The organism is Kribbella sp. NPDC004138 (assembly GCF_053603655.1).
In genome coordinates this window covers 172,699-229,583 of sequence record NZ_JBSGFZ010000008.1, presented here as the reverse complement: position 1 = coordinate 229,583, position 56,885 = coordinate 172,699, and the positions used below count along the sequence as shown (strand labels likewise).

53 protein-coding genes (1 of these 53 running past the window's edge) are annotated in these 56,885 nt (G+C 69.9%); 25 read left to right on the top strand and 28 right to left on the bottom strand.

What is annotated here, in order from left to right:
* Positions 1-1,850: the 3' portion of an amidohydrolase family protein gene (locus ACWEOO_RS13825; protein WP_452143255.1), read on the top strand. 1,285 nt of this gene lie to the left of the window's left edge; only the last 1,850 of its 3,135 coding nucleotides appear in the window; its start codon lies beyond the left edge, outside the window; its stop codon occupies positions 1,848-1,850.
* On the opposite strand, the gene ACWEOO_RS13820 is transcribed toward ACWEOO_RS13825, so the two are convergent.
* Positions 1,847-2,938, bottom strand: a complete 1,092-nt coding sequence (locus ACWEOO_RS13820) for a Gfo/Idh/MocA family protein (protein ID WP_452143321.1) — start codon at positions 2,936-2,938, stop codon at positions 1,847-1,849. The genes ACWEOO_RS13825 and ACWEOO_RS13820 overlap by 4 nt on opposite strands.
* Positions 2,939-3,076: 138 nt before the next feature.
* On the bottom strand, positions 3,077-3,403 hold the full coding sequence (locus ACWEOO_RS13815) for a hypothetical protein (protein ID WP_452143254.1): 327 nt from the start codon (positions 3,401-3,403) through the stop codon (positions 3,077-3,079).
* 123 nt (positions 3,404-3,526) lie between these two features.
* On the opposite strand from ACWEOO_RS13815, the gene ACWEOO_RS13810 reads away from it, so the two are divergent.
* From ACWEOO_RS13810 to ACWEOO_RS13800, 3 genes are all read left to right on the top strand, one after another.
* Complete coding sequence (locus ACWEOO_RS13810) at positions 3,527-4,507, top strand: ABC transporter ATP-binding protein (RefSeq protein WP_452143320.1); 981 nt, start codon at positions 3,527-3,529, stop codon at positions 4,505-4,507.
* Between the two features lie 83 nt (positions 4,508-4,590).
* Complete coding sequence (locus ACWEOO_RS13805; protein WP_452143253.1) at positions 4,591-5,334, top strand: ABC transporter permease; 744 nt, start codon at positions 4,591-4,593, stop codon at positions 5,332-5,334.
* Positions 5,327-6,130, top strand: coding sequence for an ABC transporter permease (locus ACWEOO_RS13800; RefSeq protein ID WP_355689846.1), 804 nt, complete (start codon positions 5,327-5,329; stop codon positions 6,128-6,130). The genes ACWEOO_RS13805 and ACWEOO_RS13800 overlap by 8 nt, the downstream gene beginning before the upstream one ends.
* A gap of 1 nt (position 6,131) precedes the next feature.
* Here ACWEOO_RS13800 and ACWEOO_RS13795 read toward each other — a convergent pair whose 3' ends face one another.
* From ACWEOO_RS13795 to ACWEOO_RS13775, 5 genes are read right to left on the bottom strand one after another with little or no spacing between them, the layout of a single operon-like run.
* The gene (locus tag ACWEOO_RS13795) at positions 6,132-7,109 is read right to left on the bottom strand and encodes a ribose-phosphate diphosphokinase (protein WP_359933346.1); all 978 of its coding nucleotides are present in this window, start codon (positions 7,107-7,109) and stop codon (positions 6,132-6,134) included.
* Between the two features lie 37 nt (positions 7,110-7,146).
* Positions 7,147-8,172 (bottom strand): threonine aldolase family protein, encoded by a 1,026-nt coding sequence (locus ACWEOO_RS13790; protein ID WP_452143252.1) that lies wholly within the window; start codon positions 8,170-8,172, stop codon positions 7,147-7,149.
* Positions 8,169-9,542 carry a class II 3-deoxy-7-phosphoheptulonate synthase gene (locus tag ACWEOO_RS13785; protein ID WP_359933342.1) on the bottom strand — a complete coding sequence of 458 codons (1,374 nt, stop codon included), beginning with the start codon at positions 9,540-9,542 and terminating at the stop codon, positions 8,169-8,171. The genes ACWEOO_RS13790 and ACWEOO_RS13785 overlap by 4 nt, the downstream gene beginning before the upstream one ends.
* Before the next feature lie 43 nt (positions 9,543-9,585).
* Complete coding sequence (locus ACWEOO_RS13780) at positions 9,586-9,978, bottom strand: DUF2237 family protein (RefSeq protein WP_363710580.1); 393 nt, start codon at positions 9,976-9,978, stop codon at positions 9,586-9,588.
* An 11-nt stretch (positions 9,979-9,989) separates the two neighbouring features.
* Entirely contained in the window at positions 9,990-10,754 is a 765-nt protein-coding gene (locus ACWEOO_RS13775) for a lysophospholipid acyltransferase family protein (protein WP_355689836.1), read from the bottom strand.
* Positions 10,755-11,089: 335 nt separating this feature from the next.
* Between ACWEOO_RS13775 and ACWEOO_RS13770 the strand changes: the two genes are divergently transcribed.
* From ACWEOO_RS13770 to ACWEOO_RS13750, 5 genes are read left to right on the top strand one after another with little or no spacing between them, the layout of a single operon-like run.
* Positions 11,090-11,896: an alpha/beta hydrolase gene (locus tag ACWEOO_RS13770; RefSeq protein ID WP_452143251.1), complete on the top strand. Its 807-nt coding sequence runs from the start codon at positions 11,090-11,092 to the stop codon at positions 11,894-11,896.
* Positions 11,889-12,590, top strand: coding sequence for a hypothetical protein (locus ACWEOO_RS13765; protein WP_363710578.1), 702 nt, complete (start codon positions 11,889-11,891; stop codon positions 12,588-12,590). Before ACWEOO_RS13770 ends, ACWEOO_RS13765 begins: the two co-directional genes overlap by 8 nt.
* A 60-nt stretch (positions 12,591-12,650) precedes the next feature.
* A complete protein-coding gene (locus tag ACWEOO_RS13760; protein WP_452143250.1) occupies positions 12,651-13,892 on the top strand; it encodes an ornithine cyclodeaminase in 1,242 nt (413 codons plus the stop codon).
* Between the two features lie 25 nt (positions 13,893-13,917).
* Positions 13,918-14,340 (top strand): YybH family protein, encoded by a 423-nt coding sequence (locus ACWEOO_RS13755; protein ID WP_452143249.1) that lies wholly within the window; start codon positions 13,918-13,920, stop codon positions 14,338-14,340.
* A gap of 18 nt (positions 14,341-14,358) precedes the next feature.
* Positions 14,359-15,108 (top strand): enoyl-CoA hydratase-related protein, encoded by a 750-nt coding sequence (locus tag ACWEOO_RS13750; RefSeq protein WP_452143248.1) that lies wholly within the window; start codon positions 14,359-14,361, stop codon positions 15,106-15,108.
* Here ACWEOO_RS13750 and ACWEOO_RS13745 read toward each other — a convergent pair whose 3' ends face one another.
* From ACWEOO_RS13745 to ACWEOO_RS13715, 7 genes are read right to left on the bottom strand one after another with little or no spacing between them, the layout of a single operon-like run.
* Entirely contained in the window at positions 15,109-15,807 is a 699-nt protein-coding gene (locus tag ACWEOO_RS13745; protein ID WP_452143247.1) for an endonuclease/exonuclease/phosphatase family protein, read from the bottom strand.
* Positions 15,804-16,934 (bottom strand): ROK family glucokinase, encoded by a 1,131-nt coding sequence (locus ACWEOO_RS13740; protein ID WP_355689824.1) that lies wholly within the window; start codon positions 16,932-16,934, stop codon positions 15,804-15,806. Before ACWEOO_RS13740 ends, ACWEOO_RS13745 begins: the two co-directional genes overlap by 4 nt.
* 58 nt (positions 16,935-16,992) lie before the next feature.
* The gene (locus ACWEOO_RS13735; protein WP_452143246.1) at positions 16,993-17,964 is read right to left on the bottom strand and encodes an ROK family glucokinase; all 972 of its coding nucleotides are present in this window, start codon (positions 17,962-17,964) and stop codon (positions 16,993-16,995) included.
* Positions 17,955-18,353: a hypothetical protein gene (locus ACWEOO_RS13730; protein ID WP_363710572.1), complete on the bottom strand. Its 399-nt coding sequence runs from the start codon at positions 18,351-18,353 to the stop codon at positions 17,955-17,957. The genes ACWEOO_RS13735 and ACWEOO_RS13730 overlap by 10 nt, the downstream gene beginning before the upstream one ends.
* On the bottom strand, positions 18,350-19,654 hold the full coding sequence (locus ACWEOO_RS13725; RefSeq protein WP_452143245.1) for an ArsA family ATPase: 1,305 nt from the start codon (positions 19,652-19,654) through the stop codon (positions 18,350-18,352). Before ACWEOO_RS13725 ends, ACWEOO_RS13730 begins: the two co-directional genes overlap by 4 nt.
* 4 nt (positions 19,655-19,658) lie before the next feature.
* Positions 19,659-20,090 (bottom strand): SRPBCC family protein, encoded by a 432-nt coding sequence (locus tag ACWEOO_RS13720; RefSeq protein ID WP_131462701.1) that lies wholly within the window; start codon positions 20,088-20,090, stop codon positions 19,659-19,661.
* Between the two features lie 4 nt (positions 20,091-20,094).
* On the bottom strand, positions 20,095-20,550 hold the full coding sequence (locus tag ACWEOO_RS13715) for a hypothetical protein (protein WP_359933316.1): 456 nt from the start codon (positions 20,548-20,550) through the stop codon (positions 20,095-20,097).
* A 112-nt stretch (positions 20,551-20,662) separates the two neighbouring features.
* Between ACWEOO_RS13715 and ACWEOO_RS13710 the strand changes: the two genes are divergently transcribed.
* Positions 20,663-22,450, top strand: a complete 1,788-nt coding sequence (locus tag ACWEOO_RS13710; protein WP_452143244.1) for an AMP-dependent synthetase/ligase — start codon at positions 20,663-20,665, stop codon at positions 22,448-22,450.
* 433 nt (positions 22,451-22,883) lie between these two features.
* On the opposite strand, the gene ACWEOO_RS13705 is transcribed toward ACWEOO_RS13710, so the two are convergent.
* Positions 22,884-24,599 (bottom strand): DUF222 domain-containing protein, encoded by a 1,716-nt coding sequence (locus ACWEOO_RS13705; RefSeq protein ID WP_452143243.1) that lies wholly within the window; start codon positions 24,597-24,599, stop codon positions 22,884-22,886.
* A gap of 654 nt (positions 24,600-25,253) precedes the next feature.
* On the opposite strand from ACWEOO_RS13705, the gene ACWEOO_RS13700 reads away from it, so the two are divergent.
* The 6 genes from ACWEOO_RS13700 (at position 25,254) to ACWEOO_RS13675 (ending at position 32,861) form a co-directional block, all read left to right on the top strand.
* A complete protein-coding gene (locus ACWEOO_RS13700) occupies positions 25,254-26,168 on the top strand; it encodes an ABC transporter ATP-binding protein (RefSeq protein ID WP_452143242.1) in 915 nt (304 codons plus the stop codon).
* Complete coding sequence (locus tag ACWEOO_RS13695) at positions 26,165-26,935, top strand: ABC transporter permease (protein ID WP_452143241.1); 771 nt, start codon at positions 26,165-26,167, stop codon at positions 26,933-26,935. The genes ACWEOO_RS13700 and ACWEOO_RS13695 overlap by 4 nt, the downstream gene beginning before the upstream one ends.
* A 25-nt stretch (positions 26,936-26,960) precedes the next feature.
* Positions 26,961-28,196 (top strand): sensor histidine kinase, encoded by a 1,236-nt coding sequence (locus tag ACWEOO_RS13690; protein ID WP_452143240.1) that lies wholly within the window; start codon positions 26,961-26,963, stop codon positions 28,194-28,196.
* A complete protein-coding gene (locus ACWEOO_RS13685) occupies positions 28,189-28,821 on the top strand; it encodes a response regulator transcription factor (RefSeq protein ID WP_359933302.1) in 633 nt (210 codons plus the stop codon). The genes ACWEOO_RS13690 and ACWEOO_RS13685 overlap by 8 nt, the downstream gene beginning before the upstream one ends.
* 235 nt (positions 28,822-29,056) lie before the next feature.
* Complete coding sequence (locus ACWEOO_RS13680; protein ID WP_452143239.1) at positions 29,057-32,362, top strand: S8 family serine peptidase; 3,306 nt, start codon at positions 29,057-29,059, stop codon at positions 32,360-32,362.
* A gap of 82 nt (positions 32,363-32,444) precedes the next feature.
* Entirely contained in the window at positions 32,445-32,861 is a 417-nt protein-coding gene (locus tag ACWEOO_RS13675; protein WP_452143238.1) for an STAS domain-containing protein, read from the top strand.
* Positions 32,862-32,913: 52 nt separating this feature from the next.
* Here the strand turns inward: ACWEOO_RS13675 and ACWEOO_RS13670 are convergent, their stop codons facing one another.
* From ACWEOO_RS13670 to ACWEOO_RS13660, 3 genes are read right to left on the bottom strand one after another with little or no spacing between them, the layout of a single operon-like run.
* On the bottom strand, positions 32,914-33,819 hold the full coding sequence (locus ACWEOO_RS13670) for a carbohydrate ABC transporter permease (protein ID WP_452143237.1): 906 nt from the start codon (positions 33,817-33,819) through the stop codon (positions 32,914-32,916).
* Entirely contained in the window at positions 33,816-34,718 is a 903-nt protein-coding gene (locus tag ACWEOO_RS13665) for a carbohydrate ABC transporter permease (protein WP_452143236.1), read from the bottom strand. Before ACWEOO_RS13665 ends, ACWEOO_RS13670 begins: the two co-directional genes overlap by 4 nt.
* 3 nt (positions 34,719-34,721) lie before the next feature.
* A complete protein-coding gene (locus ACWEOO_RS13660; RefSeq protein WP_452143235.1) occupies positions 34,722-36,077 on the bottom strand; it encodes an extracellular solute-binding protein in 1,356 nt (451 codons plus the stop codon).
* Positions 36,078-36,253: 176 nt separating this feature from the next.
* Here ACWEOO_RS13660 and ACWEOO_RS13655 point away from each other — a divergent pair, with 176 nt between their 5' ends.
* Both ACWEOO_RS13655 and ACWEOO_RS13650 read left to right on the top strand, forming a co-directional pair.
* Complete coding sequence (locus ACWEOO_RS13655; RefSeq protein ID WP_452143234.1) at positions 36,254-37,984, top strand: glycoside hydrolase family 36 protein; 1,731 nt, start codon at positions 36,254-36,256, stop codon at positions 37,982-37,984.
* A gap of 10 nt (positions 37,985-37,994) precedes the next feature.
* Positions 37,995-38,999: a LacI family DNA-binding transcriptional regulator gene (locus ACWEOO_RS13650; protein WP_452143233.1), complete on the top strand. Its 1,005-nt coding sequence runs from the start codon at positions 37,995-37,997 to the stop codon at positions 38,997-38,999.
* On the opposite strand, the gene ACWEOO_RS13645 is transcribed toward ACWEOO_RS13650, so the two are convergent.
* On the bottom strand, positions 38,988-39,878 hold the full coding sequence (locus ACWEOO_RS13645) for a LysR family transcriptional regulator (protein ID WP_452143232.1): 891 nt from the start codon (positions 39,876-39,878) through the stop codon (positions 38,988-38,990). The genes ACWEOO_RS13650 and ACWEOO_RS13645 overlap by 12 nt on opposite strands.
* A gap of 70 nt (positions 39,879-39,948) precedes the next feature.
* Here ACWEOO_RS13645 and ACWEOO_RS13640 point away from each other — a divergent pair, with 70 nt between their 5' ends.
* Entirely contained in the window at positions 39,949-40,698 is a 750-nt protein-coding gene (locus ACWEOO_RS13640; RefSeq protein ID WP_452143231.1) for an SDR family oxidoreductase, read from the top strand.
* Here ACWEOO_RS13640 and ACWEOO_RS13635 read toward each other — a convergent pair.
* Positions 40,658-41,860, bottom strand: coding sequence for an MFS transporter (locus tag ACWEOO_RS13635; RefSeq protein ID WP_452143230.1), 1,203 nt, complete (start codon positions 41,858-41,860; stop codon positions 40,658-40,660). The two genes, ACWEOO_RS13640 and ACWEOO_RS13635, sit on opposite strands and share 41 nt — an antisense overlap.
* Before the next feature lie 67 nt (positions 41,861-41,927).
* On the opposite strand from ACWEOO_RS13635, the gene ACWEOO_RS13630 reads away from it, so the two are divergent.
* Genes ACWEOO_RS13630 through ACWEOO_RS13620 form a run of 3 tightly spaced genes read left to right on the top strand, consistent with a single transcriptional unit; the run spans position 41,928 to position 44,608 of the window.
* Positions 41,928-42,905, top strand: a complete 978-nt coding sequence (locus ACWEOO_RS13630; protein ID WP_452143229.1) for a DUF5937 family protein — start codon at positions 41,928-41,930, stop codon at positions 42,903-42,905.
* Between the two features lie 26 nt (positions 42,906-42,931).
* The gene (locus ACWEOO_RS13625) at positions 42,932-43,594 is read left to right on the top strand and encodes a hypothetical protein (protein ID WP_452143228.1); all 663 of its coding nucleotides are present in this window, start codon (positions 42,932-42,934) and stop codon (positions 43,592-43,594) included.
* A gap of 45 nt (positions 43,595-43,639) precedes the next feature.
* Complete coding sequence (locus ACWEOO_RS13620) at positions 43,640-44,608, top strand: EamA family transporter (protein WP_363710553.1); 969 nt, start codon at positions 43,640-43,642, stop codon at positions 44,606-44,608.
* On the opposite strand, the gene ACWEOO_RS13615 is transcribed toward ACWEOO_RS13620, so the two are convergent.
* The 7 genes from ACWEOO_RS13615 to ACWEOO_RS13585 all read right to left on the bottom strand — a co-directional run bounded on the left by ACWEOO_RS13615 (position 44,605) and on the right by ACWEOO_RS13585 (position 52,837).
* Complete coding sequence (locus ACWEOO_RS13615; protein WP_452143227.1) at positions 44,605-45,765, bottom strand: alanine--tRNA ligase-related protein; 1,161 nt, start codon at positions 45,763-45,765, stop codon at positions 44,605-44,607. The genes ACWEOO_RS13620 and ACWEOO_RS13615 overlap by 4 nt on opposite strands.
* Positions 45,766-45,993: 228 nt before the next feature.
* On the bottom strand, positions 45,994-47,112 hold the full coding sequence (locus ACWEOO_RS13610) for a glycosyltransferase family 4 protein (protein ID WP_452143226.1): 1,119 nt from the start codon (positions 47,110-47,112) through the stop codon (positions 45,994-45,996).
* Positions 47,109-48,356, bottom strand: coding sequence for a M48 family metallopeptidase (locus tag ACWEOO_RS13605; RefSeq protein WP_452143225.1), 1,248 nt, complete (start codon positions 48,354-48,356; stop codon positions 47,109-47,111). Before ACWEOO_RS13605 ends, ACWEOO_RS13610 begins: the two co-directional genes overlap by 4 nt.
* Positions 48,349-49,833: a hypothetical protein gene (locus ACWEOO_RS13600; protein ID WP_452143224.1), complete on the bottom strand. Its 1,485-nt coding sequence runs from the start codon at positions 49,831-49,833 to the stop codon at positions 48,349-48,351. Before ACWEOO_RS13600 ends, ACWEOO_RS13605 begins: the two co-directional genes overlap by 8 nt.
* An 89-nt stretch (positions 49,834-49,922) precedes the next feature.
* Entirely contained in the window at positions 49,923-50,984 is a 1,062-nt protein-coding gene (locus ACWEOO_RS13595; protein ID WP_452143223.1) for an NlpC/P60 family protein, read from the bottom strand.
* Between the two features lie 275 nt (positions 50,985-51,259).
* A complete protein-coding gene (locus tag ACWEOO_RS13590) occupies positions 51,260-51,490 on the bottom strand; it encodes a hypothetical protein (RefSeq protein WP_355689771.1) in 231 nt (76 codons plus the stop codon).
* A gap of 81 nt (positions 51,491-51,571) precedes the next feature.
* On the bottom strand, positions 51,572-52,837 hold the full coding sequence (locus tag ACWEOO_RS13585) for an NYN domain-containing protein (protein ID WP_452143222.1): 1,266 nt from the start codon (positions 52,835-52,837) through the stop codon (positions 51,572-51,574).
* A gap of 225 nt (positions 52,838-53,062) precedes the next feature.
* Here ACWEOO_RS13585 and ACWEOO_RS13580 point away from each other — a divergent pair, with 225 nt between their 5' ends.
* Positions 53,063-54,856: a DEDD exonuclease domain-containing protein gene (locus tag ACWEOO_RS13580; RefSeq protein ID WP_452143221.1), complete on the top strand. Its 1,794-nt coding sequence runs from the start codon at positions 53,063-53,065 to the stop codon at positions 54,854-54,856.
* On the opposite strand, the gene ACWEOO_RS13575 is transcribed toward ACWEOO_RS13580, so the two are convergent.
* Positions 54,853-55,272 carry a hypothetical protein gene (locus ACWEOO_RS13575; protein ID WP_452143220.1) on the bottom strand — a complete coding sequence of 140 codons (420 nt, stop codon included), beginning with the start codon at positions 55,270-55,272 and terminating at the stop codon, positions 54,853-54,855. The genes ACWEOO_RS13580 and ACWEOO_RS13575 overlap by 4 nt on opposite strands.
* 84 nt (positions 55,273-55,356) lie before the next feature.
* Here ACWEOO_RS13575 and ACWEOO_RS13570 point away from each other — a divergent pair, with 84 nt between their 5' ends.
* Both ACWEOO_RS13570 and ACWEOO_RS13565 read left to right on the top strand, forming a co-directional pair.
* Positions 55,357-56,148: a helix-turn-helix transcriptional regulator gene (locus tag ACWEOO_RS13570; protein WP_359933256.1), complete on the top strand. Its 792-nt coding sequence runs from the start codon at positions 55,357-55,359 to the stop codon at positions 56,146-56,148.
* A 28-nt stretch (positions 56,149-56,176) separates the two neighbouring features.
* Positions 56,177-56,464, top strand: coding sequence for an Lrp/AsnC family transcriptional regulator (locus tag ACWEOO_RS13565; protein ID WP_355480274.1), 288 nt, complete (start codon positions 56,177-56,179; stop codon positions 56,462-56,464).
* Positions 56,465-56,885 lie beyond the last annotated feature (421 nt).

The window sequence follows — 56,885 nt, the reverse complement described above, 5'->3', positions numbered from 1 at the left end:
GGATCGCGTACCAGGACCAGGACGGGATCGCCTGGGTCCTCGACGTCAGGTCGGGCGAGGTCCGCCAGGTCACACCGACGCTGTTCCAGCCCGGCCGGGTCAGCTGGTCGCGTGACGGCAAGACGCTCGTCCTCGCCGCGGTGAAGCCGTTCTCGAAGCGTTTCCGCGAGGGCACGAGCCAGCTGCTGTACGTCGACGTCGCGACGGCCGCGCTCGAGTACGTCGAGCCGATGCCGTTCCGCTCGCTCGCCACCCGCGGCGACGACGGCCCGGTGTTCTCCCCCGACGGCACACACCTCGCCTTCGTCGTGGAGAGCCTGCTGTACGTCGTACCGGTCGACGCCCGCGGACGCTTCACCGGAGAACCGCGCGCGATCACCGACGAGGTGACGGACTCCCCCGTCTGGCAGGACAACGACACCTTGCTCTACCTGCACAACGGAGCGTTGCGCAGGACAACCGGTGGCCGGGCCGAGACGGTCAAGCTCGACCTGCAGTACCGCCGGGCGACCATCAAGCAGCACGTCACGATTCACGCCGGCGCACTGTGGGACGGGCGCGCGACCACGCTCCGCCGGGACGTCGACGTCGTGGTCGACGGCGCGCGCATCGCCGCCGTACGCCCGCACACCGGACGCGCCGACATCGACGCGTCCACGCTGACCGTGATGCCCGGGTTGATCGACGCGCACAACCACTGGCATCTGCGCGGGCGGGCGTGGGGTGCGCGGCAGGGCAACCTGTGGCTCGCGTACGGCATCACGTCGACGCGTTCGCCGGGCGATCCCGTGTACCAGATGCAGGAGACGCGGGAGGCGCTCGTCAGCGGCGCCTTGCGCGGGCCGCGGTACTTCGCGACCGGCGAGGCGATCGACGGATCGCGCGTCTACTACAACTTCATGCGGCCGACGGTGTCGCTGCGGCAGCTCGGCCTGGAGATCGATCGGGTGGAGGGACTCGCGTACGACCTGGTGAAGACGTACGTGCGCCTGCCGATCGAGTACCAGCGCCGGGCGATCGCGCTCGTCCACCGGCTCGGGCTGCAACTGTCGTCGCACTACCTCTATCCCGCGGAGCATCTCGGCATGGACGGGATGGAGCACACCGGCGCGACGAACCGGCTCGGGTACTCGCACACCGTCAGCCGGCTCGGACGCGCGTACGCCGACGTGGTGACGCTGTTCACGCGGGCCGGGCTGTCGGTGACGCCGACGCTGTTCAACTCGACGATGGCGCACGTCGACGACCCGTCACTGCTCACGGACCGCCGGACGACGACGCTCTACCCGTCCTGGGAGTACAACGCGCTGATCACCGAGGTGAACACGGCGCGCGGACCGGCCGGCGTCACCACCCGCGAACTCCTCCGCGGCAACGTCGACATGGTCCTGCGCATCCACCGCGGCGGCGGCCTGGTCATCTCCGGCACCGACACCCCGCTCGACAACATGGCCGTGTCGCTGCACGCGAACCTCCGCTCGATGGTCGCGGGCGGCTTCACGCCGTACGAGGCACTCACCACGGCGACGCACAACCCGGCGAAGTGGCTCAACCTCGAGGACCGACTCGGCGTCGTGAAACCAGGAGCCCAGGCAGACCTGTCCTTCGTCACCGGCGACCCGCTGGCCGACATCCGCGCAGCCGCCGCCGTCGACCAGGTGATGATCGCCGGCAACCTCCACACCGTCGACGACCTCCTCGCGCCGTACGCCTCGAGCGCCCGCACCCAACCCGCCGTCCACACCCCGAACGCCCCACAACCCCTGACCCGCGCCGAAGCCCACGCCCACGACGCCACCTACTGGTGGCACGAACCCGAATGGCTCCACCGCGCCTGCTGCGAAGGCTAGAACGTCGTCGTCAGGTCCTGGGTCTGCCCGGTCGCGGAGGCGCGGTACGCCGATTCGATGATGTCGATGACGTGCCGCGCGTGCTCGGCGGTGACGATCGAGGGGGTGCCGTCGCGGACCCAGTCGACGAGTTGCATGACGTCCTCGTACACGTGCTGCTCCTCGATCTCCCGGTGGACGCCGGTCACGTGCGGAAGCAGCGCCTGGTTGCCCGGGCCGCGGGGTGACAGTTCCTCCGGGTTGCGGCCGGGGAAGTCGAACGGTTCGCCGTTGAGCAGCACCCCGTCGATCGTTCCCGCCGTACCGTAATAGGCGCCGCCGAAGCCGCCGCGCATCCCGCCCGCCGCGGTGCCGGTCGCGACGCAGAACAAGTTGTCGCCGAAGTCGATCAGGATCACGGTGTTGTCGTCGGCATCGGTCTGTACGTCGCCGCGCAGCGGGATGCGTACGCCGGACATGGCCGTGACGCGCTTCGCCGGTCCGAGGATGCCGGTCACCGAATGCAGCGCGTACACGGTCATGTCGTACAGCGGTCCGCCGCCGGGTTTGCGGAAGTACCACGACGGATCGATGTTGCTGAGTACGTCGTTCCCGCCGCGGACGGACTCGTCCTCGTGGTAGGTGCCGAACGCCGCGCCGCAGCTCACCCACGACAGCGTCCCGATCGCGCCCTCGCGGATCAACTCCCGCGTGCGGACATGATGCGGCCGCAGCATCTCGCCGGGCGACGCGACGATCCGCAGGTCGTTCTCCGCCGCGAGCTCGATCAGCTCGGTGGCCTCCGCGACGGTGATCGTCATCGTCTTGTTGAAGTGCACATGCTTCCCGGCCTGCAACGCGAGCTTCCCCTGCTCGTAGTGCAGCCCGATCGGCGACGCGATCGTCACCGCGTCGACATCGCCGCGCGCCAGCAGCTCCTCGTACGTCGTGAACGCCTGGCCGACCCCGAACTTCGCGGCCGCCGCCTCCGCCCGTCCAGCCACGGGATCGCACACCGCTGCCAGGGCCACTCGGTCAGCGAGATCGGGCTGCGACAGGTGCGGGAGAAGCCCGCGCACCGAAATACTTCCCGCCCCGACAACACCCATCCGCACGGTTTCGGCCATACCCGCAATTCTATTGGCGCCCGTTACGGCGGGGCGCGGCTCGCCGCGTGGCACCGAACGCACGCTCGCCGGAAACTATTTGCCGGCAGGCGGCGAAAAGGTTCCGCAAAGAGGCGCGGCCTAGCTGTTGCGGTGGGCTACGACTCGGGTGAAGCCGAGGGTTTGGCCGGCGTCGGTGCGGAGCATCTCCGCTTCGATTCCCGGCGTACCGCTGTCCTGGTCGCAGGCCTCGTTCCACTGCAGCCAGTCGCGCCATCCGTCGGGCAGCCGGTCGGCGACCTCAACGGTGACAAGGCCGGTCTTCTCCCAGTGCCGGCGCCACCAGGCGGCGCTGTGCCAGGCGCAGAAGTCCCAATGCCAGTACGGCGCGAGGTGTGGCGGCGGAAGCGTCTCGTACTCCTCCACGAGCCCCGGCTGCACGATGCCGAGCTGGCCGCCGGGTTTCACGAAGCGGGAGATGTACCGCCACGCGAGTGTTCACGCCCGTCCGTGCCGCCCACAAACGGTTTTCCGCCGCGCGGACGGCGCCGCCCGCTGAGCTGTCGTTGCCATAGGTTGGTCAGCGTGCCGATGATCGAGGTCGCTGAGCTGATCAAGGAGTTCCAGAAGCCGCAGCCGACGACCGGTCGTCTCTCCGGCATCCGGCAACTGTGGGCTCCCCGGCGCGCCGTGCGTGCGGTCGACGGCGTCAGTTTCGCCGTCGAGCGTGGGGAGATGGTCGGCTACCTGGGCGCCAACGGCGCCGGCAAGTCCACGACCATCAAGATGCTCACCGGGATCGTGGTGCCCACCTCGGGCACGGTGCGGGTCGACGGCCTGGTGCCCTGGGCGAATCGCCGCAAGCACGCGCACAACATCGGGGTCGTGTTCGGGCAGAAGACCCAGCTCTGGTTCGACCTGCCGCTGCGCGTCTCGCTCGAAACCATTCGCGACCTCTATCGGGTCGGCCCGGCCGAGTACGCCGCGCGGATCGACGAGTTCGACGAGGTGCTGCAGATCAAGGACTTCCTGGACACGCCGATCCGGTCCCTCTCGCTGGGACAACGCATGCGCGGCGATCTGGCCGGAGCCATGCTGCACCGCCCGCAGGTGCTGTACCTGGACGAACCCACGGTCGGTCTGGACGTGGTCGCGAAACAAGCCCTCCGTGACTTCATCGCGGAGCAGAACCGGGTTCACGCCACCACGGTGATGATCACCACGCACGACATGGACGACATCGAGCAACTGTGCCGGCGGATCGTGATGATCGACAGCGGGCGTGTTGTGTACGACGGCGACCTCGCGACCCTGAAGCGGCGTTACCTGCCGTTCCGCGAGGTGGTGGTCACGCCGACGGAGGGTGCGGACCCGACGTCCATCCGGGCGGAGCACGCCGACCGGCTGGAGAACTCCGACGGCACGATCTCGCTGCGCTTCGATCCGGAACGGACCAGCGCCGCGGCCGTGATCGCGCAGGCGACATCGGTCGCCGAGATCGCCGATCTGCACGTCAACGAGCCCAAGTTGGAGGATGTAGTCCGGCTGATCTATGCCGAGGCCGAGCGGTGACCGGCTCATCCCGGATCGCGCGATCCGAACGACCTGCCTGGGTCACGCCGTGGTCGATGGTTCGACTCGGTTCCAGGAACGCAATGTTCTTCCGGGCGAACGTCGCACTGTCCATGGTCTCGGTCGCCCTGCAAACGGTCCTGCTCGTGACGGTGTGGCGTGCTGTCTACACCAACCGCCCCGCGGTCGCGGGTATCAGCGAGTCCGATGCGGTCAGCTATGCGGTGATCGCGATGCTGCTGTGGCATGTCGCCCTGCCTTGGCAACTGTCGTCGATCCCCGAACGGGTGCGCGAGGGAACCATTGCGACAGATCTCATCCGTCCCGTCGGAGTGGTGGGCCAGAGCCTGCTGCAGTCCGTCGGAGCAATCGTCGGCGCGATCCCCGGAGTCGCGGTCGGCCTGGCCCTCGCCCTCGCGCTGGGAGGGCTGACGCCGCCGGCGACCGGTGCCGCGTTCCTCGGCTTCCTCCTCACGGCCGCGCTCGGCTGGTTGCTCGCCGCGTTGCTGAACCTCGCTGTCTCGATGGTGGCGTTCTGGACGACCGATACGCGCGGACCGTTCTACGTCTACCGAGCCATCGCCAGTTTTGCTTCCGGCGCACTCGTCCCGCTGTGGTTCGTCCCTGCGTCGCTGCGCCCGTATCTCGACGCGCTGCCGTTCGGGCTCCAGGTCTTCGCGCCACTGCAGCTCTGGCAGGGACAGGAGCCACTCGGCGGCCTCGGGGGCGTGATCACCGCCCAGCTCGGCTGGCTGGCGGCTTCCACGGCCATCGTCGCGCTGGTCACTTGGCGCGCCTTGCGCAAGGTGGTGATCAACGGTGGCTGACCTGATCCGGGACTTTCGCATCCTGCTGCGCGTGGCGTGGCTGACCGAGCTCGAGCACAAGGCCAATCTCTTCATCTCCGTCATCGGCGCGCTGGCCTTCAACGCCGGACAGTTGCTGTTCATCGGAGTGCTGCTGCATGCCTTCGGATCGATCGGTGGCTGGACTCCGGCCGAGGTGCTGGTGCTGTTCGGCATCCGGATGGCGAGCCACAGCGTGTACGCCTTCTTCTTCCGCCGGACGGTCGATGTGGACCTGGTGGTGCACACGGGAGAGTTCGATCGCTATCTGTTGCGTCCGACCAGCCGGTTCCTGCAATTGCTGATGCGCCGCTTCAACCTGCAGCAGATCGGCGACGTGATCATCGCCGGTGCGATCCTCGCGCTGGCCCTGCCGCGGGCCTCGATCTCCTGGCATCCGCTCCTCGCGGTGTGGCTCGCCCTCGCGATCGCCGCCGGCGGGCTGCTCGAGGGCGGGCTCCAACTGGCCCGCGGCGCACTGGCCTTCCGGTTGCGGAACACGCAGTCGCTGACGTTCCTGATCGACGCCGTCCTCGGAACCTACGGCAACTTCCCGCTGCAGATCTTCGGGCCGGTCGGAGCCGTCCTGTTCACGATCCCGCTGCCCTTGGCCTTCGTCGCCTGGATCCCGGCCGCCATGGTCACCGGGCGGGTGGACTCGCTGTGGTTCCCGGCGTGGCTGGGATGGCTGAGCCCACTGGTGGGAGTCGCTTGCATGGCGGCGGCGATCGCCTTCTTCACGCGGCAGTCCCGGCACTACTCCAGCCCTGGCTCCTGAGTCAGAACGGCAGCTTGGGCTGCGGTGGGGCGTGGGTGGGGTCCACGCCGTCGAAGAGGCTGCTGACGGACTCACCGTCGTGGATCCGGGTGATGGCTTCGGCGAAGAGGCCGGCGACCGAGGTGACCTGGAGTTCGGGGAAGCCGTCGGGGCGGGGGACGGTGTCGGTGCTGATGACCTCGGTGATCGAGGGGTGGGCGCGGAGGCGTTCGACGGCCGCGCCGGCGAACAGGCCGTGGGTGCAGGCGACCGCGGCGGACGTGCAGCCGCGGTCCTTCAGGCGGTCGAGCAGCTCGATGATGGAGCCGCCGGTGGCGATCTCGTCGTCGAGGACGATCGCCTGCTTGCCGGTCACGTCGCCGACGATGGCGTCGATGACGACGCGGTCGTCGGCCAGCCGCTGCTTGCTGCCGGCCGCGACGGGTACGCCGAGCAGCCGGGCGAACTGCGTCGCGGTCTTCGCGTTGCCGAGGTCGGGGCTGACGACGACGGTGTCGGACAGGTCGCGGCCGCGGAAGTGGTCGGCGAGGACGCCGATCGCGGTCAGGTGGTCGACCGGAACCGAGAAGAACCCGTGCACCTGCGGCGCATGCAGCGCCATGGTCAGGACCCGGTGGGCGCCGGCCGTGGTCAGCATGTCGGCGACGAGCCGGCCGCCGATCGAGATCCGGGAGGCGTCCTTCTTGTCGGACCGCGCGTACGCGTAGTGCGGGATGACCGCCGTGATCTGCTGCGCCGACGCGCCGCGGGCGGCGTCGATCATGAGCAGCAGCTCCATCAGGTGCTCCTGCGTCGGCGGCACCAGCGGCTGCACGATGTACACGTCGCGTTGCCGGCAGTTCGTCTGCAGTTGGACCTGCAGGCAGTCGTTGCTGAAACGATGGATCTCGACCGGAGAAAGCGGTACGCCGAGATCCCTGCAGATCTGCTCCGCCAACTCGATGTGGGCACTTCCGCTGAACACGACGATCTCTCGCACGGCTCTCCCCGAACGCTGCGACCCCGACAGCTGAACCCTAACCGATCAGTCGCGCCAGGGTTTCCGCGGCTGTCCGGCAGTCGGCCGCCGACGCGTCCAGGTGCGTGACGATCCGCAGCTGCGTCGCCCCGACCCCGCCGACGAGGACGCCGGCCTCGCGCGCGCCCGCCACCACCTCGGGCACGGTGTGACCGGTGCCGGCGAGATCCACCACGACGATGTTGGTCTCGACCTGGTCAGGCTTCACCGAACCGGGCGCGGCGTCGGCGATCAGGGCGGCGATCGCGCGGGCGTTCGCGTGGTCCTCGGCGAGGCGCTCGACGTTGTGCTCGACGGCGTACAGCCCGGCCGCAGCGAGTACGCCGGCCTGCCGCCAGCCCGCGCCGAGCCGCTTCCGCCAGATCCGCGCCTCGCGGATCAGCTCCGCCGACCCGACCAGCACCGATCCGACGGGCGCGCCGAGGCCCTTCGACAGGCAGACGCTGGCCGCGGCGGCCCGGGACGCAAACGAAGACACCGTACGACCGGTGGCGACGGCGGCGTTCCACAACCGGGCGCCGTCGAGGTGCAGCGGCAGCCCAACGGCATCCAGCTCATCGGCCAGGGCGTCGTACGAGTGCTGGATCGACCCGCCGCCGAAATTGTGCGTGTTCTCGACCGAGACGGCCGACGTCACGACGAAGTACGGGCCGAGGTCGGGTGCGATCAGCGACCGGATCTGCTCCAGGTCGATCTGCCCCGACGGCGCGCTCCAGGTCCGCGTCGTGACGCCGGCGGACACGGCATGCGACCCGAGCTCGGCGCGGACGATGTGCGCACTGGCCTCGCACAGCACCTCGCCGCCGCGCGGGACCAGGGCCCGGATGCCGAGCATGTTCGCGAGCGAGCCGGTGACCGTGAACAGCCCGGCCTCGTGCCCGAGCAGCCCGGCGACCCGCTCCTCCAGCGCGTTGACGGTCGGGTCCTCGCCGTACACGTCGTCGCCGACCGGGGCCGACGTCATCGCGGCCAGCATCTGCGCCGACGGACGCGTGACGGTGTCCGACCGCAGGTCGACGGTCATGCCTGCGCGCCCCGCAGCCGCTCCGCGACCAGGAACGCCAGCTCGAGGGACTGGTGCCGGTTCAGGCGCGGGTCGCACGCGGTCTCGTACCGGTTGACGAGGTCCTCCGCGACCAGCTCCTCGCCGCCGCCGAGGCATTCGGTGACGTCGTCGCCGGTCAGCTCCATGTGGACGCCGCCCGGCCAGGTCCCGACCTGCTCGTGGGCGTCGAAGAAGCCCTGGACCTCGTCCATCACGTCGTCGAAGTTGCGGGTCTTGTACCCGTTCGGGGTCTCGAACGTGTTGCCGTGCATCGGGTCGCACACCCACGCGATCGGCGAACCGTGGTCGCGCACGGCCTCCAGCAGCGGCGGCAGGGCGGAGCGGATCTTGCCCGCGCCCATCCGGGTGATGAACGTGAGCCGGCCCTCGACGCCCTTCGGGTTCAGCTTGTCGATCAGCGCCCGGATGTACTCCGGGGTCGTGGTCGGGCCGATCTTCACGCCGAGCGGGTTCGACAGCGAGGCCAGGAACTCGACGTGCGCGCCGTCCAGCTGCCGGGTCCGCTCCCCCACCCAGAGCAGGTGGCCGGACACGTCGTACGGCTGCTCGGTGCGCGAGTCGATCCGGGTCAGGGCGTGCTCGTACTCGAGGATCAGCGCCTCGTGCGACGCGTAGAAGTCGACGGTCTTGAACTCGTCGGACGTCGCGCCGCAGGCCCGCATGAAGGAGAGCGCACGCTCGATCTCGGACGCCAACTGCTCGTAGCGCATGCCGACCGGCGACGACTTCACGAAGTCGGTGTTCCAGGCGTGCACCTGGTGCAGGTCGGCGTACCCACCGGTGGTGAACGCGCGGGTCAGGTTCAGCGTGGCGGCGGCCGCGTTGTAGACGCCGCGCAGCCGCTGCGGGTCCGGGATCCGGGACTCGGCGGTGAAGTCGAAGCCGTTGACGGCATCACCGCGGTACGACGGCAGCGTCACGCCCTCGCGGGTCTCCTCGCCGGACGACCGCGGCTTCGCGTACTGCCCCGCGATCCGGCCGATCTTCACGACCGGCACGCTGGCGGCGTACTGCAGGACGACGGACATCTGCAGCAGCACCCGCAGCTTGGCCCGGATGTTCTCCGCGGTCACGCCCGCGAACGTCTCGGCGCAGTCGCCGCCCTGGAGGATGAACGCCTCACCGCGGGCGACCGCCCCGATCTTCGCGGTCAGGTCGTCGCACTCACCGGCGAACACCAGCGGCGGCAGCGTCCGGAGCTCGGCGATCACCTGCTCCAGCACCTCTTGATCCGGCCACTCCGGCTGCTGCAGCGGCTTCAGCCCGCGCAGCTCGTCCAGCGTGGGAACCCCGGGAACCTGCCCAGCCGTCAACGTCGCGAATTGCATGGAGCCAACTCTAGGCGAACCCGCCGGACGCAGCGTGAACGTCTCAGGCCAGCGAGCGGGGGTCCGGCGGTACGTCGACGGCGTGTGCGCGCAGCACCGAGAGCGGGATCGTCTCCAGCGCCCGCGCGTGCGTGGACGCCAGGACGACGGGAGCCGCGGCGCCGTCGTGGTACGCCTGGAGCCAACGGCCGGCCACGACGCACCAGCGATCGCCCGGCCGGAGCCCGGTGAAGCTGTACTCCGGACGGGGTGTGACCAGGTCGTTCCCGACGGACGCCTGATGGGTCAGGAACTCCGTGGTCATCACCGCACAGACGGTGTGACTGCCGAGGTCCTCGGGCCCGCTCGTGCAGCAGCCGTCGCGGTAGAACCCGGTGACGGGATCGGTCCCACACTCCTCGAGCGGCTCGCCGAGCACGTTCAAGTCGCTGTCCATCGGGCAGGTGGTCAGCTGGCCTTGGTGTCGCCGAGGCGGAGGTGCTCGTCGACGGACTCGCCGGCCTTGATCAGCTCCTTGGCCTTGTCGGCGTACATGTCGACGTACTCCTGGCCGGACAGGTCCATCAGCGCGTACATGATCTCGTCGGTCACCGAGCGCAGCACGAACCGGTCCCGCTCCATGCCCTCGTAGCGGGAGAAGTCCAGCGGCGTGCCGAACGCCACACCGGGGCGCACCAGCCGCGGCAGCAGCCGGCCCTTCTCACGGTAGAACCAGTTCGGCCAGATCCGGCCCGGCGGCTGCAGCTTCTCGGTGTCGATCATCGCGACCGGGATCACCGGGACGCCGGCCACGATCGCCATCCGGGCGACGCCGGTCTTGCCCTTGTACAGCCGGCCGTCGGGCGAGCGGGTGCCCTCGGGGTAGATCCCGAACAGGCCGCCCTTCTCGAGGATCCCGAGACCGGTGTTCAGCGCCGCCAGCGAGGCGCGGCCGCCGGAGCGGTCGATCGGGATCTGGCCCACGGACCGGAAGAACGTGGCGACCAGCTTCCCCTTCAGGCCCGGAGCGGTGAAGTACTCCGACTTGGCCGGGAAGACGATCTGCCGCGGCACCGACACCGGCAGGAAGATCGAGTCGCAGAACGCGAGGTGGTTGGAGACCAGCAGCGCCGGACCCTCGGTCGGCACGTGCTCCACCCCGGTCACTTTGGGGCGGAAGAGCAGCTTCACCAGTGGTGCGACCAAGAACCGTCTGAGGAACAGGTACAGCATCCGCCTCGACCTCCGTCACTCGCCCGACACACTCACCCGACAGCACTCACGCAGGATCCGCCACAGCCTCTGCATCCATGGTGGGACCGTACCCATTCCGGCACCAGTGCACGCCGGTGGCGGTCACGCGACAACTCCGGCGCGCCACCTTCCGGTGCGGACACTACGTTCCAGCTTCCCTCTCAGGCAATGTCACCGCCAGGAATGTGGGTGTTGCTCACGGTGTTGTCACCTGGATGCAGACTGGACGCAGCCCAGATGCGACGATTGTCACGCGCCTTCGAGGGATGGTCAGAGGCGCGGTTGTGAGGACCGTGAGCGGCGAGGAGTCGAGCGTGCCAGTGCAAGCCCACGCGGAGGAGTTTCGCAGTCCCGGCACCGGGGAGAACGCCGCTGTCGGCGTGCTCCTGAGCCACGGGTTCACCGGCTCGCCGTGGTCGATGAAGCCGTTCGCCGAGCATCTGGCCGCCGAGGGGTACGGCGTCGCGGTCCCCCGGCTGCCCGGTCACGGGACCAGCTGGCAGGAGATGAACAAGACCTCCTGGCCGGACTGGTACGCAGTACTCGACAACGAGTTCGAACGGCTGCGCAAGGAGCACGACCAGGTGTTCCTGGTGGGCCTGTCGATGGGCGGCTGCCTGGTGCTGCGGCTGGCCGAGCAGCACGGCGCCGACGTTTCCGGTCTGGTCCTGATCAATCCGTCGGTGCGGACCGACGACAAGCGGCTGGCGCTGCTGCCGGTGCTCTCCCGGCTCGTGCCCTCGTTCCCCGGTATCTCGAACGACATCAAGAAGCCCGGCGTCGACGAGCGCGCCTACGACCGGATGCCGCTGCGGGCCCTGCACTCGCTGTCACAGCTGTGGAGGGTCACCCGGGACGACCTCGCGAAGATCACGCAGCCGGTCCTGCTGTTCCGCAGTACTGTCGATCATGTGGTGGAGCCGAGCTCGGGACGGGCGGTACTGTCCTCGATCTCGTCCCGCGACGTGACCGAGACCCTGCTCGAGGACAGCTATCACGTGGCAACCCTGGACAACGACGCACCGCGGATCTTCGCGGACTCGACCGCCTTCATCGGCCGGCTGAGCCGGCCGCGGACCGAGCCCGGGAACGAGCCCGAGAACGAGCCCAGCGATGCGTGACAACGGATTGACGGCGACGTCGTACACGTCGCTCGGGGGCATCGACCCGCTGGTCGCCGAGCCGGTCCTGGACGCGCTCGCCGCGGCCGGCATCGCGGCGTACTGCGAGAACCAGAACGAGGCCCGGACGCCCGAGGAGGCCGAGGACGCGCCGGCCCGGATCCCGGTCGGGTACGACGAGATCTTCGTCGACGCCGAGGCGGTGGACCGGGCCCGCCCGGTGATCGACCGCAGCACCGAGGACGCCGAGTGGCGGTCGCTGGTGGAGCAGTTCAGCAAGCCGTCCGCGCCGGGGCACGACGGCGGCGAGGACCCGGTGCCGCGCTGGCCGGTCAGCGAGGACGTCGACGACAAGTACGAGCCGCTGATCGACGTACCGGCCGGTCTCACCGTCGAGGAGAAGGCCGAGGACGACGAGGAGCCGCCCGCCAAGAAGGCCGACGACCCGCACGACCACTACGTCCCGCCGGAGCCGCCGCGCGGCCCGCGGCTGGACTGGATCAGCCGGCTCGCCTGGCTGGGGCTGCTCGGCGGGCCGCTGCTGCTGATCGCGGCCGCCCTGCTGGACTTCGGCACCGGCCGGATCACCACGCTCGCGGTCGCCGGGTTCATCGGCGGGTTCCTGACGCTGGTGTTCCGGATGAAGGACCGGCTCCCTCCCGGCGACGGCGGCGACGACGGGGCCGTCGTCTGAGCTAGAGTGCGGATCGTCGGACAATCCGACACATCCGATTCGATTTGGGGAGGGCGCCCCGTGCAGGTCACCGAGACCGTCGAGATCACCGGCCACCTGATGGACACCGGGCTGCTGTCCCGGGTCCTCGACGACATCCGCGGGTACGGCGGCGAGTACACACTCGACAAGTTCGACCTCGGCTACGACAAGGACGACCCGTCCACGGTCCGGATGACGGTCGGCGCCGAGGACGAGGAGGCGCTGCAGCGGCTGCTGATGCGGATCCAGACCAAGGGCGCGAACCTGGTGAACCCGGGCGAACCGGAGATCACCGAGGTGGCGCAGGACGGCGTCTTCCCGGACGGCTTCTACTCGACCACCAACCTGCCGACCAACGTGCGGCTGGGCGGGCACTGGGTCGAGGTCCGCAACCCGGAGATGGACTGCGGGCTGCTCGTCGAGGGCGACCCGGAGCCCAATGCCGTGCGCACCATCCCGATGTCGGAGGTGCGGGCCGGGATGAAGATCATCACCAGCGCGCAGGGCGTCCGGGTGATCCCGCCGATCAGCGAGTCCACCGAGGGCGGGTTCGGCTTCATGGAGTCGGACGTGTCCAGCGAGAAGCCGCAGCGGGTGCTGGTCCGGCAGGTCGCCGACGGGATGCGCGAGGCCAAGGCGAACGGCCTGAAGGTGCTCTGGGTCGGCGGGCCGGGCATCGTCCACACCGGGGCCGCGCCGGCCATGGTGGCCCTGGTCGCGGCCGGCTTCGTCGACGTGCTGTTCGCCGGGAACGCGCTGGCCACGCACGACATCGAGTCGTCGCTGTACGGTACGTCGCTCGGCGTCGACCTGGACCGCGGCCGCGGGGTCGAGCACGGGCACGAACACCACATCCGGGCGATCAACACGATCCGCAAGGCCGGCTCGATCGCGGCAGCCGTCGAGCAGGGCGTGCTGACGTCGGGCGTGATGCACGCCCTGGTGAAGAACGGCAACCGGTTCGTGCTGGTCGGGTCGGTGCGCGACGACGGCCCGCTGCCGGACGTCTACACCGACGTCCTCGAGGGCCAGCGCGCGATGCGGGCCGAACTGCCGGGCGTCGGATACTGCCTGATGGCCGCCACCATGCTGCATTCCGTTGCTACTGGCAACATTCTGCCCGCGTCGATCCCGCTGACCTGCGTCGACATCAACCCGGCCACCGTCACCAAACTGGCCGACCGGGGATCGTCGCACGCCCGCGGCATCGTCACCGACGTCGGCCTGTTCGTCGAGCACCTGGCGCGTGAGCTGTCTCCCACCTACGCCGACGGCAAGTGACCCCGCCGGAGTAGAGGCTGGAGTCATGAACCAGGACTTCGAAACGTTCCTGCGACGGTTCGAGGAGGCCAACACCGCGTTCGTGAACGGCGATCCGTCGCTGTGGTTGCCGTTGGTGTCGCGCAGCGAGCAGAGCTCGATCTTCGGCGGTTTCGGCGGCCAGGAGGTCGGCTGGTCCGAGATCGGGCCCCGGTACGAGTGGGCGTCCTCGCAGTTCCGCGACACCGGCGGGGCCGTCGACTTCGAGTACCTCGACACCTACGTCGGCGCGGACACGGCGTACACCGTCGCGATCGAGCGCTGCACCGTCCACCACGTCACCCAGCCAGCCCCCGTCCCGCACGAACTGCGCGCCACGATGATCTTCCGCCTCGAGGACAACGAGTGGAAAATCACGCACCGGCACGCCGATCCACTGAGCCCCAGGTCCTCCCCCTCGGGGCCATGAGGATGTTTGGATGACGGCATGACCGAACTCGTGCACCTGGACGTCGCCGACGGTGTGGCCACGATCACGTTGGACTCGCCGCACAACAAGAACGCGCTGTCGCAGCAGCTGACCGGCGAACTGCTGGAGCAGCTGGAGGCGGCGGGGGCGGACGACGACGCCCGGGCGATCGTGATCCGATCGGCGCTGGACGTGTTCTGCTCGGGCGCGGACCTGTCGGAGGCGACGACGGTCGGGATGGGCGTCGGGGCGCAGCGGATGGTCGACGTCCAGCGGGCGATCGTGGCGAACCCGAAGCCGGTTGTCGCGCGGGTGGCCGGGCCGGTGCGCGCCGGCGGTATCGGGATCGTGGCGGCCGCGGACATCAGCGTGGCCGGCGAGAGCGCGACGTTCGCGCTGACCGAGGTACGTCTGGGGCTCGCGGCGGCGACGATCTCGCTGACCGTCCTCCCCCGGCTCACGGACCGCGCCGCGGCGTACACGTTCCTCACCGGCAACGGCTTCGACGCGCTCGAGGCCGCCAGGCTCGGGCTGCTCACCCTGACCGTGCCGGACGCCGACCTGGACAGCGCCGTCGACACCGTGCTGACGTCGCTGCTGAAGGGCGTCCCGCAGGGCCTTCGCGAGACCAAGAAGCTCCTCAACCGCGAGCTCCTCGCCGACATCGATGCCCGCGGCAAAGACCTCGCCGAGCTCTCCGCCTCCCTGTTCGGCTCCCCCGCGGCCCAGGAAGCCATGCTCGCCTTCCTGAACCGCAAGAAGAGCTGACTACCTGACGCTGATCTCGATCAGCATCGGTAGGTGGTCGGACGCGGCGGCCAGGTCCTCGGCCGACGCGGGCAGCGGGAGGATGCGGCCCTGGAGTGCTGGTGACAGGTGGGCGCCGTCGATGCGTTTGTGCGGGTCGGTGGAGCTGAAGGTCGGGCCCGCGTCGGCGCCCAGGTCGGTGAGGCCCTCTTCGGTGAGGCGTTTCCAGACCGGGCCGTCGGGTTCCTCATTGAGGTCGCCTGCCAGCAGGTACGGCGTGCCGAAGGTCCGGCAACGGCGCAGGATCTGCTCGAGTTCACGCCGGCGGCCGAGGATGTGCAGGCCGAGGTGGCAGCAGACGACCGTGAGCCGGGTGGCGCCGACGAGCACGTAGCCGCCGACGGCTCCGCCGGGGAGCTGGGTGGCGATGAAGTTCAGCCGGCGGCGGACGAACGGCCGCCAGATCCGCCAGTGCAGCGGCTCGGCGAACTCGATGCCGTCGGCAATCAGGATCGCGTTCCGGGCGGATGCCGCGACGTACCGCAGGCCGAACGTCGCGGCCATCGCCCGCCGTCTGCGCCGCGTCCCGAACCAGGTCGGCGCCTCCTGGACCAGCATCACGTCCGGCGCGCACGCCCGCACCACCCGCGCCAGCGCCGTACGGTCGTCACCCCAGCGGTGCACGTTGTACGACAGCACCCGGAGGGAGCCGTCGGTCATGCGTCGGGGTCGGCGTGGTGCAGGTCGTGGTCGGACGCGGCGGCACGCATCCCGGTACGGCGTCCAGCGGACTTGCGGGCCGCCCGCTCCAGGCGGGTCGAGCGTCCGCGCGCCGCAGCCGTCTTCGCGGTCACGGCCGTGGTCTTCACCCGGACCCGGCGCAGCCACGTGGCCTCTTCACGGGCCAGGTCGGCCGCGCCGACGAGACCCGCTTCCGGACCGAGCACCGCGCGGACGATCCGGGCCTCCGGGCGGAACCCGCGACCGGTCAGCGTCCGCTTGAACGCCTCCCGCGCCGGCGCCAGCAGCAGCTCGCCCGCGTCGGACACGCCGCCGCCGATCACGAACGTGCCCGGGTCCAGCGCGGCGGCCAGGTTCGCGAGGCCGACACCGAGCCAGCGGCCGACCTCCTCGAGCAGCTCGACCGCGACCGGGTCGCCGTCCTTGGCCAGCTCGGTCACCATCGGGCCGTTGATCTTGCTCGGGTCGCCGCCGGCGGCCCGGAGCAGGTTGTGCGCGACCGGCGAACCGGACAGCGCGAGCTCGCGGGCCTCCCGGGTGAGCGCGTTGCCGGACGCGTACTGCTCCCAGCAGCCGCGGTTCCCGCACTCGCAGCGGTGGCCGCCGGGGACCACCTGCATGTGCCCGAACTCGCCCGCGATCCCGAACTTGCCGCGCTGCAAAGCGCCGTCGTTCAGGATCGCGCCGCCGATGCCGGTGCCGAGCGTGACGCAGACCAGGTGGCTCTCGCCCTGGCCGCCGCCGAAGCGCCACTCCGACCAGGCGGCCGCGTTGGCGTCGTTCTCGACCACGACCGGCAGGCCGAGCCGGCGCTCGACCGCGTCCCGCAGCGGCTCGTGCCGCCAGGCGAGGTGCGGCGCGAACAGCACCGACGACCGGGTGCCGTCGACGAAGCCGGCGGCGCCGATGCCGACCGCGATCACGTCGTGCCGCGACTCCAGGTCGTGGACGATCTCGGCGATCGCGTCCTCGGTCTCCTTGGGGTCCTTGGTCGGCGTGTCGCGGCGCAACCGGTCCAGGATGTTGCCTTCGGGGTCGACCACTCCGGCGGCCACTTTGGTCCCGCCGATGTCGATCCCGATCGTCAAAGCCTGCGTCAAAGCCAAGGTTCGACCCTTCTCGCGACCCCCGCCGGACAGCGTCCAGTATCCCAGGTCAGGACAATCATCGGGACGTCGCCGGCACTGCGGCCGGCTGCCGGGCCAGGTCGGCGGCACCGATCAGGCCGGCGTCATTGCCCAGCTCGGCGAGGGTAAAGGGTGCGTGCGGGCGGTTCGCCTTGGCGGGCAGCACCTTCTCGAACGCCTGCACCGCGGACTTCATGATCAGGTCCTTCGCCGCGCTCACACCGCCGCCGACCACGACCAGGGTGGGGTCGAAGATGGTCGCCAGGCTGGCCACTCCCTCACCGAGCCAGCGGCCGAGGTCCTCGAGCAGCTCGACGGCGCACGGGTCGCCTTGCATCGCCGCGTCGGTGATCATCGGGCCGGTCAGCTCGGCCGGGTCGGTGATGCCGCACACGCTCAGCATCTGCACCGCCGCCAGCGAACCCGACTCGGCCTGGGCCCTGCCCTCGCGCACCAGCGCCTTGCCGGAGGCGTACTGCTCCAGGCAGCCGCGGGAACCGCAGCCGCACCGGTGTCCACCGGGGACGACGCGCATGTGGCCGAGCTCGGCCGCCACGCCGTTGGCGCCGCGGAGCAGCTCACCGTCGACCACGACGCCGCCGCCGATCCCGGTGCCGACCGTGATGCAGACCATGTGCTCGACGTCCTTCGCGGCGCCGAACGCGAATTCGCCCCAGGCGGCCGCGTTCGCGTCGTTCTCGACCACGACCGGGATGTTCAGCTCCGCCGCGACCCGCGCGCCGAGCGGCTCGTCGCGCCAGGCCAGGTTCGGCGCGAACAGCACCGTCGACCGGTCCGACGAGACGAACCCGGCGGCGCCGATCCCGACCGCCTCCACGGCGTGCGTCACGATCAGCTCGGCGGCCGCGTCGCAGATCGCCGCCGCGGTCGCGTCGGTCGAGTCGGCCGGGGTGTCGCGTTGCGTCCGCGCGATGATGGCGCCGGTCTCGTCGACCACGCCGGCCGCGATCTTCGTACCGCCGACATCGATGCCGATCGTCAGTCCCATGGTTCGGGGTCCTCACTCACGTCGATCCGGTCCACCCGGGACCGGGTCGCTTCTTGGGCCGGTTCCTCCTCCGCTGCGGAGGACCGCGACGCTGCGTCCTCCCGCGCCTGCCGGGCCGCGTCCGCGGCGGCCTCCAGCAGAGATCTCAACGAGCCCAGCACGTGCGCGGCAGCCGTCGACAGCTGCTCGACCGTCTCCGGGCTGGTGTTCCGCACCCGATGGATCAGCTGACACACGGGGCACCACACACAGTCCGGCCCCAGCTTGTGCTCGTGCTCGTGCTCGGCGGCATTCTCGTCAGCGGGCGGGGCGTCCTTGGCAGCGTTCTGCAGGACGGCGAACAGCTTCGCCGCCTCCTCGGCGACGGAGCCGATAGGTTCTTTGCTCACCGCGCGGCCTCGTGGCGGCTCAGCTGCTCGTGGTACTCGGCGGTCAGGCCCTGGGCCAGCTCCTGCGCCGACTCCAGCGGACCGGATCCGCTCGGCATCTCGGGCGCGGCCGACCGGGCGGTCTCCCGCGGCGAGAACCGCACCTGCAGCCGGCCTTCGTCGAGGCGGGCGCCCGCGACCACGCCGCGCGCCAGGGCGGCCGGCAGCGGCAGCACCCGCCGGTACGACCCGACGGTGATGATCAGCTCGTCGCCGTGCCGCGCCAGCTCCAGCTCGTCGGCGGATGCCAACGGCAACGGCATCGTCAGCGTGTACGTCCGGCCGTCGGTGTCGATGTGCCGGTCCACCCACAGCGACGTGTCGGCGGTGGCCCGCGCGAACGGGTCGTCCCCGCCGTACATCTCGACCGCGAACGCGGCCAGCTCCTCGACGCCGACCGGCTCGCAGACCCGGTACGGCGACTCCCAGATCGGCAGCGGGCGGAACGAGTCCGCGACCTCCTCGAGGATCCCGCGCTGCGCGGCGACCCACTGCCGGCGCCAGCTGTCGGCGCCGGCGGCCGGGAACACCCGGTTCGCCACGACGCCGTCGACGCGGTACCCGTACAGCGACAGCCGGGTCAGGGAGCGCCGGGCCTCGGCGACCACGACCGCCTCCGGCGTCAGGACCAGCCGCACCGAGGCGTCCGGGCCGGCCAGCAGCGTGCGGATGTCCGACAGGTCGGCCTGCAGCCGCCGCAGCGCGTCGAAGACGGTGTCGTCCGGCACCGGGATGCTCGAGCCGCGGTTCAGGAACGGGCGGAAGGTGCGCATCATCTTGCGCTCGGCGTTGAAGATCCGCTCGAGGTACCAGTTCAGGGCCTCCGGCAACGCCAGCAGCCGCAGCGTCTCGGCGGTCGGCGCGCAGTCCACGACGATCACGTCCCAGCGGCCGGACCGGACGTGGTCGCGCACCTCGAGCAGCGCGAGCACCTCCGCGGCGCCGGGCAGCACGGTCAGCTCCTCGGCCTCGATCGGGTCCACCCCGACCGTGTGCAGCACCGAGCGCAGGTAGCTCTGGATGTCGCCCCAGGACCGCTCGAACTTGCGCTGGGCGTCGATCTGCTGGACGAACAGCAGGTCGTCGATCTCGGTCGGCTCCGGCCCGACCTCGGAGTCGAACGCGTCCGACAGCGAGTGCGCGGCGTCCGTCGACAGCACCAGCGTGCGCAGCCCGCGCAGCGCCGCGAGCGTGGCCGTCCCAGCAGCGGAGGTCGTCTTCCCTACGCCGCCCTTACCTGTGTAGAGCAGAACCCGAGTCACTGGATCAGGACTCGACGCGCTTCTTGAGGCCCTTCAGGGCGGTGTCGATGATGACCTTCTCTGCCTTGCGTTTCAGCATCCCGATCATCGGGATCGCCACGTCGACAGCCAGCCGGTACGTCACTTCGGTCCCCTCCGCGCCCAGATCGCGCAACACATATGCGCCGTCCATCCCCTTGACCATCTTCGCCTCGACCAGCGTCCAGGTCACCTCGTTGCGGGACCAGACGTAGGCCAGCGTGTACTCGTCGGAGATCGCGCCGGCGTCCACCTTGAAGCGCACCTTGTTCGGCCGGCCGGCCTCGTCGGTGGACAGCACCTCGGTCTCCCGCATCGAGTCGGCCCATTCCGGGTACGCCGCGAAGTCCGCGATCACCGCCATGATCTCTTTGGGGGTCGCGTTCACCTGGATGGTCGAGGTGGTCTGTTCCGCCATCGATTCACCTCTTCGCCGGTCGGGTCTGGTGCGAGGGACCGGCCGGTGGGCCGATGTCCTCACCGGAGACTATCGCGGGATCGGCCCCGGGACGGCGTTCGCCCGCCGCGCGGCCCGCTTCGGCTTCGTCCTTGAACGCCCACAGCCGCTTCCGGTACGCCGCGACGTACCGCTCCTTCAAACGTTCGGCCGCGCGGCCGCGGACCGGTTTCGCGGGGTCGACCCGCAGGTACCAGTGCACGACGACCCCGTCGCGGACCGCCTCCAGCCACCACTCCGCCGTACCGGTCGCGGCGCCGGTGACGGCCCACCGGACACCCTCCAGGCCGCGCCGCTCGGACGGCGTCAGGGTCAGGTCCGGCCACCACTCGCGCCAGAGGGTGTCCGAACCGAGCCGCTCGGCGACGTAGGCTGGATCAGCAACGACCAGGTCGTCGCAACTGATGTCGAGCAACGGCATGGCTAGAAGCTAGTCCATAGTTCCGTGGGTCACATAAACCTGGCTACTTGTGGGTAGGTGACTGTAGCGTGCGCCGGAAGTCGACAATTCGTGACCGACTGAGGAGACGCGGATGCGTGAGTACACCGTTCCTGCTGTGACAGAAGCGCCCACCGGGAGCCTGAGCGACCCGGTGTGGGCGAACGCGTCCTCGCATCCCGACACCGCCGTGTTCAGCCGCCGCACCGGCACGACCTGGACCGAAATCACCGCGGCCGAGTTCGCGCGGCAGGTGACGAGTGTCGCGAAGGGCCTGATCGCCGCCGGCGTGAAGCACGGCGAGCGGGTCGCCCTGCTCAGCCCGACGCGGTACGAGTGGACGCTGGTCGACTACGCGATCTGGAGCATCGGCGCGGTCACCGTGCCGATCTACGAGACCTCGTCGCCGTCGCAGGTCCAGTGGATCCTGACCGACTCCGAGGCGGTCGTCGCTGTCGTCGAGAACGCGACCCACGGTGCCGTGGTCGAGTCCGCCCGGGCGGAGGCGCCGGCGCTGCAGGAGGTCTGGCAGATCGACGCCGGCGCCGTCGACCAGCTCACCGCGCTCGGCCAGGAGATCTCGGACGCCGAGTTCGACAAGCGCCGCTCCGCAGTCACGCCGGACGACCTGGCCACGCTGATCTACACCTCCGGGACGACGGGCCGCCCGAAGGGCTGCAAGATCAGCCACTCGAACTTCATGGACGAGCTCAACCCGGCGGTGAAGATCCTCGACAACCTGTTCGACACCACCGGCGCGAGCACGCTGCTGTTCCTGCCGCTGGCGCACGTGTTCGCCCGGATCATCCAGGTCGGCTGCGTGATGAAGCGGGTCAAGGTCGGGCACAGCGCCGACGTGAAGAACCTCGTCGACGACCTGGGCGCCTTCCGGCCGACGTTCATCCTGAGCGTGCCGCGGGTGTTCGAGAAGGTGTTCAACTCGGCCAGCCAGAAGGCGCACGCCGACGGCAAGGGCAAGATCTTCGACGCCGCCGCGGAGACTGCGATCGCGTACTCGCAGGCACAGGACAAGGGCGGCGCGTCGTTCGGCCTGAAGGCCAAGCACCTGCTCTTCGACCGGCTCGTCTTCGGCAAGCTGCGGGCGGTGCTCGGCGGCCAGGTGCAGTACGCCGTCTCAGGCGGCGCCCCGCTCGGCGACCGGCTCGGCCATTTCTTCCGCGGCATCGGCGTACCGGTCCTGGAGGGCTACGGCCTCACCGAGACCACCGCTGCGGTGTCGGTGAACCTGCCCGACGACATCCGGATCGGCACCGTGGGCCGCCCGCTGCCCGGCGTGACCGTCGCCGTCGCGGACGACGGTGAGCTGCTCTTCAAGGGCGGCCAGGTGATGCAGGGGTACTGGAAGAACGACGAAGCGACCGCGGCCGCGATCGACCCGGACGGCTGGTTCCACACCGGCGACCTCGGCGAGTTCGACGTCGACGGGTTCATCAAGATCACCGGCCGGAAGAAGGAGATCCTGGTGACGGCCGGCGGCAAGAACGTCGCGCCGACGCTGCTCGAGGACCAGATCCGGCTGCACCCGCTGGTCAGCCAGTGCATGGTGGTCGGCGACGGTAAACCGTTCATCGCGGCGCTGATCACGATCGACCCGGAGACCATCGTGCCGTGGGCGACCGAGCGCGGGAAGCCGACCGACCCGGCCGAGCTGACCCGGGACGCCGAGCTGATCGCCGAGGTGCAGAAGGCGATCGACGACGCGAACGCCTCGGTCTCGCACGCGGAGGCGATCAAGAAGTTCTCGATCCTGCCGATCGACTGGACCCAGGAGTCCGGCGAACTCTCACTGAAGCTGTCGCTGCGCCGCCACATCGTGATGGAGAAGTACGGCACGGACGTCGAGGCCCTCTACGCGAAGTAGGTAAGAGGAGAAAGCGCGGCAGGAACCGCCAAGGAGGCAGGAGCGGCTGAACCGAGGCTGTTGCCCGTACGCCTCAGCACCACCTGCCGCCGCGATTAGCCCAGTCCCGCCCTCGTCGACAGCCCAGCTCCGCGTTGGCGGCAGCCTCGTTCCGCCTTGTAACCACGAGCGGGGACGACGGCCTCGACAGACGCAGGTGCGTGTGTGACCGGTAAGGGACGACGCGCGAGGCGGACCCGTTCGCGGGCGCGCAGGTCGGGCGACAGGACGAACCTCCCGCTGCCAGGGGGCGGCTGGAGGATTCCGTTCGGCGTGGTGGCCGGCGCGTCGCTGAAGCTGCGGGCCGTCTCCTGACCCGCCGCTGCAGCACAACAACCACCTGCCCGCAGGCTCGCGGGTAGGAGGTTGTTGTGCTGTCCGGCTTGCGCCGGTCTCAGCCGGCAGCTGCGAAGGCGGCCGCTTGCTGCAGGGAAGCCTCGTCCGCCCGCCACCGCGACCGGTCGGCGATGGTCTCCTCGCTGTCAGATAGCTGGACGTCCGGCGGTGCCGCAGATCCGGGCTGGACCTCCGGCGATGCCGCACGCCGTGGCTCGACCTCCGGCGAGCCCGCGCATCCGGGCCGCACCTCCGGGGATACCGCACGCCGTGGCTCGACCTCCGGCGAGCCCGCGCGTCGGGGCTGTGCCGGCGGTGCCGTACGCCGTGGCTGGGCGTCCGGTGGTGCCGTGCGCGGTGGTTGGGCGTGCGGTGGTGGTGCCGTGCGTCGGGCTGCGGCAGGGGTGAGTGAGGGTTCGGCCCAGCTGGGGCGGGCGACGTGGACGATGCCGTCGAGGATGGTGATGTGCCAGCGGCCCCTGTGCAGGTCGACGTGGTGACGGCGGCACAGCAGGGCCAGGTTCGAGACCTTGGTGTCGCCGCCGTCGATCCAGGAGATCAGGTGGTGGGCGTCGCACATGATCGGCGGGGCTCCGCAGACCACGCAGCCGCGGTCGCGGGTGTCCAGGGCGCGGCGTATCGGCTTGGTGACCAGCCGCACACGGCGCCCGACATCGAGTGGCTCCGAGTTCGAGCCGAGCACCAGCGGGATGATGTTCGCGTCACAGGCCAGCCGCCGGATCGTGGCCGCGGACAGCCCGCCGCTGTAGACGGTGCATCCGATCGCGTCCGCGGTCGCGGACCTGAGGTCGTCGAGGTCGATCGTGACGGTGATGTTCGCTTTCGCGCCGTACCCGGCCACCCGACCACCTGTGCCCGCGGTGCCGTCGGCCGCCGAAGCCGCGGCACCCGCGGTACGGGCCATGTCCCCTGTACCCGCGGTGCTCGCGGCGCCACCTGTAGCCGCGGTCCTCGCGGTGCCCTCGGTGCCCGTGGTGGGGCCGGTGGTGTCCCACACGGCGGCGGCGATGCTCAAGGCATCCGACAGCGCGTCGGCCTGGCGCTTGTCGCGCGGGCGGGGGTCGTGTTCGCCGTCGACGGTCTTGTGCGGGCGGGCACCGGCGTGCACGACGGCGCGTAGGAGTTCGGCGTTCTCGTTGGCCAGGAAGCCCTTGAACTTCACCCCGTTGTCCGCAGCCGACAGCGTCAAGGACTCCCGTTCATACGCCTTCAGCTCCTCGGGTTCGGGGCCGTCGGAATCCAACAGATCGGCGATCTCCTTGGCGGCCGTGCGCAGCTCACCCGGCGACAGGTGACCGGCCAGCCCGACCAGCTGCTCCGCGGCCGCGTCCAGGTGCTCCACCGGGACCCGCGACCTGACCCGGTCGAGTCCGAACACGATCGCGGCCGCCTGCGCCGGTCGCAGCAGCCAGCCACTTCCAGCGCCGCCGGACGCCACGCCGGGTTCCTCGCCGGATTCCTCGCAGGAGGCAGTGTCCTCGAGGGCGGTGGCTACGGCCGGGTAGTGCGGGGCGGTCTGGGCGAGGCGGAGGGTGCGGCGGGCGGCCGGTGGGTCCAGGCGGTAGCGGAAGCGCAGGAGTTCGGCGGTGTCGCGGGCGCCGAGCTCAGCGGCGTACCCGGTGGACTCGATCGCGGCGACCACGCTCAGCCGGTAGGCCTCCAGGCGGGCGAGCTCGGCTTCCAGCGTGTCGAGGGTGGACAGCAGTTCGCCGCCACTCATCGACCACGCCGGCCGCTCGCCCAGGAGTTCCATGGCACCGACTCTAGACGGCGCCACCGACAGTTTCCGAGCCGGAATCCCCTTATTTTGTGGGCAATTCGTGGGCCCACACCAGCAAACACCCCAGCCCACCAAGGGCTGCTTCATGTACCAATTGATGACCGTCGAACCCAGCTGGATGCACGGCCTAGTCTGTCGCCAGGTGCGCCGCTCTCGGACCGCTGCAGCTGCCACCCAGTGGGCACGGGGTCTCGGATATGACGGTCGATCTGCTCGCGCTTTCTCCCCGGCAACTGGTGTGCACTTCGCGGGGAAGGTGTCGTCGGGCACTGTGGCGAACTTGATGTTCCGGTCTTGCCGAGCTCTTGCTGGAGCAGGTCGGGCGGATGTCCGCGCGGTTGCTGGTCAGCAACACCGTTCTCATGGTCTTGCCAGGTACCGATGGCTCCCGGCCCGCGCCACGGGGGCGGCCAGGCAAAACCGCGCCTACGTGCCGAGGCGACCACGCGCCAAGCCACTCTGTTTTCTCTGGAGAGCTGGGTGTCTAGCTGGTCCGCGTCTGCCGTGGGGGCGTGTGTGCGCCCGGGGCCCTCGCCAAGTGGTTCGTGCCATCAGCCGGATGGCTGATGGCGGGAGTATCCCGTTTGGGCGATGTGGGCGGTGTACGCCGTCGGCGAAGCTCGGTGCATGACCAGTGCTTCCCCGATCGTCGAAGTCAGTGAGCTGCGCAAGGTGTACGGCGGGCGCGCCGTCGTCGACGGGGTGTCGTTCGGTGTCGACGAGGGCGAGATCTTCGGCATCCTCGGGCCGAACGGCGCCGGCAAGACCACGACCGTCGAGTGCGTCGAGGGGCTGCGGGTCCCTGACGGCGGGCGGATCCGGATCGCCGGGCTCGACCCGGTCGCCGACCACGCCGCTGTCACCCAGGTGCTCGGCGCGCAGCTGCAGGAGAGCGAGCTGCAGGCCAAGCTCACGGTCCGCGAGGCCCTCGAGCTGTACGCCGCGCTGTACCCGCGCCCGGCCGACTGGCGCCCGCTCGCCGAGCGCCTCGGCCTGGCGAGCCTGCTGAGCACCCGGTTCGGCGTGCTCAGTGGTGGCCAGAAGCAACGACTGTTCATCGCGCTCGCGCTGATCGGGAATCCGCGCGTCGTCGTGCTGGACGAGCTGACCACCGGCCTCGACCCGCGCGCCCGCCGGGAGACCTGGGAGATCGTCGAGGACGTGCGCGAGCGCGGCGTCACGGTCCTGCTGGTCACGCACTTCATGGAGGAGGCCCAGCGCCTCTGCGACCGGATCGCGCTGATCGACAAGGGCCGGATCACCGCGCTCGACACCCCGCAGGGACTGATCAGCCGGACGGCGGGGTCCACGATCATCTCGTTCACGCCGTCAGCGCCGCTCGACGACGAGGACCTCACCGCGCTGCCGGCGGTCGCGAGCATCGAGCACAAGGACGCCCGCATCACCCTCGGCGGGTCCGACGAGACCGTGACCGCGCTGCTGTCGCTGCTCGCCCGCCGCCGCATCACCGCCCACCAGCTCCGCGTCACCGACGCGACGCTCGACGACGCCTTCCTCGACCTGACAGGAGCCACCCGGTGACCACGAGCACAACCGCCCCGGTCCGCCGTCAATCGCCACGCACCGCCGTGCTGCGGGCCGAGGCGCGGCTGTTCCGCCGGGAGGCCGGCGCGCTGTTCTGGACGCTCGGCTTCCCGCCGCTGCTGCTGGTGATCCTCGGGTCGATCCGCAGCTTCCGGAAGTTCGACCCCGGTCTCGGGATGCGGGTCATCGACGTGTATGTGCCGACCCTCGTCCTGGTCGCGCTGATCGTCACCGGTCTGCAGGCGATGCCGCCGGTGCTCACCGGCTACCGCGAACGCGGCATCCTGCGCCGGATGTCCTTGACGCCGGTCCGCCCGTCCGAGCTGCTGATCGCCCAGATGGGGCTGAACGGCGCTGCGGGTGTGCTGTCGGCGTTGGTCTGCCTGACGATCGGCCGGCTGGCGTTCGACGTCCAGCTGCCGAAGCAGGCCTTCGGGTATGCGCTGGCGTTCCTGCTCACCGTCACCACCGCGCTGGCGCTCGGCGCGTTGATCTCGGCGCTCGCTCCGACCGCGCGGCTCGCAACCGGTATCGGCACGTTGGTGTTCTTCCCGAGCCTCTTCTCGGCGGGTCTGTGGGCCCCGGTCCAGTCGATGCCGCACACCTTGCGCGAGATCGTCGTCCTGCTGCCGTTCGGTGCCGCGTCCCAGGCGCTCGAGCAGGCCGCGGCCGGGCACTGGCCGGACTGGTCCCACCTGGGCGTGCTGATCGCGTGGGCGGCGGTCCTGTCCGCGGCGGCCGTCCGCTGGTTCCGCTGGGAGTAGGGCCCGGGTCGTGCACACTGGATCCGTGACAACGACGGACAGCGACCTCGACCGGCACGAGGCAGCGTTCCACCGTTGGGCTCCGTACTTCCTGCTCGGCCTCAGCTTCCTGCTGGCGCTGGCGACGGCGGGCGAGATCATGCCGTCGGGCCGGGACCAGATCGCGGCGTACGCGCTGGTCGGCGCCGCGCTGGTCCTGCAGTTGTGGTGGAGCTGGAGCCACCGCCTGCACCGCGGGCCGAATGCCGTGTCCGTGACGTACTACGTGATCCGCTGGGCGATCGCCGCCGCGTTGACGACCCTGAGCGGCTTCTTCGCGTTCTACGTGGCAGCGGGCTACTACGACACCGACGAAGTGATCCCGGGCCGGCGGCGGAAACGGCTCGCACTGTTCGTCACCACGATCCCGATAGCCAGTGCGCAGACCGGGCGCTTCCCGCCGGAGGGACGCACGGGCTGGCTCGCCTTCGCCGGCCTGCTGGTCGCGAACAACGCGCTGCTCACCGTCGTGAAGCACTTCGCCGACCGCCAGGAGGCGCGGTCCCGGGCGCGCGCCGACACGATCGAGCAGCTCCAGCAGGCGCACGAGGAGAACGCCGCGCTGCAGGCCCAGCTGCTCGTCCAGGCCCGCGAGGCGGGGATCGCCGACGAGCGCCGGCGGCTGGCCGCGGAGATCCACGACACCATCGCGCAGGGCCTGACCGGCATCATCGCCCAGCTCCAGGTGGTCGCGAACACCACCGATCCGGCCACCGTCACCGAGCACGTCGGCCGCGCGACCGAGCTGGCCCGGCACAGCCTCGGCGAAGCCCGTCGCTCGGTGCAGAATCTGGCGCCCGCCGGTCTGTCGCACGACGGTCTCCCCGAGGCGCTCCGCAAGGCCGTCGACCAGTGGGCCGAGCGGACCGGCGTACCCGCGGAGCTCACGGTGACCGGTGCGGCGCAGCATCTGCACGGGGAGGTCTCCGCGACCATCCTGCGCATCACCCAGGAAGCCCTCGCAAACGTGGCCAAGCACGCCGCCGCGCTCCGCGTCGGCGTCACGCTCAGCTTCATGGACGACGAGGTGACAGTGGACATTCGTGACGACGGCAACGGTTTCGACCCGCTGGCGCTGACCCCCCGGACGGGCACCGGCGGCTTCGGCCTCGACGGCATGCGAGCCCGCGCCGAACGCATCGCGGGCTCGCTGACGGTCGAGTCCGAGCCCGGCTTCGGTACGGCGGTCTCGGCGCGTCTGCCGCTGGTGCTCCATGGCTGACATCTCGCTGCTCCTCGTCGACGACCACCCCGTCGTGCGGAACGGACTGCGCGGCATGTTCGAGTCGGCGCCCGGCTTCACCGTGCTCGCCGAGGCCGCCAATGGCGTCGAGGCGGTCGACCTGGCCGCCGAGCTGGACCCGGACGTCGTCCTGATGGACCTGCGGATGCCGGGCGGCAGTGGGCTCGACGCGATCACCGAGCTGACCCGCCGCGGCATCCGCGCCAAGGTGCTCGTCCTGACGACCTGGGACACCGACACCGACACGCTGCCCGCGATCGAGGCCGGCGCGACCGGCTACCTGCTCAAGGACGCGCCGCAGGACGAGCTGTTCAACGCCGTCCGGCAGGCGGCGGCCGGTCGCACGGTGCTCTCCCCCGCCGTCGCCTCCCGGCTGGTCTCGGCCGTCCGGTCGCCGGCGCCGAGCCCGCTGGCCGCCCGCGAACGGCAGGTCCTGGAGCTGGTCGCGAAGGGCACGTCGAACCGCGACATCGCGCGCGAACTGTTCATCAGCGAGGCCACGGTGAAGACCCACCTCAGCCACGTCTTCACCAAACTCGGGGTCGCCGACCGCGCCGCGGCCGTGGCCAAGGGCTACGAACAAGGCATTCTCGGTCGCGACTGAGAATGCGCCGAAGTCTGGCCCGGGAAGGAATCTGGGCTTAACCTCGGGCACAGGCAGGCGCCGCGGGGGTGCCGGCCGTACGCCGGTCCCGGGGGGGGTTCGGTCACAGGGGTGAGGGCCTGATTCGTTCGTCGGGGGTCTCCTGACGCTGCCTCCTGCCGTGACGGCGTTCTTCCGTCTCACTGGAGGCCCACGTATGAGGTCACCGTTCCACCGACGAAGTCCGCGAACTGTCATGGCCGGAGTGTCCGCCGGTCTGCTCGTCGCCGCCTTGCTGCCCGCGATGACCGCGGCGGCCGACCCGTCCCCGACCGCGCCGAACGGCCGGCCCTGGAAGGCCACGCCGCTGACCGTCGCGAGCATCGTCAACGGCGCGAAGTCGCCCAGCGGGCAGCTCGCGAAGAGCGATCCCGCGCTGGTGAACAGCACGTCCGCCAAGCAGGTCCGCGTGGTCGTCAAGCTCGACTACGACTCGCTGGCGGCGTACCGCGGCGGGATCAAGGGCCTGCCCGGTACCAGCCCGTCGGTCACCGGCAAGCGCCTCGACGTGAAGAGCGCGAACGCGACCAAGTACCTGAAGCACGTGTCCACGATGGAGAACGACTTCCTCGCCGCGATGCAGACACGGGTGCCGACCGCGAAGGCCGGCCAGCGGCTGCGCACGGTGTACGGCGGGATGTCGGTCAGCGTGCCGGCGAACCGGGCCCGCGACCTGCTGAAGCTGCCCGGCGTGGCCGCGGTCCAGCAGGACAACCCGCAGGAGATGCTCACCGACTCCAGCGGCTCGTTCATCGGCGCCCCGACGATCTACAACCAGCTCGGCGGCTCGGCCAACTCCGGCAAGGGCATCATCGTCGGCGTCCTGGACAGTGGCGCCTGGCCGGAACACCCGTCGTTCGCCGACCCGGGCACCCTGCCCGCCCCGCCGCCGAAGGCCGACGGCACGCCGCGCACCTGCAACTTCGGGGACAACCCGCTGACGCCCGCGACCGACGTGTTCGTCTGCAACAACAAGCTGATCGGCGGCCGGCCGTTCCTCGACACCTACAACGCGGTGATCGGCGGGGACGTCTATCCCAGCAGCGCGCGTGACTCCAACGGCCACGGCACGCACACGGCCTCGACGTCGGCCGGCGGCCCGGTCGCGAATGCCAACCCGCTCGGGATCGACCGCGGCGCACTCGCCGGCATCGCACCGGCCGCGGCCGTGTCGGTTTACAAGGTCTGCGGCGCCGAGGGCTGTTTCCCGTCCGACTCCGTGCAGGCCGTCGCCCAGGCGATCCTGGACGGCGTCCGGGTGATCAACTTCTCGATCTCCGGCGGCAGCGACCCGTACAGCGACCCGGTCGAACTCGCGTTCCTGGACGCGTACGCGGCCGGCGTCTTCGTGTCCGCCTCGGCCGGCAACTCCGGTCCGGGCGCGAACACCACCGACCACCGCGGCCCATGGGTCACCACCGTCGCGGCGTCGACGCAGAGCCGCACGTTCCGCTCGACCGTCACGCTGTCCGGCGGCGGCGCGACCGCCACGGTGTCCGGCGCGTCGATCACGTCCGGCGTCAGCACGCCGGCACCGGTCGTCCTCGCGTCCGCTCCGCCGTACAACGACGCGCTGTGCACCACTCCGGCTCCGCCGGGCCTGTTCTCCGGCAAGATCGTTGTCTGCGAGCGCGGCCCGAACCGGGTCCTCAAGGGCTTCAACGTCAGGCAGGGCGGCGCCGTCGGCATGCTGCTGTACAACTCGTTCCCGTTCGACGTGTTCACCGACAACCACTGGCTGCCGACCGTCGCGCTCGAGAAGCCGGACGGCGACGCGCTGCTGGCGTTCCTCGGGGCGCACCCGGGCACCACGGCGTCGTTCACCCAAGGCGCCAAGACCGCCTGGCAGGGCGACGTGATGACGTACTTCTCGTCGCGCGGCCCCGGCGGCGACTTCCTCAAGCCCGACGTCACCGCGCCGGGTCTGCACATCATGGCCGGGCAGACACCGACTCCCGAGTCCCCGGCCGAGGGCCCGCCCGGCAACCTGTACCAGGTGATCGCCGGTACGTCGATGTCGTCACCGCACGTCGCCGGTTCCGCCGCACTGGTCCTCGCCCTGCACCCGTCGTGGACGCCCGGCCAGGTCAAGTCGGCGCTGGAGACCACCGCGAAGACGTCGGTCACCAAGCCGGACCGCACCACCCCGGCCGACCCGTTCGACTACGGCGGCGGGCGGATCGACCTCACCAAGGCCGGCGACCCCGGTCTGACGCTGGACGAGACCGCGGCGAACTATGCGCTCTCGGCCACCGACCCGCTGAACCGGATCGATCTCAACCTGCCGTCGGTGAACGCGCCGACGATGCCAGGGCTGATCACCGCCACGCGGACGGTCACCAACGTGACCAACCAGACGCTGACCTTCTCCGCCAGTGGTACGACGGTCAACGGTGCGAACATCAGCGTCCTGCCGCCGGCGTTCCAGGTGAAGCCGGGCAAGTCGCAGAAGCTGACGATCGCCATCACGGCGCCCGACGTACCCGATGGCCAGTACTTCGGTCAGGTCAACCTGAAGCAGGTCGGCGGCAGCCGTCAGCTGCACCTGCCGGTGGCGTTCTTCCGCCAGGAGGGCATCGTGCCGGTCGACCAGACCTGTACGCCGTCCACCATCGCGCGGAACACCGGGCGGTCGACGTGCACGGTCACCGTGCAGAACAACAGCCTCAAGAGCACCGACGTGACAGCGGTCAGCACGCTGAGTTCGCAACTGCGGCTGAACAGCGTCACCGGCGCGACCCAGGTCGGCACGCAGATCGCGACGAAGACCGCGACCCTGGCCGGGCGCCAGCCCGACAGTCCGGCCATCGCGCCCGGGTCCTTGTTCGGTTACATCCCACTCGACGCGTTCGGGACCGCGCCCACTCCGATCGGCGACGAACAGGCAGTGAACTTCAACGTCCCGGCGTTCGTGTACGCCGGCCAGACGTACACGAAGATCGGCGTCACCTCGAACGGCTACTCGGTCGTCGGCGGTACGTCGAGCGGTGACGACGTCCAGTTCCTCCCGCAGACGCTGCCCGACCCGGCCCGGCCGAACAACGTGCTTGCGTCCTTCTGGACCGACCTCGACGGCACCGGCGCGCCAGGCGTCTATGCGAACGTGCTGACCGACGGGGTGAGCAGCTGGATCGTCCTCGAGTGGCGGGTCAACCTGTTCGGCACCTCGAGTACCAAGGTGTTCCAGCAGTGGATCGGCATCAACGGCACCGAGGACATCACCTACGCCTACGACCCGGGCAACCTGCCGGGTGATCCCGGTCCGGCGTACGGGCTGACGGTCGGTGCGGAGAACTTCGAGGGCACGGCCGGCGGCCAGATCTCCGGTCCGCCGGTGACCGACTACCGGATCACGAGTACGCCGGGTGCGCCCGGCGGGTCGATGACGTACTCGATGAACATCAAGGGTGTGCAGAAGGGGACCGGCACGGTGACGACCGGCACCTCGACGCCACTCGTCAAGGGCATCACGATCGAGGTCGACAAGATCATCGTCAACTGATCGTGAGGAGTCCGGGCCGGGCCGCGCAGGTCCGGCCCGGGCGCTCCCGCCCGCGCGGGTTAGCCGCCGGGTACCGGTACGCATGAACAAACCCCGCGCGATCAGGTCCGCTCGCCGCCCGGCAGAGGTGAGCGGACCGTTTGTCTGCAGCTGGAGCTCTGTCGGCGACTGTGCGGTGGTCCGGGTGGCGGGCAGGGTCGACGTCTGCACCGTGACCACGTTCGCCGACGAGTTGCGGCATGTGATCACCACCAAGCTGCCGCGGCTCGTGGTCGACCTGCGGCGCGTCACCGCGATGGAGGCGAGCGCCCTCGAGGTCCTCGCCGACGCCCACGAACTGGCGGTCCGGCACGGCGGCTGGCTCCGGACGTCCGGCGCCGGCCAGTGGCTGGGCGACCTCATCCGGGCCACCACCAGCCGCCCTCTGGACCACTACCCCACGCTCGCCGAGGCCCTCCCGTCCTACCGCCCCGCCGCCCCCGGGCCGGCGAGCCTGTGATGGTCGGCACGTCCGGCATCACCCGATGTGCTGATGCCGGACGTGCGGTAGGTCAGGTCTTCGAGCCGGACAGTGCGATGCCTTGCACGATCTGACGCTGGGCGATCATGAAAATGAGCAGCATCGGCAGCGCCGCCATGGTCGTGGCCGCCATCAGGCTCGTCCAGTCGGAGGAGTAGGCGCCCTTGAACTGGTTGACCACGAGCGGAATCGTGAAGTTCCGATCGCTGTTCAGGAAGATCAGCGGAGAGAAGAACGAGTTCCACTGTCCGAGGAACACGAAGATGCCGAGGGCCACGAGCGGGGTTCGCAGCAGCGGCAGGATGATGGTCGTGAAGATCCGGACCCGCCCCGCGCCGTCGATCGAGGCGGCCTCCTCCAGCTCCAGCGGAATGCCACGGACATATTGGCGCAGGAGGAAGACACCGAAGGCGTTGAACAACGCCGGCGGCACGATCAGCGCCAGGTGGGTGTCGATCCAGCGGAGCTGCCCCATGATGACGTACAGCGGGATCACGGTCAGCTGGAACGGCACCATCAGGGTGGCCAGGAAGATGCCGAAGATCAGGTTCCGCCCCGGGAAACGGATCCGGGCGAAGGCGTAGGCAGCCATCGAGCAGGTGATCAGGGTGAAGATCGTGACCAGGCCGGCGATGTAGACACTGTTGAAGTACGCCCGCGCGAAGTCGGCGCCCTGCCAGGCGGTGACGAAGTTCTGCGGCTGCCAGAGCTTCGGCAGCAGCTTCGGCGGCTGGGCGAAGATCTCGTCGAGCGGCTTCAGGGCCGAGAACAACATCCACAGGAACGGCACGAACATCGCCAGGGAGCCCGCGATCAGCAGCAGGTGCAGCGGAATCCAGGACGGGTTGAACCGCCCCCCGCGCAGGCCATGAGAAGCATTCTTCCGACGCGCCGCCTCGAGGTCCCGGGCGGCGATCTCGCTTGATGAGGAAGTCATTCGGTGTAGTGCACCCATTTCTTCTGAGCAAGAAACTGGAGGCCGGTCAGCGCCAGCAGGATGAGGAACAGGTACACCGCAATGGCCGCGGCGAACCCGAACTTGAACTGGCGGAAGGCGAAGTTCACGATGTCGTACACGATCGTGTGGGCGTTCGCCGGTGCTGTGGTGTCGAAGAAGAAGTAGATGTAGTCGAACACCTGGAAGGACCCGATGATCGAGGTGATCGACAGGAACAGGATGGTCGGCGACAGCAGCGGCACGGTGATCCTGCGCAGCTTCTGCCATTCCGACGCGCCGTCGATGTCGGCGGCCTCCATCAGGGTGGGCGAGATGTTCTGCAGACCGGCGACGAACATCACGATCATGTAGCCGAGGCCCTGCCAGATCGACACCACGGCGATCGCCGGGATCGCCGTCCGCGGATTCTGCAGCCAGTCCGGCGGGTTGGGCAGCCCGAGCGACTTCAGCAGGGAGTTGATGGGACTGATCTCGGGGTTCAGCAGCCAGAGCCAGATGGCGCCCACCGCGACGGTCGACGTGACCTGCGGCGCGAAGAAGAAGATCCGGTAGAACGGCGTCAGCCGCCCCGCCTTCTGGATGAAGAACGCGAAGAAGAAGCCGGTGATCAACAGTCCGGGGACCTGGAGGGCGGTGAACCACGCGGTGTTCAGCCAGGACTGCCGCAACTGGGCGTCCTGCCAGACACCGATGAAGTTCTGCAGGCCGACGAACGTGCGCGAACCCAGACCGTCCCAGCTCGAGAACGACAGGACGATGGCGAAGATCAGAGGGCCCACCATGAAGGCGATCAGGCCGATGAGCTGGGGGGTGAGAAAGGCGTACCCCCACAGCGCTTCGGTCCGCCGTCGGCGCTTCACATCCGCTGCGAGCGCCATGTCTCACTTCCCGTTGTTGATGAACTTGCAGATCTTGTCTGCCCAGACCTTCGCGCTGTCGCCGGCCTTGATCGACTTGTCCATCTCGGTGCCGAGGTTGGCTCCGACCTCCGCCTTGGACGCGATGGCCGACGGGATCGCGTAGCCCTTCTTGGCGGCTTCCGTGAACCAGGCACAGTGTTCGGGCTGCTTGTTCTCCATCACGACCTCGTCCAGCCCCGCGATGGCCGGCACCGCGTTGCCTCCGCCGGAGAGCCGGGCCTTCTGGCCGTCCTTGGAGACGAACCGGGTGGCGAAGTACATCGCGGCTTCGGGATCCTTGGCGTTGGCGTTCACGGCCATGGCGGCGGTGTAGACGATCGCCGGAGGGACGGTCTTCCCGTCGGCGGACGGGAACGGTGCGATGTCGTAGCCGAACTTCAGCTTCTTGAGGTTCGGCAGGATCCAGCGTCCGACCTGGCAGCTGGCGAGTTGCTGGCTGTAGAACAGGGCGTCGATGGCCTGCCCCTTCGGCAGTGACCCGCCGTAGGTGATCTTGCCTCCTGCCATCCCCTCCCAGAGCCACTCGAGGGTCTCCATCGACTTCGCGTCCTCGTTGAAGATCATCTTGTTGCCCTCGACGACCTTGCCGCCGAACGCGGTCATCCAGCTGAGCATGGGGCCGAAGCCGCCCTCCAGGATCATGCCCCGCTTGCCGGTGGCCTTGATCTTGGTCAGGAAGTCGTCGACGGCGTCCCGGTTCCAGCCGCCGGACTCGTGCAACTGCGCGGGGTTCTGGGTGATGCCGGCGGCCTCGCACATGTCCTTGTTGAACCAGAACACGATCGGGTTGCAGTCGACGACCAGCCCGTAGGTGCCCGGACTGCCGTCGGCCGGCTTGCACCAGCCCATCAGGTTCGGGTACAGGTCGTCGATCTTGACGGGCGCGTCCGCCTTCGCCGTGAACTCGGTGAAATCGGCGACCTTCTTGTTCTGGATGAGCCGCTGCATGCCTGAGTCCTGCACGTAGAAGACGTCCGGGGCGCTGCTGCCGGCGAGCTGGGTCAGCAGCTTGGCGCCGTAGTCGCCGACGACCACCTGGAAGGTGACCTTGGCACCGTGCGCGGCCTCGTAGTCCTTCGAGATCTGGCGGAACCGCTCGGCCTCACCCGGATTGGCCCACGAGGCCCAGGTCACGGTGCCGCCTTTGCCGCCGGCACCGCCGGCGCCGTCCTTGCCTCCGGCGCTCGACGTGCCCCCCGCGCTCCCGCCGGCGCAGGCCGTGAGCACCGCGCTCGAGCCCACTCCGGCGAGGGCCGCGGCGGCCAGGAGGCCACGCCGTGTGATTGGTCGTCCCAAGGGGTTTTCGTTGGTCGGCATCACAGTTCTCCTTCTCATGGTTCGGATTTCGGCAGACGGCCACACCGGCGAGTTCGGAGCTGAGAGCCGGCCCGGCGGCACCTCGAAGAAGGCGGATATTAGCGGTAAAACATAGGGATGCCGTGCAATTCCGTCAATACTTCGAAACACCTTGTTTTACCGCTATAGTCCGGCGCGTGACGACCTTTGAGATCCGCTCCGCCGACCGTCGCATCGTGCGCAGCGCGAGCCTGACCGGCCCCGGCACGCTGACGGAGCGCGCGGCGGACGAGCCCGATGTCCTGCGGTACGACGTAGTTGCCCACGTCGCTGCCGGTGGTCCGGTGACGTTGCGCTGGACCTGGCCGGCCGAGGACGCGGTGACACTCTGGCAGGCGGCCCAGGGATCACGGCGCAACCTCCCGACCGACTGGGGCTCGCACCGCGATGTCCGTTCCGTCCGCTCCGCACCTGTCGCGACGCTTGTCGACGCGCAGGACCGCAGCCTGTTGACCATCTCCTTGTCGTCGAACGTCCGAGGCTGCGACTTCGCTGTCGGAGTGAGCGAGGAGACCGCGGAACAGCTGATCGAGCTGACCGTGACGGATCTCGAGGGCGAAGGCTTCGCCCTGCGGATCGATCCGCGGGCCCAGCACTTCGCCGAGGCGTTGCGTGCCGTGACGGCCGAGTGGACGGCCGAGCTGGGTGACCGGGTCGCCGACGTACCGCCGGTCGCTCGACAGGCGATGTACTCGACCTGGTACAGCGACCACCAGCACGTCTCGGCCGAGTCCGTCGAGCGGCACGCCCGCGCGGGAACGGCGTACGGGACCGAGGCGGTCATCGTCGACGACGGCTGGCAGACCGACGACACGCGGCGCGGGTACGCGTACTGCGGCGATTGGGAGCCGACCAGCCCCAAGTTTCCGGACATGGCCGAGCATGTGCGCCGCGTGCACACGCTCGGCCAGCAGTACGTGCTGTGGATCGCGCCGGCGCTGATCGGTGTGCACTCGAAGGCCTGGCGCAAGCTGAAGGACCGCACACTCGGCTTTGCCGACGGCGAGGTGACCGCCGTCCTCGACCCCCGCTGTCCCGAGGTACGCGAACACCTCCTGGAGTGCTGCGTTCGTCCGGTGCGTGACTGGGGCGTCGACGGGCTGAAGATCGACTTCATCGATTCCTGGGCGCGGAGCAGCGTCCCTCCGCCCCCGGGCAGTGACTGCTCCTCCGTCGACGAAGGCGTGGAGCGGTTCTTGCAGGCCGTGACCGACGAGCTGCGGAAACTGCGGCCCGACGTGCTGATCGAGTTCCGTCAGGACTATGTGCACCCGAGGCTCTGGCGGTTCGGCACGTTCTTGCGCGCCGGCGACTGCGCGCTCGACGCGGTGGAGAACCGTGTCCGGACGATCGACTGCCGCCTTCTCGCCGGTGACCGCGCGGTGCACTCCGACATGCTGATGTGGCACCCGTCGGCGCCGGCGGAGAACGTCGCGCAGCACTTCATCGGTGCGTTGTTCAGTACGCCGCAGGTGTCGATGGAGCTGGACGCGCTGCCGCCCGGGCACCAGCAGGTGGTCCGGTACTGGCTCGGCTTCATGCGCGATCACGCCGACGCGTTGCTGCACGGCGTACTGCTGCCGTCACGGCCAGATGCGCGGTACACGCAGGTTCGCGCGATCGGTGCGACCGAAACCGTGGTTGCCGTGTACGCGAATCCTGTCGTACGGCTCCAGGAGTCGTGCACCGTCGTGGTGAACGGTGGCGCCGAGCGGAGACTGTACGTCGAAGGTGCGTGCGACCGGCCTGCCGACCTCGTAGTCTCGGACTGTTCGGGCCACGAGGTGCACCGAGAGACGACGACTCCGCCTGCGGTGTGGGCGATCGACGTTCCGGTCGGTGGATCGGCCCGGATCGTGTACGACTGAGGGGGAAGGGTTGGCTGCAGACAAGCCGCGGCGTACGACTGTCGCGGACGTCGCCCGATTGGCCGGAGTGTCGGCGATGACGGTGTCGAACGTGCTCAACGCGCCACACCGCGTAGCGGCACCGACAGTCCGGACCGTGCGCGCCGCGATCCAGGAACTCGGGTACATCCCGAACCACGCTGCCCGCGCGTTGTCGTCCGGACGCAGCCAGGTGATCGGCCTGCCGATGTCCTTCGAGGACGACCTCGTGGACGACGACAACCCGGGCCTGGGCGGGTTCCTGCACAGCCTGCTCGGCGGTCTGGTCAAGGCGGCCGCGGTCCCGGGCTACGGCGTCCATGTCGTCGAGACCCCGGCCGACAGCGCGACCGAGATCGTGCTGTACGAGAAGCTGATCGCGGCGCGGCAGGTGGACGCGATCGTCGTCCTGGAGACGATGCCGCAGGACGCCCGCATCGAGTTCCTCAGCCGGCGGCGGTTCCCGTTCGTGGCCTTCGGCCGGACGGGACCGGAGCACCGGCAGTGCTGGGTGGACGTGGACAACGAGACGTCGATGGCGGGTATCGCGGCGCATCTGCGCTCGACCGGCCGGGAGCGCGCCGTGTACCTGGCGACCGACAGCCCGTTGCCGTGGGTGCATCAGCGGCAGGACGGGTTCGTCCGGGAGTTCCCGTCCGCGGTCGTGCGCTCGTTCGGTTCGCTCGACGCGGTGGCGGCGTACGTCGAACAGACCGGGCCGCCGGACGTCTTCGTCGCGGACAACGACGCGTTCGCGGTAGTCGCGATGCGCGCGCTGCAGCGGCGCGGGATCACGGTCGGTCAGGACGTCGCGGTCACCGGCTTCAACGACTTCCCGTTCGCGAGCATGCTCGACACCCCGCTCACGACCGCACGGATCCCGCTGCGCGACATCGCCACCTCCCTGTTCGACCGCGCCCTGCGCGAGATCGCCGGCGAACCCGACGAGCCCGGCCGCCTGGTCACCGCTCCCCTCGTGGTCCGCTCAAGCGCCTGACGCTACGGGCGGCCCGGCGGAGTACCTGACCGCCGCCTCGACGAACCGCGCCGACTCGGCCGACCGGCTGCCCGCCGGCCAGACGACGAACATCCGGTACGGCTCGATACCGGTCACCGGGCGATAGGTCACGTCCGGGCGGATGTTCCGCTCGGCCATGGACCGCGGCACCAGCGCGACCGCCTGCCCGAAGGCGACCACCTCGAGCAACTGCGACGAGTCCTGCACGACCGGCCCGTCCACCGCATCGTCCGGCCGCGCCGCCCAGTAGTTGCGCTCAGCAACATCAGCGCGGCTCCACCGCGGCGCCGGAATCCCCGCCAGGTCGTCCGCCGCCAGCACCTCCCGCCCAGCCAGCTCGTGCCCGGCAGGCAAGGCCGCCACCCGGGGCTCCTCGTACAGCTCCTCGCACTCCAGTCCGAGGTCGTCGAACGGCCGACTGACCAGCGCCACATCCGCCCTTCCGTCCCGCACCATGCCGGCCTGCTCCCCGAACCCGCTCACCACCACCTCGATCCCCGGCAGTTCGGAGCGCAGTTCACCGACGAGCAGGTGCAGCAGCTCGGTGGCGACACCGGGTTTCGCTGTCACCACGAGCCCTTGCGAGGGCTGCCCGGCCCGCTGCGTCCGCCGTACGGCGGAGTCGAGCGCGTCGATGACCGGCCCGGACTCCTTGAACAACGTCTCCCCCGCGGCCGTCAGCGCAAGCCGCGGCCCGGAGCGGTCGAACAGGTCGACGCCGAGCCGGTGCTCGAGTTGGCGCATCGCGCGCGACAGCGGCGGCTGCGCGATGCCGAGCCGCTCGGCGGCGCGGGTGATGTTCAGGTCCTCGGCGACCGCGCGGAAGTACCGCAGCTCGCGGATCTCTGGCTCGGGCATACCTTCAGGGTATGGCGGGCCACCTGATCGGTGTTGGCCCGCGGGGGTGCGCCCGCGCTGCACTGGGGACATGAATCAGAACGAAGTCGCCCTGGTCACGGGCGGGAACAAAGGCATCGGCCGCGAGATCGTCAGGCAGCTCGCGCTGCGTGGGCTCACGGTGTACCTGGCGGCACGGAATCCCGCGCTCGGGGCGAGCGCCGCGGAGCAGCTGGCCGGGGAGGGTCTCGACGTACGGTTCGTGCAGCTGGACGTCACCGACGGGGAATCGGTCGCGGCAGCCGCCAAGCATGTCGAGGCCGACTCCGGCCGGCTTGACGCGCTGGTCAACAACGCCGGCATCGTCTCAGAATGGGGTACGGCGGTCGCGGACATCACGGCCGAGCAGGTCCGCACGGCGTACGACGTGAACGTGTTCGGCGTGGTCGCGGTGATCAACGCGTTCGTACCGCTGCTGCGCCGGTCGCCGAACGCGCGGATCGTCAACATGTCGAGCGGGCTCGGCTCAGCCACCCTGCTCTCCGAACTGGACGGCCGCCTCGCGACGCAGGGCCTGCTCGCCTACAGCTCGTCGAAGGCCGCCCTCAACGCACTGACCCTGGTCTACGCGAGCGCGCTGCGCGCCGACAACATCAAGGTGAACGCGGCCACCCCGGGCCTCGTGCCGACCGACCTGAACACCCAAGCCTCGGTACCGCGCGGCGAGCGCACCGTGGCTGACGGCGCAGCCGTCCCGGTTGCCCTCGCGACACTGCCCGCGGACGGCCCGACCGGCGCCTTCAGAGGACCCGAGTCGCTGTCCGACGTGGCTCCGTGGTGAGGGCCTGACGGGCGATCAGCAGGGTGATGGTCGTGCCGAGGACGCCGGCCAGCGCGATCGTGAGGCTGGGGGCGAGGAAGGAACCGACGACGCCGCCGAGGGCGATGCTGACGCCCTGGATCGCCATCAGGCCGCTGGTCTGAACGGTGAACAACCGGCCGCGGTACAACGGGTCGGTGTGCTGCAGGATCAGCGGATCGACGCCCTGGTTGAAGGCGTACCCGGTGCCGGAGATCGCGAGCAGCAGCGCGGCGACCGGAATCGGCGGCACAGTGAGGAACGCGATCGCGGGCAGCTGGGTGACCAGCAGGAACGGGACGACGAGCCGTCGCCGCACGGAAGGGGTGAACCGTGCGACGACGAGCTCGCCGAGCACGCTGCCGACGGCGTACCCAGTGAACAGCGCACCGGCGGCCGCGGCGGCGACGCCGACCTGAGCGGTGTAGGCGACGGCGAGCCCGTCCGGGAGGGACGAGAACGCCGGCGCCACCCAGGTCAGCAGGATCAGGTTGCGGAGACTCCGGTTCGCGAACACCATCCGCAGCCCGGTCCACGAGTCGCGAACCGTGCCGCTCTTCCGCTCCCCCGGCGGCGTGGACGGCGTCCCGGCGCCGATCAGGATTGCCGACACGACGAACGCCGTCACTTCGACGACCAGCAACCACTTCGCGCCGATCGCCGCCACCGCGACGCCGCCGACCGCGAAGCCGGTCAGGACGGCGGTCTGACCGATTGCCCGCAGCAACGACCTGCCGATCGGGAAGAGGTCCTGCGGCAGCAGGTGCGCCAGGCTGGCGGCCCGCGCCCCGGCGAAGACGGGAGCGATCATCCCGGTACCGACCAGCAGGCCGAGCAGCCCACCGACCGGCATCCCCGGCAGCAGCATGCAGGCCACGCAGGTCGCGCTCAGCAGGTCGCAGGCGACAAGCACCCGCCGCGCCGGGAAGCGGTCCGTGACCGAGGACAGGAGCAGCCCGCCCACGGCGTACGGAAGGAACGAACACACCAGCACGAGGGCCGACAGCAACGGGGAGCCGGTCCGCTCGAAGATCAGAATCGACAGCGCGACCTGCGCACCGACCGTGCCGAGCATGGTGACGGTGTGCGCGGCGTACACGGCACGCAGGCCGGGCAGGCTGAGTACAGCTCCGTAGGACCTCACGCCGCGAGAGTGCCCGAGCCCGTGACGAGCGGCGTAGAGTTTTGGTTGTGGCCGAAAGTTCTGGTTCATGACCGTCCTGCGGTTCACGCAGGCGGACGCGCTGCGCTGCCGGTTCGGTGCGTCGCCGCTGTGGGAGACGATGTCGGCGGTGCGGGTCCTGAACGGATCGAAGCACCGGCCGCTGTACGGCGACTGGATCGCGGCGAAGCGGGACGCCGCACGCACCCTCGACCTGCGGCTGCTGAAGGCCGTGCAGCCACGGGTCGGGTTCACGCCGGACTTCCTGACTCCACCGCCCAAGGCGTCCCGCGCGAAGTTCGGCACCGAGATCGCCCGGGTGCGCAGCACGCCGCTCGACACGGTGCGGACCGAACTGATCCGGTCCCGCGACGAGTTGAAGAACCCTGCCGCGGCTGAGATCGACACGATGCTGGCGGACCTCAGCGGCAGCCGCGAACGGCTCGCCGACGAGATCGAAGCCGCGTGGGAGGCCCTGATCAGGCCGGACTGGCCGCTGATCAGCCGCGTCCTCGAGGACGACATCGCCTACCGCGGCCAGCAACTGACCGACGGAGGCCTGGCCGGTCTGTTCGACGACCTGCACCCGACCCTCGCCTGGGAGGACGACCGCCTGGTCGCCACCCGGTACCGCTCCGAGGACCGCGATCTCACCGGGCAGGGCCTGCTCCTGGTGCCCGGGGTCTTCGCCTGGCCGTATCTGGTGATCGTCGCCGACCCGGCCTACCACCCGACCCTCGTCTACCCCGCCCGCGGCGCCGCGCGACTCTGGTCCGACGCACCCGCTCCCCCGGATCCGCTGGCGCGCCTCCTCGGCCGCACCCGCGCCACGCTCCTCGTCGCGCTCGACCCGCCCGCCACGACCAGCGCCCTCGCCGCCCAGTACAACCTGGCGCTCGCCACCGTCGCCGAACACCTGTCGGCGCTGTACGACGCAGGGCTCGCGACACGTCGCCGTACCGGGCACCAGGTCCACTACCGGCGTACCGAGGTGGGACAGGCCGTGGTCGACGCCTCCGTCGGCTGAGCGCTGATCGGCGTCAGAATGCTGGGGTGAAGAAGGCGTCGTATCCGCGCACCCGCCACACCCGGCGCTGGCCGGCCTCGCTGGCGGTGCTGGCTGTGCTCGTCCTGCAACTGCTGGTGCCGGCGCAGATCAACGCGTTGCCGCGCTGGCTGATGCCGGCGCTCGGCTTCCTCCTGCTGCTGCCGCTGGTCTGGATGAACCCGTTCCACCTGCGCCGGGACGAGCCCTGGCTGCGGTGGGTCGAGCTCACCCTGCTCGGCGTCCTGGTGGCCGTGAACGCGTTCTACCTGGCCGGGATGATCTTCTTCCTGAACAACGGCGACGCCAACGAGGGCAAGGTGCTGGTGAAGAGCGCCGTCCTGATCTGGGTGACGAACGTGGTCGCGTTCGCGGTCTGGTACTGGGAGATCGACCGCGGCGGCCCGTTCGCGCGGGCGCCGGAGCACGAGCGCGAGACCGAGCGGGCGGATCTGCTGTTCCCGCAGATGACCGTCGACCTGCCCGGCTGGAAGGGCTGGCTGCCCGGATTCACCGACTACCTGTTCGTCTCGTTCACCGCGGCGACCGCGTTCAGCCCGACCGACACGATGCCGCTGTCGGCCCGGACCAAGATGCTGATGGGCGTCCAGTCGGCGATCTCCCTGCTGACCGTCGCCATCATCGCGGCCCGCGCCGTGAACGTCCTGTGAGATCCCACTCGACAGGCATGTAATGGGCATGAGAGCGTTATGCCCATGTACAGCACGAAGTCGGTGGGGTTGGGGTTCGCGGTCTTCTCCGCGATCACGTTCGGCGGGTCGGGGCCGTTCGCCAAGGCCTTGATCGGAGCCGGCTTCACGCCGCAGCAGGCGGCCTGGTTACGGATCCTCGGCGCCGCCGCCGTACTCGTCCCGCTCGTGCTGATCTTCCGCGGCCGCGGCGGCCTGCGCGCCGCGCGGGCGTCCTGGAAGGCACTGGTGCTGTACGGCCTGACCGGGATCGCCGGATGCCAGACGCTGTTCTTCCTCGCCGCCAGCCGGCTGCCGGTGGGCGTGGCGCTGATGCTCGAGTTCTCCGGTCCGGTGCTGGTGGTCGCGTGGCTGAAGTTCGGCCAGAAGGTCGCCGTCCCGCGCTCGGCCGCGATCGGCGTCAGCATCGCGGTCGTTGGTCTCGCGACCGTGGCCGAGATCTGGTCCGGGTTGCGGATCGACCTGATCGGCCTGATCGCCGGTCTCGGCGCGGCCGCCTGTCAGGCGACGTACTTCATCCTGATCGACAAGCTCACCGGCGCCGCGGACCCGCTCGTGATGACGGCCGCGGGCAGCGTGGTCGGCGCCGTCGTCCTGACGCTGATCGCGGCGCCATGGGGTACGCCGTGGCATGTGCTCGTGGACACGATCGCGATCGGCGACCGGCACGCTCCCGGCTGGGTGATGGCCGCGTGGCTGATCCTGGTCAGCACGGTCGTCGCCTACCTGGCCGGTGCGGCCGCGGTCCAGCGGCTGTCGGCGGCGATCGCGGGTGCGGTCGCGTACGTCGAGGTGGTCGCCGCCTGCATCTTCGCGCTGATCCTGCTCGGCGAGACGCTGCGGCCGAACCAGATCGCCGGCGGCGTGATCGTGCTGATCGGCGCGTTCGTGGCCCAGTCGTCGGTCGGGAAGGTCGCGTCACCGGAGATTCCCGACGCTCCCCAGACCGACGTACTGGATCCGGCAGCCATCTAGCGCAACGAGTCGACGAGCTCGCGGGGCAGCCCGTGGGTCTCGTGCAGGTACTCGTAGTCGGTGTCGTCGAGCGACTTGTGGAACCGCTCGTGGCTGAGGACCTTCCGGCCGCGGTCGAGCAGGTTGCTGAACCGGATCTCCTCGTCGATCAGGATCCGCCGGATCAGCGTCACCGTCTCGCCCTGGTGGAAGTGGTTCAGGGTGTGCTCGAACAGCTCGATGGGCAGGTCCGACAGCGAGCGCGACTCGTCGGTCTGCCAGAGGATGGTCAGCATCCGGCGGATCAGCCGGCGCAGCACGTACCCGCGGCCGGTGTTCGACGGGTGCACGCCGTCGCCGACGATCACAATGCTCGACCGCAGGTGGTCGATGACGATCCGCTGCGAGCGCTCGTCCAGCGTCCAGAGCTTCGGGACGATCCGCAGCCACGGCTCGAACAACGAGGTCTCGTACACCGAGGTCTTGCCCTCCAGCAGCATCGTCAGCCGCTCGAGGCCGAGGCCGGTGTCGATGTTCTGCTGCTTGAGCGGTTCGAGCGAACCGTCGTCGAGCCGGCGGTAGCGCATCATCACGTGGTTCCAGACCTCGACCCAGCGGTCGTCGGTGGTCGGCGTCCCCTCCGGCTCGCCCTCACCGGTCCAGACGAAGATCTCCGAGTCCGGGCCGCACGGACCGGTCGGGCCGTTCGACCACCAGTTGTCGTCGGTGGTCAGCTCGATCGGCAGGCCGAGCTGCTGCCAGGTGCGCAGCGATTCCTGGTCGAGCGGCACCCCGTCGTCACTGTCGTCCCCGCCGAAGACGGTCACGTACAACTGCCGGGGGTCGAGCCCGTAGCCGGTGGTCAGCAATTCGTACCCCCATTCCAGGGTCTGGCTGCTGCCGTAGTCGCCGAGCGACCACGAGCCGAGCATCTCGAACACCGTCAGGTGGGTCGAATCCCCCACCTCGTCGAGATCGGTGGTGCGCAGGCATCGCTGGACGCCGGTGAGTCTGCGCCCCAGTGGATGTGGTTCGCCCTCCAGGTACGGCGTGAGCGGATGCATCCCCGAGGTCGTGAAGAGCACGGGATCGCCGAGCCGCGGGATGAGCGTGGACCCCGTCGTCGGGACGTGGTCGCGGTCGATGAAGAAGTCGATGAAGGTCCTGGTGATGCTCATGGTTCTCGTCCTTGTCGATTCAGGACCGGAACCGGACCACCGGGGCTACAGAAACAACAACACCGGCGAACCGTTTCCGGTCGCCGGTGGAAGTTTCAGGATGTCAGGCCGCGGCAGCCGGAGAGCGGAAAGCTCGTACGGCTGCGGCAAGTCGGAACATCCGGTGCATGCCGGTCAGAGTACACGACCCCCACCACACCCTGTCCACCGATTCCCCCGCCCCGCGTGTCACACGGCCAGCAGCTCCCGCAGCACGGCGCCCGACCGCGACCACGCCCACTCGTCCTCAACCCACTTGCGGCCCGCTGCGCCCAGAACCTCACAGTGCTGGGGGTTCGTCAGCAGTTCGCTCAGGCGCGCACCGACGGCGGCCGGGTTGTACGGATCGACCAAATATCCCGTCGTACCGTGCAGGACCGTGTCGGAAGCCCCTCCGGAATCCCCCACCACCACCGGCTTACCGGTCGCCGAAGCTTCCAGCGTGACGATCCCCAGCGCCTCCGGCTCCAGGCCGAACCGCCGTGTCCGGCACGGCATCGCGAACACGTCCGCCGCATCGACGTACGGTGGGACCTCGGCCCACGGAACCGGCCCCGTGAACACCACCGCGTCGGACACCCCGGTGCTCACCGCCAACTCCTCCAGATAATCCCGGTCCGGTCCACCGCCGACCAGCAGGAGCGTGGCCCCGGGCGCCGACTCGCGAACACGCGGCCACGCCCGGATCAACGTGTCCTGGCCCTTGCGGCGAATCAGCCGCGACACACACGCGACCACCGGCACGCCGTCAAGCCCGAGCCCCTTGCGGACTTGTTCGCCACCGCAGCCAGGAACGAACCGGGTGGAATCAACCCCCGGCGTCAGCCGTCGCACCCGCCGGGCGGCTGCCGGAGAAAGGGCAGGGACAATCTGCTCCTCACACCACGACGACACCGTCGTGACCGTGTCGGCGGCGTCCCCGATCCTGCGCAACGCCTGCCGGGTTCCTGGTACGCCGGCCCACCACGTCTCGTGCCCATGTGTCATCGCGACGATCTTCCGCGCGCCGGCCCGGCGCAGCGCTGTCCCCATCAACCCGAGCGGTGCGGCCGCCCCGAACAGAACCCGGTCGGCACCGTACTCCCGCATCAGCTGCACGGCCCGCTTCGTGACGCGGGCCGTCGGCAACAACATCGACGACCGGTCCCGGACGACCGGAAACGGCAGCGTGGAGTCGTATGCCGCGTCGCCCGGCTCGCGCGACGTGTAGACGACGACGTCGGGCAGCTCGTCGCACAGCGAACGGACGAACGTCTCGATCCCGCCTTGCCGCGGCGGGAAGTCGTTGGTGACGACGAGAACCGTCATCGTGTCGCCAGCGGCGGAACCGTGCCGGCGTTCTCAGCCGCCCACGCCCGGCCCATCGCGATCCGCTCCGGCGCGGTCGGATGGCTGGCGAACATCCAGTACCGCCAGCGGCTGGGCTCCAGACCGGAGATGTTCCGCACGGCGAGGTCGTGCTGCATCGCCACGAAGTCGCGCGGATCGTTCGTCAGCCGGAGCGAGTGGTAGTCGGCGCGCGCCTCGATCTTGCGACTCACCAGGTTCTGCACCGGACTCGCCAGCGTCGTACCGGCCACGATCAGCGCGACCAGGACCGCCGTACGACGCGGGTCCGCCAGCCGGGGCCCGAGCAACAGGTACAGCAGGGTGATGCCGAACGCCGTACCGAGCACGCCGATCAGGGTGCCGTGCAGGACGTCGTCCTCCGCGGCGTGACCGAGCTCGTGCGCCACGACGAGCCGGACCTGCGCGGGCGGCGTGTCCTTCAGGAGCGTGTCGTAGACGACCAGCCGCCGGGTCGAACCGAAACCGGACACGTACGCGTTGAGCGCCGTGGTCCGCTTCGACGCGTCCGCGACCAGCACGTCCTTCACCGGTACGCCGTCCTCGGCCGCGAGCTTCAGGAAGTCGTTGCGCAGGGCACCGGCCGGCATCGACGTGAACGTGTTGAACCGCGGCTCGACCAGCACCGGATACGCGAACGACACGCCGAGCACGAGCAAGGCCGCGACGATTGCTCCGGGCAACCACCAGCCCTGCGGGCGGCGCTTCGCGAAGCCGATCAGGACGACCGCGAGCACCGCGACGCCGATGGAGGTGATCGCCCAGTTCACGCCGCGGTCCCACACCCACAGCCGCCAGTTCTCGACCGCCAGGCCGTACTTCAGGCTGACCCGCTGGGCGAGCACGTCGGTCGGAAGGGTGAGCAGGTTGGTGATGAGGGCGATCCCGGCGACCGTGACCGGTACGGCGAGGAACCACAGGCGGATCCGCAGCCCGTCGTACAGCCGGCGGCCCAACGGACTGAAGCCGATCGCCAGCGGGACCACGACCGAGATGATCCAGGACGCCGTCGACCAGCGGAGGATCTCGTGGCGGAACGCGTTCTGGCGGGCGATCTCCGCGGACGTGAAGTCCAGCGCGGCGTCCGGTGCGGGCAGATCGATCAGGTGCCAGGGGGTGGTGACGGCGATCGTGAAGACCAGTGCGAGCGCGAGCAGACCGCCCGCGGCGCGAGGCGCCCACGGACGGGACGTTGCTCTACGCACCGGCGAGCCGTTCGAGGTACTTCTGCCACTCGGCGACGAACTCGGCCTCGGTCATCCCCAGCACCGACTTGAACGCGTCCGCCAGCCCGGCCGACGTCTTCGACGCATGCACGGCCCGGTAGAACCTGACCAGCTTGTCCTGCCCCTCACGCTCGGCGATCAGCCGGCAGGCCAGCCACGCCGACTCGTACGCCTGCGGCAGCTCGGTCGCCGACGCCGCGAACGCCTCCGGGGACGGCAGCGAGGCCGGCACATGCCCCGCCCGCACCGCCTTGAACAGCTCCTTCGCCGCCGACTCGTCCTGCACCGGCACGGCGGTGAACGCGACGTAGTCCGCGAACCCCTCGGCCAGCCACAACGGCACCGGCGACGCCGTCGCGGTCGACGCGACGTGGGTGGTCTCGTGCGTGAGCACGATCCGCCGGCCCTGCTTGCCGAGCTCCTCGAACAGCTTCGGATTCGCCACGATCCGCACCGGCGCGCCGATGGCCGGCGTGTCCAGCTCGGCCATCGTGACGGCCGCGATCTGGGTATAGGTGTTCGGCTGCGCGCCGAGCACGTTCTCCATCTGGGCCTGTTTGGCCGGCAGGTAGACGACCACCTTCTGCCGCCAGCCCTTGCCCCACACCTTCGTCACCGACTCGACCGCCTTGTCGGCGACCGGCACGTAGCTGCGCGCCTCCGACTCCGAGTCGAGGCTGATCACCAGGCTGTGCTCGCCCTTGGCCAGCTCGATCGGGCCGAGCGCCCAGACGGGGCGGCGCTGTCCCGCCACGAACCGCTCCGAGAACGAGGCCGCGTACGTCTTGCCGTCGCGGGTCACGAAGGTCACCGGGAGCGTCTCGCGGGCGGGTTTGACGTCGTACCCGGCGAGTTGCCAGGAGACCTCGACCTGCGCGAGCCAGGACTGGGTCCCGCCGAGCTCCGCCTGCCGGTCCGGGGTCAGCGCGGCCGCGTCGTCGCTCACGTAGCGCAACTGGAAGGTGCCGAGCGGGAGTGTGGTGAGGTTGCTGTAGATCGTCCGCGCGCTGGTCCGGAACTGCGTGGCCTTGGGGTCGATCGTGTTCAGGAACTCGGTGCGGTCCTCGTTCTCGACCGCGTCGGTCATCTTCTGCAGGACCGCCTCACCGGCGACCGCCCGCTGCACACCGGCCTGGGCCTGGTCGGGTGTGGTCGGCGTCGACTGCGGCACCTGGCCCGCTCCCGGCGCGTTCGGATCGGCCGGGGCGTCGGCGATGTGCTGCAGGCCGGCATACCCGGCCCCGGCGACCAGGCAGACGGCGACGCCGAGCGCGACCTTCTTCAGGATCGGTGCGAACGGCGGCCGCTGCGGACCGTCGGCGCGCGACTCCGGCCGGTGGTCGATCGGCTCCCGAGGGTCACCGGACGACGGGATCACCGGCAGTGGAACCGTATCGCCCTGTTCGTCGATCACCTCGGCCCTTCGCTGCTCACCTGCCCCGACCAGGCGGAACACTACGTGCCTCCTCCGACCCTACGGCACCGCCGTGAAATGCCGCGGCTCCGGGGGACCCCCGGAGCCGCAGAGTATGTCAAGGTCGCAGGTCAGCCCGGACGGACCGCGGTGTTGTACGGGTTCTCGTCGAGCGGGGCGATCTCCACGCTCTTGCCCGGTCGCGGCGCGTGCACGATCCGGCCGTTGCCGAGGTAGATGCCGACGTGGCTGATCGGGCTGAAGAAGAAGACCAGGTCGCCGGGCATCAGGTCGGACTTGCTGACCCGGCGGCCCTCGCTGGCTTGCGCCTTCGACGAGTGCGACAGCGAGACGCCGGCCTTGCCCCAGGCGTACATGGTCAGGCCGGAGCAGTCGAAGGAGTTCGGGCCCGAGGCACCCCACACGTACGAGTCGCCGAGCTGGGCGAGCGCGGCGTTGATCGCGATCTTCGCGCGGCCGCTGGCCGGGACGTTCGGCAGGTTCTTGTCGTCGCCGGTGCGCGAGCCGTCGCGGGTCGGGCGCTGCTTGCGCGCCTCCTCCGCCGCCTTGGCGTTCTCTTCCTCGATCCGCTTGCGCTCGGCGTCGCTGAGCTTGTCGAGCACCTTCTGCGCCGCGTCGAGCTTGCCCTGGAGCTGGTTCTTGAACGCGTCCTGCTTCGCCTGCACGGCCTGCAGCGCGGCCAGCTCGGTCTGCTCGCTGGCCTGCAGGTCGGTGAGCTTGCCCTGCGCGACCTGGTAACGACGCAGCGCCGAGTTCTGCTGGCCGGCGAAGGCCTGGGCGGTGGACGCCTGGCTGAGGAACTGGTCCGGGTTGCTCGACAGCAGCAGCTGCGCGGTCGTGGAGATGCCCGACGTCTGGTATCCGGCCACCGCGAGGGAGCCGATCTGCCGCTTCACCGCGTCCACCTGGCCCTGCTGCTTGGCGATACCCGCCTGCAGGGCCTTCACCCGGGCGCTCGAGGCGGTGATCTGCCCACGCAGGTCGTTCGCCGACTCGCCGGCCTCCTCGGCCTGGTGCTGCAGCGCCGCGATCTGCTTCTTCGCCTCGGCCAGAGTGGGCTTGGGGTCGGCGTCAGCCGCTCCCTGGATGAAGATCACTCCCGCGGCGACGGCGGTGCTGGTGATGGCGGCGAGGGCGATTCCCTTGGTGCGGTTGATGCGTCCGATGGACACAGCCCGGTCGGTCCCTTCCTCTGCTCGCGCCGTCCCCGTTGATCAGGCCCTCCGCACGGACTCTCGGTCCGCGGATCCGCCGGATCACTCCCTCGGCTTGCCGTTGCCCGGTCGGCCGGAGCGGCCGACGCCCTGAGGCAACGAGACGTAACAGTAGTGACCGTTTCGTGACCAGTGCAATTCGCCCCTCGGGTTTGATCGAAAATTAACGCAGGCCAGTCCTGGCCAAACGATCGTTTCGCTTTGTCCCGTAAGGGGCCTGAGATCCGCGGCGGTCAGCCGGTCTGCTCCTTCGGCGCGTCGTTCGGGTCGACGCTGTTCACCGCGTGCACGAGGCGTAGCGGCGGGACCAGGCCGGACTCGGCGAGCGCGTCCAGGGCGGCCTTCTCGTCGTCGTCGATCCGCAGGCTGCCGGACCGTTCCTCCGAGAACCCCAGCACCACCGTGACGACGCAGTCCTGGCAGCCGGGACCCTTCATCACACAGGCGTCGCAGTCGATCAGCACAACATCCTCCAAGGGGGGAAGCACCCGGACTTGCATCCGGCTGAGAAGGACGCTAGAGACCCCCGCCGACAATTTCTGTGGTCAGGCGCGGGCGATGCGTGCTATCAGGCTGCTCGCGGTGAGCGCGCGGGCGCCGAGTTTGACGATGCTGTCGGCAACTTCGCGGTCGGTGGAGACGACCACGACCGGGCGGCCGGGCGGTTCGGCGCGGACCAGTTGCCGGATCACCTCGTCGGCGATCACGCCGGCCGGACTGAACCGCACCCGCACTCCGCGGGGCGGGTTCAGCTGGACCGGACCCGACAGCTCGGCGCCGTCGAACACCACGGTGACCTCGATGCGCCGCTGTGCGACCAGTGCGCCCAGTGCAGTGACGAGCCGCTGACGCTGCGAATGCAACGGCGAGTTCGGCCAGGCGGTCTTCGTCACGTTGTAGCCGTCGATGATCAGATGCACCTGCGGTAACGCGAGCAACTCGTCGAAGAGCGCCGGATCGTCCTCAGGCGCCGTACGTCCGACCGGGGCCGCATCGGGCTCGGACCCGGCCACCGTGTCCGCGGGACGGAGCTCTCCCCCGGGCGGCAGGGCCAGTTCACGGCGCAGGCCGCTGGCTGCCTCGAGCAACGTGTCCAGCAACAGCCGGGTACGCGTCGACGCGAGCTCGCGCTCCTGCCCCGCCGTACGACGGGCCGCGTGCTCGACCGCCTCCAGTTCGGTGATGCGGGCGCGGAGCTTGCGCAGCTCACGCTCGACCTCGGCCCGCGCCGCGTCGACGCGTTCGTCGGCGCTTTCGGCTTCCCTGGTGCGCTGCTCGACCTCCGACTGCAGGCCGGTGATCCGCTGGCGGGCCTCGTTCAGCTTGCGCCGGAGCGTGACGTTCTCGGCCTTCAGCTCGTTGACCTGTTCACGAAGCCGTTCGCGCACCTGGCGGGTCTCGGTGCGCGCCTGGTCGAGTTGGTCGGTGAGCCGGTTCACCGCATCGCTGCCGGCCTGTGGGCTCTCCACGGGGACCTGGGCGGCCGCGGCGATGTGCTGCTCCCAGTCGTCGGGGCGCAGCAGATAGGCGAGCGCGGCGACCTCGACCGGATCCGCGGCCGGGACCGGCACGCCGTCTGCCACCGCGTCGCCGAGCTCCGGGTGCTCCCGCCGTACCTCGAAGGCCGTCAGCCGGCGGAAGTGGTCGTCGGTCTCCAGGATCGGCCCGAGCACCGAGGCCGACAGCTTGGCCCGTTTCGCCGGGGCGAAGCTGGCGAACCGGCGCAGCGGCGCCGGGATGTCGGTCGCGGGCAGCTGACCGAGGGCGTGCGCGGCGAGGGTCAGGACGCGTTGCCGGACCGGTTCAGGCAAAGTCGTAGCGGCGGAGCTCGCGGCGGTGCCGGCCTCAGTCACCGGTCCGCAGTCCGGCTGGAACGACGACCTGGCAAGTGCTGCTCGACCAGTGACGCAGACCACAACGAGCGGGCGCCGGGCCCGGTTTCGCGGTGATCGCCTGTGTACGCATACCGAGAGCCTAGTCGACTCTCCTGCGTGTCACCTGCGGAATTGTCGGTGGCGACTCCTAGCGTCGTGGCCATGACGAGCCCAGGGCATGCGCCGGCCCCGGATCCGCTGCTGCCGATCCGCGGTGTGCAGCACAGTTTCGACGACCTCGGCACGCCGCTGCACGCCATCACGTTCTGCGTCGTGGACCTGGAGACGACGGGCAACCCGCCGGGCGAGGGCGGCATCACCGAGATCGGCGCAGTCAAGGTGCGCGCGGGCGAGGTGGTCGGCGAGTTCCAGACGCTGGTCAGCCCGTCGGAGTCGATCCCGCCGTTCATCGCCGTGCTGACCGGGATCACCAACGGGATGGTCGCCGCGTCGCCGCGGATCGAGTCGGTGCTGCCGGCGTTCCTGGAGTTCGCGCGCGGCTGCGTGATGGTGGCGCACAACGCGCCGTTCGACATGGGCTTCCTGAAACACGAGAGCCTCGTGCACGGGTACGACTGGCCCGACTTCACCGTCGTCGACACCGCGCTGCTGGCCCGCCGGGTGATCACCCCGGACGAGGCGCCGAACTGCAAGCTCGGCACGCTCGCGAAGCTGTTCCGCACGACCACCACGCCCAACCACCGCGCTTTGTCCGACGCCCGCGCGACCGTCGACGTGCTGCACGGGCTGTTCGAGCGGGTCGGGTCGTTGGGCGTGCAAACGCTGGAGGACCTGCAGACGTTCTCGTCCAGGGTCGCGCCGGCCGTCCGGGCCAAACGCCACCTGGCCGAGTCGTTGCCGCACGCACCGGGTGTGTACCTGTTCACCGACGACCGCGGCGAGGTGCTGTACGTCGGGAAGTCCAAGGACCTGCGCACCCGCGTCCGCTCGTACTTCACCGCCTCCGAGACCAGGAACCGGATCGGCGAGATGGTCGGTATCGCCACCGGCGTCCGCGGGATCGAGTGCGGGACGCCGCTGGAGGCGGAGATCCGGGAGCTGCGGCTGATCGCGGAACACAAGCCGCGGTACAACCGGCGGTCGAAGTTCCCGGAGCGGCAGCATTGGCTGAAGGTCACGGTCGAACCGTTTCCGCGGTTGTCGCTGGTCAAACAGGTGCGCGACGACGACGCCGGGTATCTCGGGCCGTTCAGCTCGCGGAAGACGGCCGAGCGAGCGATGGCCGCGCTGCACGAGGCGTTCCCGATCCGGCAGTGCACCGCGCGGATGTCGAAGCACCCTTCGCTGTCGCCGTGCGTGCTGGCGGAGATGGGCCGGTGCGTGGCGCCCTGCGACGGCCGGATCTCGATGGATTCGTACGGCGAGTTCGTCGCGGCGCTCCGGTCGGCGCTGACGGCCGACCCGACGCCGGTCGTCGACGCACTCGACCGGCGCATCGACGTACTGTCCGCGGACGAGCGGTTCGAGGACGCCGCGGTCCACCGGGACCGGTTGAGCGCGTTCGTGCGTAGCTCGGCGCGGATGCAGCGGATGGCCTCCATCACCGGCTGCGCCGAGATCTGTGCCGCCAGGCGGACCGACGACGGCGGCTGGGAGCTGCACGTGATCCGCCGAGGGCGGCTCGCGGCGGCCGGGTTCAGCCCGCGCGGCACCGACCCGCGGCCGCACCTGGAGATGCTGCGCGCCTCGGCCGAGACGGTGCTGCCCGGGATCGGGCCGGTCGCGGCGGCCTCGCCGGAGGAGATCGAGCTGATCCTGCGCTGGCTCGAGCTCCCCGGCATCCGCCTGGTCGAGATGGACGGCACCTGGACCTGCCCGGTGAGCGGCGCCGGCCGGCACCTCACCCGCCTCGACAACGCCCACTCCGACCGCCACCAGCACCCCACCGAACGCCGCCGCCACCTCCGCCCGCTGGGCCCGGCTCGGGTTGGTTAGGCCTCGATGAACTGGTAGTCGGTGCTGATGCGGCCGTCCGGGGCGAGCTGGAGGAGATCGATGCCGATGGCAAGCGGCTCGCCGCCGCCGGCCGGGACCATCGCCCAGCGCAACTTCACCACGTCGCGGAGCGCGGCCGCCTCGCCATGCTTCACGAACTCGTACTGCCCGGGCGCGACGAACTCGTCGTACGCGCGGGTCACGCGGCTGAGCAGCTCCGCGTGTCCACGCGCCTCCAGGGTCGCAGTGACGCCGATCTCGGCGGCCCGCTTGACGATCTCCTCGGGCGGCTCCAGCAGGTGCACGCCACCCTCGGTCCACAGTGCTTCGACGGCCTCCTTGCGGGCGTCGGCGTCGGCTTCGTTCCAGATTGCTACATATCGCTTCGCGAGGTCTTCCGCTGCGTTGTTGTTCATGACCACGACTTTGCCGGGGGCACCCATCGACCGGCAATTCCCTGCTGGGTATGGATTGTCGGCGGCGTGCGTTAGAACTGCGGCATGGCATCCGAACTGTCCGTAGGACTACGGTCGTGGCGCGCCCGCCGGCGGGTGAGTCAGCTCGAGCTGGCCGTCCGCGCGGGGACCACGCAGCGGCACGTCAGCTTCATCGAGAGCGGCCGGTCGGTGCCGGGACGCGACATGGTCATCCGGCTCGCCGAGTCGCTCCAGGTGCCGTTGCGGGAGCGCAACCAGCTGCTCGTGTCCGGCGGCTACGCCCCGGCGTACGACGAGACGCCGTACGACTCCCCCAGCCTCACCGCGATCCGGACCGCGCTGGCCCGGATCCTCGACGGGCACCGGCCGAGCCCGGCCGTGGTGGTGGATCGGCGTGGTGACCTGGTGCTCGCGAACAGGTCGTTCGACGCGCTCGTCGCCGGAGTCTCGCCGTACCTGCTGGTTGCGCCGGTGTCGGTGCCGAGGCTGTTCCTGCACCCCGACGGGCTGGCACCGCGGATCGTCAATCTCGCCGAGTGGTCGTGGCACGTGATCGACGGGCTCAGCCGCGAGGCCGCCCTGGTGCCGAACCTCGAGGCCGACGCGCTGATCGCCGAGCTGGTTTCGCTGATCCCGCCGCGCCCGGAAACAGGCCCGGACCACCTCGGGTTCGCCGTACCGCTGCGGCTGCGGTCGCCGGGCGGGGAGCTGCGGTTGATCACGACGCTGACCAGGTTCGGGACCGCCGTCGACGTGACCGTGTCGGAGCTGCGGATGGAGGCGTTCCTGCCCGCGGACGAACCGACGGCGGCCGCGCTGCCGGGACTCGGCCGCGACTATGCTTCTGCAGGTTGAGAAGGTGAGTTCTGGAGGAGAGGACGGCATGGTCACCGCGATCGTGTTCATCAAGGCCGACGTCGCACGGATCCCGGAGGTCGCCGAGCAGGTGGCGGCGATCGACGGCGTCAGCGAGGTGTACTCCGTGACCGGCGGGCTCGACCTGATCGCCCTCGTCCGGGTCGCGCGGCACGACGACCTCGCCACCGTCATCCCCGAGCACGTCAACCGGGTGCCGGGTGTGCTCAGCACCGAGACCCATATCGCCTTCCGCGCGTACTCCAGCCACGACCTGGAGGCGGCCTTCAGCCTGGGCCAGGAGGACGGTGTCTGAGACGTGGTCCCAACGGATCCGACTGACACGAGCTGAAGTTACGGTGTGCACATGAACGTCCGGGGTCAGGTCCATGCCGAGCAGGTCCGCGCAGTCGCGCCGGCATCCCAGCGAGGACGCGGATGAGCAACCCACCCGTCGGCTGGTACCCCGACCCCACCGGCCAGCCCCACACCATCCGCTTCTGGGACGGCAAGAAGTGGACCAGCAAAACCAAACACGAGAACGAGGCGACCGAAGAGCCCACGGCACCCGAGCCGACTCCGGCTGATCCCGATCAGGCAGCATCCCACCCGGAAGCCACCACCGACCAGGTCGATCAGCACCCCCGGCCAGCCGAGCAACAGCAGCAGCCTTGGCCGACCCAGCAGCAGGAGCCCGCCCAGCATCAAACCTGGCCAACCCCGCAAGACGAGCCCTC

Bases quoted from the DNA above. Each gene is read 5' to 3' on its own strand.
- ACWEOO_RS13820 (WP_452143321.1), bottom strand. From the start codon at position 2,938: ATGGGTGTTGTCGGGGCGGGAAGTATTTCGGTGCGCGGGCTTCTCCCG.
- ACWEOO_RS13810 (WP_452143320.1), top strand. From the start codon at position 3,527: ATGATCGAGGTCGCTGAGCTGATCAAGGAGTTCCAGAAGCCGCAGCCG.
- ACWEOO_RS13805 (WP_452143253.1), top strand. From the start codon at position 4,591: ATGTTCTTCCGGGCGAACGTCGCACTGTCCATGGTCTCGGTCGCCCTG.
- ACWEOO_RS13790 (WP_452143252.1), bottom strand. From the start codon at position 8,172: ATGACCGTCGACCTGCGGTCGGACACCGTCACGCGTCCGTCGGCGCAG.
- ACWEOO_RS13785 (WP_359933342.1), bottom strand. From the start codon at position 9,542: ATGCAATTCGCGACGTTGACGGCTGGGCAGGTTCCCGGGGTTCCCACG.
- ACWEOO_RS13780 (WP_363710580.1), bottom strand. From the start codon at position 9,978: ATGGACAGCGACTTGAACGTGCTCGGCGAGCCGCTCGAGGAGTGTGGG.
- ACWEOO_RS13775 (WP_355689836.1), bottom strand. From the start codon at position 10,754: ATGCTGTACCTGTTCCTCAGACGGTTCTTGGTCGCACCACTGGTGAAG.
- ACWEOO_RS13765 (WP_363710578.1), top strand. From the start codon at position 11,889: ATGCGTGACAACGGATTGACGGCGACGTCGTACACGTCGCTCGGGGGC.
- ACWEOO_RS13755 (WP_452143249.1), top strand. From the start codon at position 13,918: ATGAACCAGGACTTCGAAACGTTCCTGCGACGGTTCGAGGAGGCCAAC.
- ACWEOO_RS13750 (WP_452143248.1), top strand. From the start codon at position 14,359: ATGACCGAACTCGTGCACCTGGACGTCGCCGACGGTGTGGCCACGATC.
- ACWEOO_RS13745 (WP_452143247.1), bottom strand. From the start codon at position 15,807: ATGACCGACGGCTCCCTCCGGGTGCTGTCGTACAACGTGCACCGCTGG.
- ACWEOO_RS13735 (WP_452143246.1), bottom strand. From the start codon at position 17,964: ATGGGACTGACGATCGGCATCGATGTCGGCGGTACGAAGATCGCGGCC.
- ACWEOO_RS13720 (WP_131462701.1), bottom strand. From the start codon at position 20,090: ATGGCGGAACAGACCACCTCGACCATCCAGGTGAACGCGACCCCCAAA.
- ACWEOO_RS13715 (WP_359933316.1), bottom strand. From the start codon at position 20,550: ATGCCGTTGCTCGACATCAGTTGCGACGACCTGGTCGTTGCTGATCCA.
- ACWEOO_RS13710 (WP_452143244.1), top strand. From the start codon at position 20,663: ATGCGTGAGTACACCGTTCCTGCTGTGACAGAAGCGCCCACCGGGAGC.
- ACWEOO_RS13705 (WP_452143243.1), bottom strand. From the start codon at position 24,599: ATGGAACTCCTGGGCGAGCGGCCGGCGTGGTCGATGAGTGGCGGCGAA.
- ACWEOO_RS13700 (WP_452143242.1), top strand. From the start codon at position 25,254: ATGACCAGTGCTTCCCCGATCGTCGAAGTCAGTGAGCTGCGCAAGGTG.
- ACWEOO_RS13685 (WP_359933302.1), top strand. From the start codon at position 28,189: ATGGCTGACATCTCGCTGCTCCTCGTCGACGACCACCCCGTCGTGCGG.
- ACWEOO_RS13680 (WP_452143239.1), top strand. From the start codon at position 29,057: ATGGCCGGAGTGTCCGCCGGTCTGCTCGTCGCCGCCTTGCTGCCCGCG.
- ACWEOO_RS13675 (WP_452143238.1), top strand. From the start codon at position 32,445: ATGAACAAACCCCGCGCGATCAGGTCCGCTCGCCGCCCGGCAGAGGTG.
- ACWEOO_RS13670 (WP_452143237.1), bottom strand. From the start codon at position 33,819: ATGACTTCCTCATCAAGCGAGATCGCCGCCCGGGACCTCGAGGCGGCG.
- ACWEOO_RS13665 (WP_452143236.1), bottom strand. From the start codon at position 34,718: ATGGCGCTCGCAGCGGATGTGAAGCGCCGACGGCGGACCGAAGCGCTG.
- ACWEOO_RS13660 (WP_452143235.1), bottom strand. From the start codon at position 36,077: ATGCCGACCAACGAAAACCCCTTGGGACGACCAATCACACGGCGTGGC.
- ACWEOO_RS13645 (WP_452143232.1), bottom strand. From the start codon at position 39,878: ATGCCCGAGCCAGAGATCCGCGAGCTGCGGTACTTCCGCGCGGTCGCC.
- ACWEOO_RS13640 (WP_452143231.1), top strand. From the start codon at position 39,949: ATGAATCAGAACGAAGTCGCCCTGGTCACGGGCGGGAACAAAGGCATC.
- ACWEOO_RS13630 (WP_452143229.1), top strand. From the start codon at position 41,928: ATGACCGTCCTGCGGTTCACGCAGGCGGACGCGCTGCGCTGCCGGTTC.
- ACWEOO_RS13620 (WP_363710553.1), top strand. From the start codon at position 43,640: ATGTACAGCACGAAGTCGGTGGGGTTGGGGTTCGCGGTCTTCTCCGCG.
- ACWEOO_RS13615 (WP_452143227.1), bottom strand. From the start codon at position 45,765: ATGAGCATCACCAGGACCTTCATCGACTTCTTCATCGACCGCGACCAC.
- ACWEOO_RS13610 (WP_452143226.1), bottom strand. From the start codon at position 47,112: ATGACGGTTCTCGTCGTCACCAACGACTTCCCGCCGCGGCAAGGCGGG.
- ACWEOO_RS13580 (WP_452143221.1), top strand. From the start codon at position 53,063: ATGACGAGCCCAGGGCATGCGCCGGCCCCGGATCCGCTGCTGCCGATC.
- ACWEOO_RS13575 (WP_452143220.1), bottom strand. From the start codon at position 55,272: ATGAACAACAACGCAGCGGAAGACCTCGCGAAGCGATATGTAGCAATC.
- ACWEOO_RS13570 (WP_359933256.1), top strand. From the start codon at position 55,357: ATGGCATCCGAACTGTCCGTAGGACTACGGTCGTGGCGCGCCCGCCGG.
- ACWEOO_RS13565 (WP_355480274.1), top strand. From the start codon at position 56,177: ATGGTCACCGCGATCGTGTTCATCAAGGCCGACGTCGCACGGATCCCG.